Here is a 57671-nt window from a genome sequence, read left to right on the forward strand (position 1 = left end):
GATCCAGGGTGGGCGTGGGGATTCGGCGGGCCGGGGAGAGCGACCGGGATTTTGTCGTGGGGCTGCTCGACGAGGCGTTCATGGACGACCCGGTCAGCTGCTGGGTGTTCCCCGGCGAGGAGTACCGGCGGGCCCGGCACGCGGGACTGATGGGCGCGTTCACCGATGCGACGCTCGCCGATGGGTACATCGACCTCGCGGAGGACGGTGGGGCCGTCGCGCTATGGATGGACGTGCCGGACGAGCCGCACCCGGACGAGGCCGGTGCGGTGGCGGGTGGTGCTGACGCGTCCGGTGTCGAGGCGGATGGGCCCGCGCAGGTGCGCGCCGTTGTCGATCCCGACAATGAACGGGTCGAGCAGATAGCCCGGCTGACGGAAGCCGCGCACCCGGTGGGACGCGCGCACGTCTACCTCTGGATGATCGGCGTAAAGCCGGACCGGCAGGGCGAGGGGCTGGGCACCGCGCTGATGGCGCCGGTCCTGCGGCGCTGCGACAGCGAGGGCCTGCCCGCCTACCTGGAGGCGAGCAACGCGCGCAGCCGTGCCCTGTACGAGCGGCTCGGTTTTGTCTTCACCGGCAGTGCGATCGACCTGCCGGACGGCACGTCACTGTGGCCCATGTGGCGGGAACCGCAAGCCGGTTGAGGTCAGGCGCGGCTCTCACGCGTCGGGCACGATCCGTTCGACCAGACGGTCCACGACACCGTCCGGCACACGCACGCCGGGGATCGCGCCCTCCAGCATTCCGGGCATCGTGAGCTCCTCGAGGATGAGTCCGAGCATGCCCAGGTAGAGCAGGGTGATCTCCTCGGCGCCGCCGGGCAGCTCCGACTCGGCGTTGAACGCGATGCCGAAGTCGAGGTCGCCGCGGAGCGATTTCATCAGAGACGCGCGCAGTTCGGGCCGGCGTACCGCCTCCAGCCGCATCTCCATCATCGCGAGGAACCCGGTGCGGTCGCCCTGCACGCGGCCCATCAGGTCGTGCATGAACGCGGTGACCAGGTCCCGGTCGCGCGGCCGTTTCAGCAGTTCCTCGACGACCTCGGGGTCCGGCGCCAGCCGCTCGTGCAGCCAGAGGTCGATCTGGTGCAGCAGATCGTCGCGGTTGGTGAAGTAGTTGGACGACGTGCCCGTGGGGACGCCCGCCGCCGTGTCCACCGCGCGGAAGGTCAGGCCGCGCGCGCCCTCGGCCGCGAGCACGTCGACGGCCGCGTCCACGAGGGCGGCCCGGCGCTCCGGGTTCCTCACCATGTCTCCGACTCCCTTTCCTGGCCTGTTCTGTCCCGGCCCGCTCCGGCCCGGGAAAATCCTTGCAACCACTACAAGTGAAGCACTATAACTGAAGTGGTTCGGCCCTTGTCGCCCACGAAAAGAGACCAGCTTGCGCAAGCTCACGTACTTCGTCGCCGTGTCCGTCGACGGCTTCATCGGCGACGAGACCGGTGACGGAATGATGTTCATGTCGTACGTCGACGAAGAGTTCCGGGCGTTCCTCATGGAGGAGTATCCGGAGACCATCTCGGTGGAAGGCCGCAAGATCCTCGGCCTCGACGGGGTCGCGAACAAGAAGTACGACACCGTGATCCAGGGGCGCGGCAGCTATCAGGTCGGTATCGACGCAGGCTTCCTCAGCCCGTACGGGCATCTGCGCGAGTATGTCGCGACGCGCACCCTCAAGGAGTCACCGCACCCGAACGTGGCGTTGATCCATGACGATGTCGTCGGCAGAGTGCGTGAACTCAAGTCCGAGGAGAGCGAGTTGGGTATCTGGCTCTGCGGTGGCGCGCAGCTGGCCGGGGTGCTCGCGGACGAGATCGACGAGCTCGTGATCAAGACGTACCCGGTGGTCTTCGGCGGTGGCATGCCGATGTTCGCGGGCCGGAAGTACGACCTCGCCGCGTTCGACCTCGCGGAGAACCGCACCTTCCGGAATGGCGCGATCGCCCGCCGGTACAGCAGGAAGCGGTAGCGCTTCCTGCCGGATCCGTCGGCACGCCCACCCAACCGGAGCAGCGGTATCCGCGTCTTCGTGCGGCCCGGCGCTTCTCCTGAGGTGCCGGGCTCATAGATTGAGCGCATGGCGATCGAACTGCTGCACATCACCGAGCGCGCCCTGTGGGAGAACGCCCAGGTCACAGGGGCGTACACGATGTCGACCCGCGGCAAGACCCTTGAGGAGGTCGGTTTCATCCACTGCTCGTTCCCGCACCAGCTGCGCGGTGTCGCCGAGTTGCTCTACGGGACCGAGGCCGCGCCCGGCGAGCTGGTGGTCCTCGTCGTCGACCGGGAGCGCCTCGATGTACCGGTCAGGGTAGAGCCCGGCGCGCCAGGCGGGGAGGAATTCCCGCACGTGTACGGGCCGTTGGCGATCGACGCGGTGACCGAGGTACGTGACTGGCCACGTCCCAAGGAGCGTAGCCAGAAGGAGCGCATGCTCGCCGGTGACCTCTACATCGCCGACGATCCCGGCCTCGAAGCCGACGCGCTGCGCGGCGCCCGGCTGGCCGAGCGTTACAACGCGAGCAGCGTCACCGACCTGCCCGCGCGCGGCGCCCTCCTGCGTGAACTGCTCGGCGAGGTCGGCGCGGACGTCGTGGTGCGGCCGCCGCTCTCCGTCGACTACGGGCAGTACATCAGCATCGGCGCGCGGACGTTCGTCAACTGCGGGGCCGTCATGCTGGACGTGGCGCCGATCCGGATCGGCGAGGACGTGCAGATCGGCCCGAACGTCCAACTGCTCACCCCCACGCACCCGGTCGACCCCGCACCGCGGCGCGCGAAGTGGGAGGCGGCGCGGCCCATCACCCTCGGCGGCAACGTGTGGCTGGGCGGCGGCGTCATCGTCTGCCCCGGCGTCACGATCGGCGCGAACACGGTCGTGGGCGCGGGTTCCGTCGTCACCCGCGACCTGCCGCCGGACGTCGTCGCGGTGGGCAACCCGGCGCGGGTCGTGCGCAAGATCGGGGAGTCCGGGGAGTCCGGGGAGTGAGTCGCCGGGGGGTGGTGTGTGTGGTCGTGGGGGCGGTGGTGTTCGGGTTCGCCGGGGGCGACGGAGTTGCCGGCGGGCATGCGAAGGCCTGGGCGGACGGTACGCCCGTCGTGTGGTCGGAGGACGAGATGCCCGAACTGCCGCTGGACCGCTACGAGTTCGGCGCGACCGACCAGAAGACGTACGACCGGATGGGGTCCGCGACGCAACTGCTCACCCAGCGCTGCATGGTGCGACACGGCTTCGCCGACTTCCCGCGGGACCCGAAGTTCCCGGGCATGGCCACCGCGTACACGTCCGCGATGGTCGCCGTGAGTACGGGGCCGGTCGGCCCCTGGGACCTGGGGAAGGCGAGCCGCTGGGGGTACGGCTGGGACCCGGCGAAGAAGTTCCGCGCGCCCGAGCCCGCAGGGCGGGAGATGACGACGGAGGAATCCGCCGTCTACTACGGCGATCGGCAGAGCGAGCGCAGCGGCTGCTCCGGGGAGGCGTACACGCGTATCGAGCGGGGGGTGCGGGACAGGGAGCGTATGTGGACGTACGTCTCCAGGCGCACCGAGGCCGTACGCAAGCAGGCCGACCGGGACCCGACGATGCGCCGCGCCTACAAGGCGTGGGCGGACTGCGTGGTCGACAAGGGCTTCAAGCGGTACGCCGATCCCGTGCAGGCCTTCGGCGACAAGGCGTGGCGGCGCGGCCAGGACGGCAACACCACCCGCGGGAAACGGGAGTTGGGCACGGCCGTCGCCGATATCGCATGCAAGCGCGCCCACAACACGGGCGGGGTGTGGTGGACGGTGGCGCGACGCCTCCAGCGGCATGAACTGGCCCTGCACCGCGCCGAGTTCGAGGCGGTGCGCACGGACGGGGACCGGCTGCTCGCCAATGTGCGGGCGGTGCTGGAGACGACCTGAGGCTAACGAGTGACGGCTCCGCGCACCGATTCGGCCATCGCCGCCACGAACGCGTCCCGCGTCGCCTCGTCCAGCAGGTCCAGCGAGAGATACGGGTTGAGGTCCTCCAGCTCCACGAGCAGCAGGCCTCCCTCCGGGGTGCGGCACGCGTCGACGCGCTGGATGCCGTGCGGGAGGGTGTTCCACTCGATGAAACGCCGGGCGAACTCCCGGTCGGCGGCGGTGGGTTCGTACGGGCGCAGCTCCCAGCGGCGTTTCGGATCCGGGGCGTACAGGGCGTACTGGAGCGCGTCGTCGACGAAGTAGAAGGAGACCTCGTACTGGAAGTCGATGTGCGGCTGGACCAAGAGACCATCGGAGTAGGGGAGTTCGGGCAACTCGGCCTGCCGCACGACGCGTAGGCCTATCGCGTCGGCGCCCCGCTTCGGCTTCGCCACGTACGCCTCGGCGGCGGGCAGCCGGTCCAGGTCCGAGACGCGGTCGGCGGTCGGGATCACCGGGTACCCGGCGGTGGTCAGGTCCAGGAGGTACTGCTTGCCCGCCATGTCGGCGCGGCCGGTCAGCGGGTTGTAGACGTTCGTGCCCCGCTCCAGCGCCTGCGCACGGAACGCGTCGTACGCGTCCTGGTAGCCGAGCACGGGCCCGCTGTTGCGTACGACGACCACGTCGGAGCCGTCCATGAGCGCGGCCGCGTCCTGGGGGTGGCACAGGGCGAGGTCGAATGCGGCGCGGAGCCGGGAGGTGAGGAAGATGTCCTCGTCGCAGTAGCGGCGGCCGCGGGCCTCGTAGGCCAGGTCGGTCACGTAGAGGACACGGGGGCGGCGGGACACTGCGGGACTCCTGGGTGCGGGGCGGGCGGGGCCGGGGCGTCTCCCAGTGTCCCTGATCACCGGATGGCGAATAATGGGCCCCGAGCCCGTGAGTCCCCGGGGTAACGGTCACCGATCCCGGTTCCTTGGTCACTGATCCCTGATTTCATGGCGGCCATGGCCCCCGACTTCCTCGCCGTCACCCCGCATGCGACCCCCACCCGTGAGCTGCTCGCGGGCGCGGCGAGGCGGCGCGGCCTGGCCGTGGAGGAACTGTCGGTGCCCGACGGGGCGGCGTCGCTGCGAGGGCGTACCGGTGGGCACTATTACGGCGGTCCGGCGTTCGCGGGACGCGTCGTCGACGACCTGGGCGTGGCCCTGCTGGAGCCGTCGGACAGCTGGCTGACGGACCTGCCCCGCGCCTTCACCGGCCGCGCGATCACCGCCGCCACGATGGCCGAGGCCCGCGCCCTGGTCGGCCCGGCCTTCGTGAAACCGCCGACCGACAAGTCCTTCCCGGCCGCGGTGTACGCCGACGGGGGCGCGCTCCCGGACGATCCGGCGCCGGGCACGCCGGTCCAGATCGGCGAGGTGGTCACCTGGGCCGCGGAGTTCCGGCTCTTCGTCCTGGACGGCGAGGTCCGCACGGGTTCGCAGTACGCGTCGCACGGCGGGCTCGACGCCCGCCCCCTCACCGGCCACCGGCACGAGACGGGCGCCCTGGGCTTCACCGCCCGGCTGCTGGCGGATCACGGGGAGACGCTGCCGAGCGGGGTGGTGCTCGACATCGGTCTCATCGGTGAGCGGTGGGCGGTCGTCGAGGCGAACATGGCGTGGTTCAGCAGCTGTTACGCGGCCGACCCGGACGCGGCTCTCGATGTCGTGCTGCGCTCGGCGGGGCCCGCGGAGCGGATCGGGGGCCGGGACCGGGTGTTCCGGCGGCGGACTCCGCCCACGTGACGCGTCTACGCACGCCGAAGTCACGCACTCTGCGCATGCCGAAGGGGCCCGGCCGAGTTCGTCGGCCGGGCCCCTTCAGGTGGTCCGGGGCCCGCGAGGGTGCACCGCTCGCCGGTCGCCGGAACCAGTGTTCATCAGACCTGGATCAGGAAAACCTGATCAGGAAGGCTTGGATCAGGCCTTCTTGGTCTCCCAGAAGATCTTGTCGATCTGGGCGATGTAGTCCAGCGCCTTCTGGCCCGTGGCCGGGTCCGACGAGCCCTTGGCGGCCGAGAGGGCCTTGAGGGTGTCGTTGACCAGCTGGTGCAGCTCCGGGTACTTCTCGAAGTGCGGCGGCTTGAAGTAGTCGCTCCACAGCACCGAGACGTGGTGCTTGGCGAGCTCGGCGCGCTGCTCCTTGATGACGATGGCGCGCGTCTGGAACGCCGCGTCGTCGTTGCCGGCCATCTTGTCCTGGACGGCCTTGACCGACTCGGCCTCGATGCGGGCCTGGGCCGGGTCGTACACGCCGCAGGGGAGGTCGCAGTGAGCGCTGGCCTTCACCTTGGGGGCGAACAGGCGGGAAAGCATGTTGCGGTCCTTCCTCGTGATCGTCTTCTCGGATGCGACATTACTCCGTGGAGGACGGGTTTTCGCGGGTGCCCCCGGGGGCTTAGGCCAAAAGTCCTGGGTGACACCAGGACTGGTGGAGGATGGTACGGCGGACGGAAACCGGGGAGGTTGTCTGATGCCGGAGGCGATCGAGGAAGTGCGCGAGGCGAAGATGCCGTTTCAGATCATCGAGGTGGACGGCCCGTCCATGGTGCCGACCCTGTACCACGGTGACTGGATGCTGGTGCAGTACGGCGCCCGGGTGCGCTCGGGCGACGTGGTCGTGCTGCGGCATCCGTTGCAGCAGGACCTGTTGGTCGTGAAGCGGATCGCCGAGCGGCGCGAGGGCGGCTGGTGGGTGCTCGCGGACAACCCCGGGGCCGGCGGCGACAGCACCGTGTACGGGGTCGTACCGGACGAGCTGGTGCTCGCCAAGGTCCGCGGCCGGCTGCGGCGGCGCAGGCCGTGGGCCGAGGGCGAGGGTCAGCGGTCCGTGCCGGCCGTGCTGTCCTGGGCCTTCCGCTCGGTGCGTCCCGTGCTCTCCGACCGGTCCGCCTCCAAGCGCTTGCGGGCGCGGTAGGCGGCGACGTTGGCGCGGGTCGCGCAGCGGTCCGAGCAGTAGCGCCGGGAGCGGTTCGTGGAGGTGTCCAGGTAGGCGTTGCGGCACGGGGCCGCCTCGCACAGGCCGAGGCGGTCCACGCCGTACTCGGTGAGGTGGAAGGCGAGCCCCATGGAGGCGATGGCGGCGTAGCCCGCCGTCGCGTTGGACGGGTGGTCGGCCAGGTGCATGTGCCACAGCGGGCGGCCGTCGTCGTCGCGGTGGTTGTGGCCGGAGATCTGCGGGCTCACCGGGAACTCAAGCAGGAGCGAGTTGAGCAGGTTCACCGCGAGTTCCTCGTCGCCGCCGTCGGCCGCCTCGAACACCGCGCGCAGGCGGCCCCGGACGCTTCGGAAGCGGGTCAGGTCGGCGTCGGCCGCGCGGCGGGCCGCCTCCTGGTTGGCGCCGAACAGACCGCGCACCGCGTCCACGGAGGTCAGGCTGTCCTTGCCGCGACCCGGCTCCTCGGTGTTGACGAGCCGCACCGCGTAGTCCGAGTAATAGGCCAGTTCCACTTGTAGTCCTTACCGGGGCCATCTATGGTCATGGACGAGCGAGGGTAATGCTCGCTTTGGCTTTCAGGGTATTACGCACCGTGGCTCGCGGTGCCGACCGTGCCGCCGGGAGGGCTTCATGACCGAGACCGCCGCCACTACCGATGATCGTGGCAACACCGACCGTGCCCATACCGACGGTGCCCATACCGACTGGCGTGCCTGGCAGGACAGCTGGGACCGGCAGCAGGAGTGGTACATGCCCGACCGCGAGGAGCGGTTCCGGGTGATGCTCGACATGGTCGAGGCGTGCGTGGGCCGTGCGCCCCGCGTTCTCGACCTCGCGTGCGGCACCGGCAGCATCACCGATCGGCTGCTCACGCGCTTCCCGGAGGCCACCAGCGTCGGCGTCGACCTGGACCCGGCCCTGCTCGCCATCGCGCGCGGCACCTTCGACGGGGACGAGCGCGTCACCTTCGTGACGGCCGACCTCAAGGACCCGCGGTGGACGGAGGCGCTGCCGCATGACTCGTACGATGCCGTACTCACCGCCACCGCCTTGCACTGGCTGCACTCCGCACCTCTCGCGACGCTCTACGGGCAACTCGCCGGCCTCGTCCGCGACGGCGGCGTCTTCATGAATGCGGACCACATGATCGACCAGGCGACGCCGCGGATCAACGCGGCCGAGCGCGCGCTTCGCCATGCGGGGATGGACGCGGCGAAGGCGAGCGGGGCGCTCGACTGGGCCGAGTGGTGGGCGCTGGCCGCAAAGGACCCGGTCCTGGCCGGTCCGACCGCGAAGCGGTACGAGATCTATGGGGAGCATGCCGACGGGGACATGCCGTCCGTGGCCTGGCATGCGGAGACGCTGCGCGGGGCTGGGTTCGGGGAGGCGCGGGCGGTGTGGTCCTCGCCGTCCGATGCGGTGGTGCTCGCGCTGAAGTGACGTTGCGCGTCTGCCGGGTGAGGGTCTCGTCGCCGGGTGCGGGCCCGGTGGGGGCAGAGCGCGCAGTTCCCCGCGCTCCTGGAGGCATGCGGCTCCGCCGCGCCTCCAGGAGGAGATGCCGCACGAAGTGCGCATCTCAGGGGCGCGGGGAACTGCGCGACCAGCCACGACGAGACCCGAGGTCGGCGACGAGCCCAGAAAAGGGGGCGCCCGGGGTTGCAGACCCCGGGCGCCCTCTTTTCCCGCCGAAAAAGTCAGAGCACCTTCGACAAGAACGACTGCGTCCGCTCGTGCTGCGGGTTCGTCAGGACATCGCGCGGGTGGCCCGATTCGACCACCACGCCCTCGTCCATGAAGACGAGGCTGTCGCCGACCTCGCGCGCGAAGCCCATCTCGTGCGTGACGACGATCATCGTCATGCCGGACTCGGCGAGGTCGCGCATGACGTCGAGGACGTCGCCGACCAGCTCGGGGTCGAGCGCCGACGTCGGCTCGTCGAACAGCATCAGCTTCGGGTCCATCGCGAGCGCGCGGGCGATCGCCACGCGCTGCTGCTGGCCGCCGGAGAGCTGCGAGGGGTAGTTCTTCGCCCGGTCGGCGAGCCCTACGCGTTCGAGGAGCTGGCCGGCCCGCTCCCGGGCCTGCGCCTTGGACACGCCCTTGACCTGGACGGGCGCCTCCATGACGTTCTCCAGGGCCGTCATGTGCGGGAAGAGGTTGAAGCGCTGGAAGACCATGCCGATGTCCCGGCGCTTCAGGGCGACTTCGCTGTCCCGCAGCTCGTAGAGCTTGTCGCCCTTCTGGCGATATCCGACCAGCTCTCCATCCACGTAGAGCCGTCCGGAGTTGATCTTCTCCAGGTGGTTGATGCAGCGCAGGAACGTCGACTTGCCCGAGCCCGAGGGGCCGATGAGGCAGAACACCTCGCTCTGCTTGACCTCCAGGTCGATGCCCTTGAGGACCTCGACGCTGCCGAAGGACTTGTGCACGCCCTCGGACTTGACCATGGCGGCGGTCGCGGTGTCGGTGGTGGTCACGCCGTGCCTCCGTTCGGGCGGCCGACGACGGTGCGCAGGCGTTGCAGCGGGGTCGGGGGCAGCGCGCGGGACGTGCCGCGCGCGTAGTACCGCTCGACGTAGTACTGGCCGACGCTGAAGATCGAGGTGAGGACCAGGTACCAGGCGGCGGCCAGGAAGTACATCTCCACCGTGGAGGCGGAGGCCTGGCCGATGTCCGATGCCACCTTGAACAGGTCGAGGAACTGGACCGCCGAGACGAGCGAGGTCGTCTTCAGCATGTTGATGACCTCGTTGCCCGTGGGCGGCACGATCACGCGCATCGCCTGCGGGATGACGATGCGGCGCAGGGTCTTGGCGTGGCTCATGCCGAGCGCGTGCGCGGCCTCGGTCTGGCCCTCGTCGACGGCGAGCAGGCCGGAGCGGCAGATCTCCGCCATGTACGCCGCTTCGTTGAGCCCGAGCCCGAGCAGGGCGGTCAGCAGCGGGGTCATGAACGAGGACCAGTAGTCCTTGTAGATGAAGCCGAGGTTGATGTACTCGAAGACCAGGCCCAGGTTGAACCAGATGAAGAGCTGGACCAGGACCGGGGTGCCGCGGAAGAACCAGATGTAGAACCAGGCGATGGTGCTGGTCACCGGGTTCTTCGACATCCGCATCACGGCGAGCACGATGCCGCCGACGACACCGATGGCCATGGACAGGACGGTCAGTTCGAGCGTCTTCCACACACCGGTGACGATCCGGTCGTTGAAGAAGAAGTCGGGGATCGTGCCCCACTCGATCTTGCCTTGCGAGAAGGCGTAGACGATGCCGCAGAGCAGCGCGATGGCGATGACCGCGGACACGTAGCGGCCGGGGTGCCGGACCGGGATGGCCTTGATGGCCTCCGCCCCGGTGCCGGCGGGCGCGGAGCCGGCCGGCTCGTTCGCCTTGTTGAGGGAAGTCATGGGTGGTGGTGCCTTTCAGAGCCCGTCAGAGTGCAGGACAGGGGTGACAGGGGTCAGGAACCACCGTTGATCTTCGCCTCGGTGACGGCGCCGTCCATGACGCCCCACTTCGAGATGATCTTCTCGTACTCGCCGCTCTTGATGATCGCGGTCATCGCCGCCTGCAGCGCGTCCCGCAGCTGCGTGCTGTCCTTGGCGACGGCGATGCCGTAGGGGCCCGCCTCGACCTGGTCGCCGACGATCTCGAAGTACTTGCCGCCGCCCGACTTCTTCACCGAGTAGGCGGTGATCGGGTAGTCGGCGGAGACGACATCGGCGCCCTTGGAGCGCATCCGGGTCTCGGCCTCGGGGTTGGTGGCGAAGTCCTCGACCTTGAGGGCCTTCTTGCCGTCCTTCGCGCACTTCTCCGCCTGGTCCTTGGCGAGGTCCTGGGAGAAGGTCGCGGTCTGCACGGCGATCGTCTTGCCGCACAGGTCGTCCCAGGTCTTGATCCCCTGGTCGTCGCCCTTGTTCGTGTAGAGCGAGACGCCCGCGGTGAAGTAGTCGACGAAGTCGACGCCCTTGCCGACCTTCTTGCCGGTGTCGCTGTCGATGCCCTGCTGACGGTCCTTGGTGTCCGTCATGGCCGACATGGCGATGTCGTAGCGCTTGGAGGCCAGACCACCCACGAGGTCGGCGAACTTGCCGTTCTGGAAGTTGAACGTCACGCCGAGCTGCTTGCCGAGGGCCGCCGCGATGTCCGGGTCGATGCCGACGGCCTTGCCCGCGTCGTCCTTGTACTCGACCGGCGCGTAGGCGATGTCGGAGCCGACGTTGATGACGCCCTTGTCGCGGATGGCCTGGGGGAGCTTGTCGGCGAGCGGCGCGGACTTCGAAGAGGTGGTCCCGGAGGAGGAGTCGGAGTCCTTCGACTTCGTCTGGTCGCCGCAGCCGGTCAGCAGCAGAGTGCCGGCGACCGCGATCGCGCCGACCGCGGCTATCCGGGACTTCGCGGACTTCGCGGTCGTACGACGGGTGGTGCTTGCGGTCATGGTGGGGTCCTCCGGCAGGGTGGGTGGGTGCCGTGTCGGTCGCCTCGCACACACCTTCGGGTGTTGCGACCTCGCGGGATGACGGCATCTTGCCATTCGGACGGACGCGTTCAGGGGCTCGGCGATGTCAAAATCGGATAACGGGTCTGCCAAGACCCCCAACATGACGGCACATCACGGTGCATGGGACGGCGCTGAGGCCGCATCATCTGCGGGCCTGCCGTCCGACGGCGGAAGATTCTCCGGTGAACTGTCCGCTGTCTCACCATTCGGGCCGACTTCCTCCCGCGCTCCAGCGCGACTCGACGACTTGTCCTCATATTCGGCTATGAGTCATGTCACCGGGCCGTGATCGATCACGTATGGGGTCGTCCGCACCACGGTCCGTCGGGTAAGAAGGTTCTTTACACCCCTCATCCGGGGCTCAGGGCGCGCGTGCGGCGCGCCCGTCGCGTATGCGCCCGTACAGCGGTTCACAAACGGGACCGACCGGTGCATATGCGGTGCCCGCCCGCTCCTCAACCAGGAGCGGACACCCTCAACTGATGTTTAAGACTTAAGGGGTAAGACAAGTGGCAGCGGAGATCGTCAATCCTCGCAGCGACAGCAGTACCGGCAACGAAGGCGGCAGTGAGTTCGCCGACTCCTTCGATCCGGCCTTCGCGCTGCACCGCGGCGGCAAGATGGCCGTGCAGGCCACCGTGCCGATCCGGGACAAGGACGACCTGTCCCTGGCGTACACGCCCGGCGTCGCGAAGGTGTGCAGCGCGATCGCCGAGCAGCCGGAACTCGTCCACGACTACACGTGGAAGTCGAGTGTCGTGGCCGTGGTCACCGACGGCACGGCCGTGCTCGGACTCGGCGACATCGGTCCCGAGGCGTCCCTCCCGGTGATGGAGGGCAAGGCCATTCTCTTCAAGCAGTTCGGCGGCGTGGACGCGGTGCCGATCGCGCTCGCGACGACCGACGTCGACGAGATCGTCGACACCGTGGTGCGGCTCGCCCCGTCCTTCGGCGGCGTCAACCTGGAGGACATCTCGGCGCCGCGCTGCTTCGAGATCGAGCGCAGGCTCCAGGAGAAGCTCGACATCCCGGTCTTCCACGACGACCAGCACGGCACGGCCGTGGTGACGCTGGCCGCGCTGAAGAACGCGGCCCGGCTCAGCCGGCGCACGCTCGGTGAGCTGCGGGCGGTGATCTCGGGCGCCGGTGCGGCGGGCGTGGCGATCGCCAAGTTCCTCCTCGAGGCAGGCCTCGGCGATGTCGCGGTCACCGACCGCAAGGGCATCGTCAGCAGGGACCGCGAGGACCTCACGGCGGTCAAGCGCGAGCTGGCCGAGATCACGAACAAGGTCGGTCTGTCCGGTTCGCTGGAGGACGCGCTGGCCGGCGCCGACGTCTACATCGGTGTCTCCGGCGGTACGGTCCCCGAGCCCGCGGTCGCCTCGATGGCGCCGGGTGCCTTCGTCTTCGCGATGGCCAACCCGAACCCCGAGGTGCACCCCGACATCGCCCACAAGTACGCGGCCGTGGTCGCGACCGGGCGCTCGGACTTCCCGAACCAGATCAACAACGTGCTGGCGTTCCCCGGGATCTTCGCGGGCGCGCTGCAGGTGCGGGCCTCGCGGATCACCGAGACGATGAAGATCGCGGCCGCGGAGGCGCTGGCCGCCGTGGTGGGCGACGACTTGTCCGCCGAGTACGTCATCCCGTCGCCGTTCGACGAGCGGGTCGCTCCGGCGGTGACGGCCGCTGTCGCCGCGGCTGCCCGGGCCGAGGGCGTCGCGCGACGCTGAGTGCCGCTTCTTGCCGGTGCCGGTGCTTGTGCCTGTGCTCGCGCTTGTGCCTGTGCTGTTCTGTTCCGCTGGTTGAGGCCCCGCTTCCGTGGGGCCTTTTCCGTGCGCTCCGCCAGGGGACGTGTGTCACAGCCGGAGGTGGTTCCCCGGCTCGTGCGCGGCGCCTATCGTCAAGGTCATGTTCGCCGCCTACGCAGCCCGCATCGACCGTGACCAGCCGCTCGACGGACTGGAGTTGGGGGAGCGGCCCGCCCCCGAGAACCGGCCCGGCTGGACCACCGTGAACGTCAAGGCCGCCTCCCTCAACCACCACGACCTGTGGTCCCTGCGCGGGGTCGGGCTCGGCGAGGAGGCGCTGCCGATGATCCTGGGCTGCGACGCCGCCGGGGTCGACAGCGACGGCAACGAGGTCGTACTGCACTCCGTCATCGGGCAGAGCGGCTACGGGGTCGGGCCCCGCGAAGGCCGCTCCATCCTCACCGAGAAGTACCAGGGCACGTTCGCCGAGCAGGTCACCGTGCCCGAGTGGAACGTGCTGCCCAAGCCGAAGGAACTCTCCTTCGAGGAAGCCGCGTGCCTGCCGACCGCGTGGCTGACCGCGTACCGGATGCTCTTCACCAACGCCAATGTCCGGCCGGGTGATTCGGTGCTCGTGCAGGGTGCGGGCGGCGGTGTCGCCACGGCCGCGATCGTGCTCGGCAAGGCGGCGGGGCTGCGCGTCTTCGCCACCAGCCGGGACGAGGCCAAGCGCAAGCGGGCCCTGGAGCTGGGCGCCGTCGAGGCCGTGGAGGCGGGGGCGCGGCTGTCGCAGCGGGTGGACGCGGTGATCGAGACGGTGGGCGCGGCCACGTGGTCGCACTCGGTCAAGTCCCTGAAGCCGGGCGGCACTCTGGTCATCTCGGGCGCCACCAGCGGGCCCAGCCCGAAGTCCGCCGAGCTGAACCGCATCTTCTTCCTGGAGCTGAAGGTCGTCGGCTCGACCATGGGGACCAAGGACGAGCTGGAGGATCTGCTGTCCTTCTGCGCCGCGACCGGGGTGCGGCCCGTCATCGACGAGGTGCTGCCGCTGGACCGGGCCCGCGAGGGGCTCCAGAAGATGGCCGGCGGCGAGCTGTTCGGGAAGATCGTGCTGACCGTCTGACCGCGTGACCGTCTGAGAGCGGGCGGGACGAGCTGAGGGGAAGGGGCGCTGCGGCGCCCCTTTTTCGTGCCTGCCCCCGCCGCCCGGGGCCCGCCGCGTCAACGACCGTTGACATGATCGGCGTGTCAACCTACATTGACAGTATGACCGAGGCAACGGATCTCGCCGAGCAGGCGGGCGCCCGCGACCCGCGCGTAGGGCTGCGGTCGGTCGCCGCGCTGCGGCGACTGCTCGAGCAACTGGAAGCGGTACAGGTGCGCAGTGCGCGCAATCAGGGCTGGTCGTGGCAGGAGATCGCGGCCGAGCTGGGAGTCAGCCGACAGGCCGTGCACAAGAAGTACGGGAGGCGATGATGTTCGAGCGGTTCACCAGGGGCGCCCGGGACGTGGTCAAGGGCGCCGTCACGTACGCGGAACGCGAACGGGCCCCACAGATCGACTCGGGCCACCTCCTCCTCGCGATCCTCGACGCCCGGGGGACCCGGGGCTCCTTCGCCCTGGGCGCGCTCGGCATGGACGCCGAGGGGAAGCGGGCGTCGGTCGGGGAGGCGCTGCTCGCCGCGCGCCGCCGGGCGGGCCTGACACAGGCGGACGCCGAGGCCCTCGCAGGGCTCGGCATCGACGTGGACGAGGTCGTCTCGCGGGTCGAAGAGGCCCATGGCGTCGGTGCGCTGAGCGGTGGGCGGCGGTTCGGCGGGCGGCGCCCCTTCGCCAAGGAGGCCAAGGGGGTCCTGGAGTCGTCCCTGCGCATGGCCCTCGCCCACCACGACCGCGCGATCGGCGACGAACACCTCCTCCTCGCCCTCGCCTCCCGCCCCGGCACCCCGGCCGAGGTGCTCGCCGGGCACGGGGTGACCGTGCCGACGGTGGAGCGGGTGCTGTACGGGGGCGGGGAGGCGGCGGCCGGCTGAGCGGTGCCCGGCCCGGGGGCCAGGCCCGGGTGCAGGTCCTGACTCCGAGCTGACTCCGGGCTGGGGCCCGGCTGGGGCCGGGCGGGACCGGGTCGCCCCGGGTCGGCCCCGCCCCGCCCCGGGCCGGCCCGCCCCGGGTCGGCCCCAGTCCGTAGGGAGGCCGCCGTGGGTCACTCCTTCGGGGCTCGCAGTGACGCCGTGATGTGTGCGGCCGCCTCCGACAAGTGGTGGCGGGTCGTGCGGAGTTGTTCGTCGGAGACGCCGTGGTCGCGGGCCGTGTCCCGGATGTCGTCGCGGAACCGGTCCAGCAGGCGGTCCAGGTCGCGGGCCGGGTCGCCGGTGGAGTCCTCCGCCGCCCACGCCGGGGCGTACTCGGCGGGTACCGCGTCCGACGCGGGGCGGTACACGGGCTCCGCGGGGGCCGGCCGGCCGGTGTCCGAGGACTCCTTGCCCGGCCCGGCGCCGAAGTCCTTGGCGAAGTCCTTGCCGAACGTCTTGCCGAACTCGCCGAATTCCTTGGCCAGTTCGGACAGGCCCTCGCGCATGCCCGTCGGCCAGTCGCCCCGCGTGAAGTGGTCCTGCACCTGGTCCTGGACGCGCTTGGCCATCCGCTGCAGCTCGTCCTGCGCCTGTTCCCGCACCTTGTCCTGGGTCTCCTTGGCCTGGCGGCGCGCCCGCTGGGCCTCCTCGCGGGCCCGGCGGCTCTCGTCCTTCGCGCGCCGCGCCTGCTCCTTCCACTCCTGCTTGGCCCGGCGGAGCTCCTCCTTCGCCGTGCGCCAGGACTCCTTGTCGGTGAAGTCCTTGAGGTCGTCCAGGCCCGGCGCCGGACCTGGACGGGTGCCGCGCGCCTGGGACGTGGCCGCGCGCACCTCGCGGCGCAGATCGCCCGCCGCCCCCCGCACGTCGTCCCGGATCTCGGCGGCCAACTCGGCCACCGACTCGCGGATCTCCAGCTCCAGGTCGGCCAACTCGCCGCTGCGATCGGCCAGTTCGGCCCGGCCCGCGTCGGTGATCGCGTACACCTTCCGGCCGCCCTCGGTCGTGTGGGTGACGAGCCCCTCCGACTCCAGCTTGGCCAGGCGCGGGTAGACGGTGCCCGCCGAGGGCGCGTACAGCCCCTGGAAGCGCTCCTCCAGGAGGCGGATCACCTCGTAACCGTGGCGGGGGGCCTCGTCGAGCAGCTTGAGGAGGTAGAGGCGCAGACGGCCGTGGGCGAAGACGGGAGGCATGTCAGAGCACCTTCTTGTCGGCGGGGGCACCGGCGGGGCCATGGGAAGGCCCATCGGAGGAGTCGTCGGAGGGGTCGTCGGAGGGGGTGGACGGCGCGGGGCCGCCCGGTGTCGCGCCCATCGGTGCCGGCGCGTCGAACGGGCTGTCGTCCTCGCCCGGGGGCCTGCGGAGCAGGGCGATCGAGCCGGAGACCGTGCTCGCCTTCAGGGCGCCGGTGCCCGCGCCGAGCCGACCGGCGATCTTGTGTGCGCCCCACTGGCCGGAGACCCGCAGTCCGTCGAAGGCGTTGGAGACCGCGCCGCTCGCCGTGTTCGCCTCGACCTCCGTGTCCGCCGGGTGCGGGATGCGGATGGCGATCTCGCCGGAGACGCTCGTCAGGCTCACGTCCGTGGGCCCCGTCGGGTCCAGGTCCACGACCATCGAGCCGCTCACGGTGTCGGCCTTCACGAAGGAGCCCGAGCCCTCGACGACGGTCAGATCGCCCGAGACCGAGCTGAACCTCAGGTCGCCGGTGACGGCCTGCGCCTCAAGGCTGCCGGAGACCGTGCTCGTGCGCACCGGACCCGTGACGCCGACGAGGGTGGTGTCGCCGGTGACGCTCTTCACCTCCGTCGCCCCCGCCAGGCCGGAGACCACGGCGCCCGCGCCGACCGCGCCGAGCTCGACCCGCGTACCGCTCGGTACCGCGAGCGAGACGACCGCGCTGCGGTGCCAGCCCTTGCGGTCGAGCCACTTGAGGAAGCCCTTCCAGGGCAGGTCGTCGTAGGCGACGGCGAGCGTGCCGCCTTCCTGCGTGACCCGCAGCGGCGGCCCCTCTATCCGCGAGACCTCCAGGCGGGCGGAACCTTCGTCGGTGCCCACCACGTTCACCGTTCCGTTGACGATGCGTATGTGCAGGGCCGTCACCGGCTCGTCGAAGGCGAGCTTCTGCGGCTCCGCGACGGACCACTCGGGCATGGTGCGACCTCCTCCGGAGCGAACGCGCCATATCGCGTCCTGTGCCAAACACGATATATCGCGGATGTGAGAAGTCAAGACAGTCGCGACCTCGTGCCCGGCGGAGAGGCCCCCCAAAGGGCCTATTTGTGGTCTAAATCTGGCTAATTGCCCTAGCGTGGAGCCATGCCGTCCCCCGAACCCGCCGGTGCGCTGCTGCTCTGCCGCGCCGAAGCCGCCACCGTCGGCCCCGCCGCCCAGCTGCTGCGTGAGCGGATGCTGCTCGTCGGAGCCGGGCGCGAGTGGAGCGTCCTCGTACCGGAGGGCAAACCGTGGCTGGCCGCGACGGACAGTGGCGGCGAACCCGTCGACCGGGTCCTCGGCGGCTGGGCCGGCGCGCTCGCCGTCGGCGCGCCCTGGCCCGTGCTCGCCCTGTGGTGGGACGCCGACCGCAGCGGATTCACGCTGGCCTCGGGCTTCCGCCGGCCGGTCGGCTACGTCTGGCTCGCGAACGGCACCCCGGTCGGCGAGGACGAGGCCATGCGCACCTTCGCCGCCCGCCTCGGCCTCGACCCGGTGCACGACGTGCAGTCCCTCCACGCGCTGACCGAGGCCGACACCGCGGCCGACGCCCGGGCCCGGCTGCTCGGTCTGCTCGCCGTCCTCACCCGCACCGGCCTCGAACTCCCCGCGGGCCTGACCCCCGGCGAACCGGCCGACAGGCTGCGCGAGGTGGCCCGGGTTCAGGCCGACGCCGAGACGGTCGAGTGGTCGGGCTGGCGGGACGCCGTCCACGCCGAACTCGACGTCGTGGAGAACACCGGCGTCGGCCCCTGGATGCGCGGCCCCAGGGCGCGCTGCCTCGCCGCCGCCCAGCTCGCGGCCGGAGTGCCGCTCACGCTGCACGGCCTGCGGCGGCGCAGCGGCGGCTGGCTCACGGCCGGCGCCCTGCTGCTCGGGCACGGCGCGCTCGGACTCGCGTACGACAGGATCCGCGCGGCCCGCGACTGAATCCCCGAACCGGTCGGCGACTGCTCCCGGTCAGGGACTGAAGGGATTACCCCCGGTCAGGGACTGAAGGGACTGCTCCCGGTCAGGGACTACTCGTCGTCCTCGTCCTCGTCGTCCAGTCGCGCCAGCCACGTGGCCAGGCGCTCCACCGGCACCTCGAAATCCGGGTTCAGATCGACGAACGTACGGAGCTGCTCGGCGAGCCACTCGAAGGTGACTTCCTCCTCGCCGCGCCGCTTCGCCAGCTCTTCGATGCCGCGGTCGGTGAAGTACATGAACAGCTCTCCTGCGTCCTGATCCGTGATTGTTCTCGGCCAGCCTACGCATCCGCCTCGCAAGCGTGGCCGGATCACGCCCAACGAGGCTCGCCAGGGAAGTGACGGACGCCTAATCTCATCGCACCACATGATGTGGACATGTGGGGTTGAACGGGGGGGCTCGATGAGCGGTATTCAGAAGATCACTCTGCCGGGCGGGGCTGTCGTGCACGCACGGCTCACCACGTCCGACGCCTACGGTGGAGACGACCAGGACATCGGGTTGCTCGACGGCGCCGCCGTGAAAGTCGAGCAACTCGGTGAACTCGTGCGCGGGGTGGGGCAGTCCGTGCTCGACGCCGCACGCGCCGCGGGGCCGGATCAGGCCGAGATCACCTTCGGTGTCGAGCTGACGGCGAAGTCCGGCGGGGCCCTCGCGGTGCTCGCTTCCGGCGAGGCCAAGGCGTCGATCCAGGTGACGTTGGGCTGGACCTTCGGCGACGAGCACGGCGCTGCCTCGGAGGCCGGCCCCAACCGATGATCCAGGAGGGTTCTCACCTCGACTCCCTCGCGCAGGCCGCAACCGTACATCTGCTGCCGGACGGCATGGACGGCCCCGGGCTGTGGGGCAGCGGTTTCTTCGTCGCGCCGGGGCTCGTGCTCACCGCGGCCCACGTGCTCAGACCCCATCTCAACGGGCGCACCGACACGGTGTTCGGGGTGCGGGGCAGCAAGGTCAACGACGACATACCGCTCCGTGCCCGTCTTCTGGGCTGGCTGCTGCGCGACTCCGCGGAACCGGCTGTCCCCGCCGACGAGGACCTCGCTCTCGTCCGGCTCCTGGACGCCGACGTCGAGCACGAGTGCGTCTGGCTCTCGGAGCGCGCGGTCCGGCACACCGGGCCGCTGCGGGTGCACGGCTACCGCATGGAGGAGGGGAGAGCGGGCCGGCGCGTCGTGCCCTGGAGCGTCAACGCGGAGACGAACGTCCTCGACGGCACCAACGGTCTGCGCTTCAGACCCGATGCCGACTTCCCCAACGGAGTCTCCGGCGGCCCCCTGCTCGACGCGGAAAGCGGCGCCGTCGTCGGCGTGGTCAAGTCCCGGCGCTTGGAGCGCGACGGTGGAGCGGCGGTCTCCACCCTTGCGCTGCGCGGGTTCGGCGCCCACTACCGTGACCTGGTCGTCGCGCACGATCAGTGGCACGGCAAGCGGCACCGCACTCGGGGGCGTGGTGATCGCTGGATCGACCTCCAGACCAAGGAGCTCGACGCCGAGGCGGTGCCCGGTCCTGGCGCCTGGACTCCGCGCGACCGCCGCACCGCACTGCGGTTCCTCGCGGGGCTGCCCCAGCCGGCCGAGGCGCATGCCGTACGCCGGCTCGCCCTCGCCGCCCGCAGCGAGCAGCAGTGGCCCGGACAGGCGCAGGGCCCGGTGTGCTGGCGCGACGGGTACGGCCTGCTCCAGGACGGCTCGCGCCTCCTGTCCCCGCTGGTCGCGCTCCGCTATCTCACCCTCGTCGGCGCGTACGTGGCCGAACGCGACCGGAGCGAAGCCGTCGACGCGACGCTCGAGGAACTGGCCGCCTGGGTGGACGACCGGCTCGCCGAGCACCCGGAGTCCGCGCTCTCCGCACTGGTCACCGAGGCGCGGCTGCCGGACGAACTGCGGCCGCGCCCCGACGGCCCGCCCCGCGCCGTCGTGCGGTACCCGTCGCAGGGTGACGGCAGGCCGGTCGTCACCGTGGTGCTCGACCCGGTCATCGGGGTGAGTCCCACGCGCTTCTTCTGGCAGGTCTGGCTCGATGACGGCGAAGGCGAGCCCCGGATGACCGCGGCGGACCCCTCCGTCGAGGGCTGGCCGGCCGAGGAACTGACGCATCTGCTCGGTCCGCCCCTCGCTCGGGCGTTCCGGTCCGGAGACCGTGAACGCCGCCCCGTGCCCCTCGAAGTCGCCCTCCCCGCAGGGGAGTTCGACATCGGAGTGCACCGGTGGCGGTTCGCCACCGTCGCCGCCCTCGACGACCACGCGTATCTGGGAGCGAAGCGGCAGGTCGTCGTACGTGACCTCGCGCGGCGTGCCGAACCCGACGAAGGCGCGTGGGCCGATCGCTGGCGGGGTCTCGGCGAGGGGCGTCCGTTGGAGGCGTACCGGGTGCCGGAGCGGGGCCGCACCCCGCAGGCCGCCCGTTACGCCAAGCTGCCCGCCGCGAGCGTGCCCGTGTTGTGTCGCGCCGCGGGGCGTGGCCTGGGACTCGACACGATGGCGGCGGTGCTCGACAGCGGCCACCCCGTGGCCCTGTGGCACATCGAGGGGCACTCGGCGCGCGGCTGCGCCGCACACTGTGACGACCTGCACGCACAGGTGGCCGAATACTTGCGGGGCATCGACGCCCTTGACGAACTCCCCGACCGCATCAGGCACTTGCGGAAGGAGATCAGCGACCGGCACACCGGATCCCGTTGGGCCGAGCCGCTCGCGCTGCTCTATGACGATCCCGAACGTCCGCTGCCCGGCGCGGGTCTCGGCGTCGTGGACGCACCGCTGTGAGGCCGTCGGCAGCACCCGGGCGCCCGGGATGGCCGAAAGGGAGCGGTCGACGAGGGGGAGGCGGGTACATTTTCAGGGGCCCGTACCGGGTGTTCGCCACCCTGGCCGGCCAAGCCGTGGAGAGCGGGCGACCGCCGAGGGGGAGCACACCGTGACCGGATGGTTCGTGTACCAGGGCAGTGGCGCCCCGGATCCGGGCAGGATCGACAGCCTGCCCGAGCCCCCACCCTGGCGGGCCTTCGATGCCGAGCCGACGCCGTACGACGTGCCGGAGATCGACTCCGCGACCACGCGGCGGCTCGGGAGCTCGGCGCCGCTGTTACCCGTACAGGACTCGAAAGCGCTCCAACTCGTCAACGCGGCCCTCTACTTGAGGCGCCCCATGCTCGTCACCGGAGACCCCGGCGCGGGCAAGTCGACGCTCGCGCACTCCCTCGCGTACGAACTCGGCCTCGGCCGGGTCCTGGAGTGGCCGGTCGTCAGCCGCACGGAGCTGAAGGACGGCCTGTACACCTACGACGCCATCGGCCGGCTGCACGACGCGCAGCTCGACCGGGGCGGGGCGGACGGGATCTCCGAGGACGTCGGCCGCTACGTCAAACTCGGGCCGCTCGGCACCGCGCTGATCGCCGCCGACCGGCCCCGCGTGCTGCTCGTCGACGAGCTGGACAAGAGCGACATCGACCTCCCCAACGACCTCCTGAACGTGCTGGAGGAGGGTAGGTTCGCCATCCCCGAGCTGGAGCGGATCGCCGACCGGAGGGCCGAGGTCGACGTCCTCACCGACGACGGGCGGCGGGTGAAGGTCAAGAACGGTGTGGTGCGCTGCAAGGCGTTCCCCGTCGTGGTGATGACCAGCAACCGGGAGCGCGAGTTCCCCCTGCCGCTGCTGCGCCGCTGCGTCACCCTCGATCTCCAGGCGCCACGGGAGCAGCGGCTCGCCGCGCTCGTACAGGCGCACTTCGGCGAAGGCTCGTACGAGGCGAACCGGGACATCGTCGAACTCTTCACCGCCGCCGAGGCGGACGGCGCGCTGCGCCCCACCGACCAGTTGCTCAATGCCCTCTTCCTCACCCAGCACGCGGTCCGCGGCCAGTCCGAACGGCAGCGCGAGGACCTCGCCGACCTGCTGATGCAGCCACTCGACCACGGGCTTCGGTGACCGGTGTCCGCGAAGGATGCGGGTGCCCTCCTCACCGCACTCGCGCAGCGCCTGCGGCAGGCCGAGCTCGACCCCCTGGCCGGGGAGCTCGCCGACGCCGTGTGGCTGGCCAGGCACCTGGGCGAGAGCTCCGGCACCCCGGTGGCAGGCGAGGCGCGGCCCGTTCTCCCGCCGGACGTACCCGGCGCCCCGGGCACCCCGCCGAGCCCGCCCCCGGCGCCACCGGGGCAGGCTTCTTCCGGTGGCGGTTCCGAGCGGCTCGGGGGGCCCGCCACGGGGCGTCTGTTCGTCCCCACGGCGACCGCGGACAGCGCGCACGGGTTACGTACCGCGGCCGTGCGGGTGCCGGCCGCCCCCGCGCTTCCGGATGCCCTGGGGCTGCAGCGCGCTCTGCGGCCGCTGCAGCACTACAGGCCGCCCGGCCGCCGGCCCGCCCGGCTCCTCGACGAGGAGGCCACCGCCGAACTCGCGGCACGAGCGGACGGGTTGCTCGTCCCCGTGCTGCGGCCCCGGCGACGCCGGGAGGCGCGCCTGCTGCTCGTGATGGACATGTCCACCTCCACGGTCGTCTGGCGCCAGGCCCTCGACGAACTGCGCGACGCCTGCGAGCGGGCCGGCGCCTTCCGTGACGTACAGGTGCACTTCCTGTTCGCGGACAGTGCGGGAAGGCCCGGCCACACCCCGATGGGCGGCAGCCCCGCGCGACTGCGCGACCCGCGTCTGCTCGCCGACCCCACCGGACACCGCATCACCCTGCTGCTGAGCGACTGCGCCGGGCCCATGTGGCGCAGCGGGCACATTCAGCAACTCCTCCACGCATGGGCGCAGTCCGCGCCGGTCGCCGTGGTGCAGCCGCTGCCCCAGCGGATGTGGCAGCGCACCCATCTGCCCGCCCGGCGCGGTGTCCTCCACCGGCGCGAGGGCCCGGCAAGGCGACTGGAGTTCGTCCCGGAGCGGGGCCCCGCGGCGCACGGCAGACTGCCCGTACCCGTCCTCGCCCTGCGCCGCTCCTCCGTAGAGGGCTGGGCCCGCCTCATGTCGGGGGCCACCGGGCGCTCACTGCGTGCGGCGGCGGGCTGGGTCAGTGCCATCCATCCCGCGTCCGACAGCCCGGTGCGCGCCCGGCAGGACATCGCCGGTGCGGAGCGCGTACGCGCTTTCCTGAACCAGGCGTCGCCGCCCGCACGGCAACTGGTCGTCGCCCTCTCCACAGTGCCGCTGTATCTGCCCGTCATGCGGCTCGTGCAGCACGCCATGCTCGCCGACAGTGGGCCCGAAGTCCTGGCCGAGGTGCTGCTCAGCGGACTGGTCCGGCGCCGCGACGAGGCCGCGGACCCGGACGCCGTCCGCTACGACTTCCTGCCGGACGTGGCCACCGCGCTGCGCTCCCGCCTCGATCCGCAGGACGCGCAGCTGCTCCTCAAGCACTGCTCCGACTACGTGGAGCGCCGCTTCGGCCGCGCCGCCCGCAACTTTCCGGCCCTCGCCGCCGCGGTCCTGCACGGCCGCGTCCCGGCCCCCGGCACGGAGCTGTCGGCCGAGCCCGCGCTCGGCGCGGGGAGCGGGGAGCCGCCCGGGCTGCGGGCGTTCGCCGAGGTGTCGATGGAGGTGCTGCGGGATCTGGCGCCGGGAGTGGAGATTCCCGGCGGGGGCGGCGGCGGAGCCCCGTTGGAGTGGGAGGAGGTGTTCGAGGAGGGCGATCTGGCCTTCGCCGCGTATCTGGACGAGGGCGAGACGCGCGAACTGGACCGGGCCGTACGGCTCTTCGAGGAGACCCTGCGCGACGCGGCGCAGGGGGAGCAGCAACGGCGGGCGGCGGAGGCGTTGGGCTGGGCGCTGTACCAGCGCTGGCGGGCAAGGTCGGCCCCGGACGATGTGAGCAGGGCCCTGCAGTTGTTCACGGCTGCCCCGGAGCTCTCCGTGGTGGGACAGGCCCACTTCGCGGGGGTGCTCAGCGGGCTGGCAGTAGCAACGGATCAGGACCAGGTGCAGGTGGGGCAGCTTCCCGCCGAGCTGCGTGACTGGGCACGCTCGCTCGCCACCGAGGAGAGGCCCGCCAAGGACTGGGCGGCCGTAGAGCTTCTCCGGCGCTGCACCGATGTGCTCGGCGCCACGGTGCGGGTCGACCTCGACGCGGCCGTCGGGCGCGGGATGTTGGCGACGACGCGGCGGCTCCTCGCGCAGACGCACGCTCTATTGGCGTGGCAGGTCCATCTTGCCGAGCCAGGAGGGCACTTCCCTGCGGAGAGTGAGCGGGCCTGGTTCATCGACCACATGGAGCGCTGCATCGAAGTGGCCGGCGCGCTGCTGGAGGACGACGCCGTGGCGGGGCGCCAGGTGCGCGCCGAGGCGCATCTTCATCTGGCGGACCTCTACGCCGGTGAGCTGGTGCTCGACGGTGCCGACGGGGTGGACGCCGCTGCCACGGTCCGCCATGCCGAGGCCGCGAGGGAGGACTATCGAGCAGTGGTGGACGCACTGGGCGATGAGCCCGGTGAGTCACTCTCCGAAGCGCACCTCGGCCTTGCCCGTGCGGGGGAACTGCTGGGAGACGCGGCGGACGAATCGGCCGCCGAACTGCGGCGGGCGCTCGATGCCGCAGGGGAGGCGCCGGAGCTGCGCTACGAACCTTTGAGTCGCATCGCGGCTCTGTACGGTGGCCTCTACCGCTCCGACGCCGATCAGCAGGCATTGGACCTTTCTGTCGCCGCCTACGCCCAGACACTGGAACTGCTGGGCGAGGACGATCACCGCCGACATGAATTGCTCCAGGACTACAGCGAGATGCTCCTTGAGCGGGCGACGCTGGAACTTTCCCAGGACAGCCCCGACGCGACGTATGTGTACACCGCTGTCGAGGCGCTGCGTGAGGTCGTCGCCGCGACGCCTGCCGACGGGCCGGACCTGCCGTACCACCGGATGAGGCTCGGCCACGCCTGCCTCACGCGCTACATGGTCGAGGGCGTCGTGACCGACCTGCACGAGGCGGACTGGATACTGGCGGAAGCGGCACGCGGCTTCGGCTTCGATCGACCGGTGCTGCGTGCCCAGTGCCTCGGCATGCGCGCGGACGCGGCGATCCAGCTCGCCGCTCGCACCGGCCGGCGTGGCCAACTGCGCTCCGCCCTGAGCTACTTGGCCGAGGCGCTCGAAGCCGCGCGCGAGACCGACGAGGCCGACCTGGTCGCCGGACTGCTGGGGAGCAGAGGGGGCGCGTTGTTCGAGATCGGCCGTAAGCCCGAGGCCGAAGCCGCCTTCCAGGAAGCGCTCGCTCTCGTACGCGACCCCGATCTGCGCGCCGTGCTCGAAGCCGACCGCGCCCGCCTCCTCCCCCCGGAGGCGGCACCCGCCCCATGACATCCCCCAGAGGCGAGGACATCTCCGACCCGGGCACGCCGCTGCCCGCCTTCGCGCCCCCTGACCACACCGCGCACCCGCGCCTCGCGGCCGTCCTCCTCGACGTACGACGCCGGGCGGACGACGAGGACGGCACCGTGGCCCAGTACGAGGACGCCCCGTGAGCGCGCCCGTCCCGCGCTGGCCGCACGACACGCTGGACACCCGGCAGCACACGCCGGTCCCGCTGCGGCAGTTCGTGCTGAAAGTGCACAGCCGGTGCAACCTGGACTGCTCGTACTGCTACATCTACCACTCCAGGGACGGCAGTTGGCGCGACCGCCCGGCCCGGGCCGACAGCCGGACGCAGCGGGCGGCCGCCGCACGTATCGCGGAGCACGTCGTCACCCACGGGCTGACCCGCATCCGGGTGGAGCTGCACGGGGGCGAGCCGCTGCTCGGGGGGCCGGGCCCGGTGCTCGACTACGTCGCCGCCGTGCGGGAGGCCGTGCCGGCGTCCTGCCGTGTCCTCGCCACCGTGCAGACCAACGGGACGTTGCTCACGGAACCGGTACTGGAGCGGCTGCACGCCGCGGGAATCAGGGTCGGGCTGAGCCTCGACGGCGGCCGCGCCGGGCACAACACCCGCAGGGTCGATCACGCGGGACGCCCGGCCTGGCAGGCCGCGCGCGCGGCGGCCGGGAGGCTGGCCGGGCGTCCCGAGGCGTACGCGGGGATCCTGTGCACCATCGACCTCGCCGCCGACCCCGTCGCGGTGTTCGAGTCGCTGCTCGAGTTGCGGCCGCCCGGCATCGACTTCCTTCTGCCGCACGGGAACTGGGATGCCGTGCCGCAGGGGCTCACCGCGGGCCGCGCGCCGGGACGGCACCGGCCGGACGCGAGCCCGTACGGCGACTGGCTGGTGCGGGTCTTCGACGCCTGGTGGGACATGGGGGGCCGGGGGACGGACCGCGGGACGCGGGTCAGGCTGTTCCACGAGATCGTGGCGGTCCTGCTGGGGGCGCCCAGCGCCGTCGAGGCCGTCGGCCTGTCGCCCCTGGCCGCCATCGTCGTGGAGACGGACGGGGCGATCGAACAGGTCGATTCGCTGAAATCGGCGTACGAAGGGGCGCCCGCGACGGGGCTCGACGTGTTCCGCAACCGCTTCGACGACGCCCTCCGCCATCCCGGTGTGGCGGCGCGGCAGATCGGCGAGCGTGCGCTGGCGGAGGAGTGCCGCTCGTGTCCGGTCGGGAGGATGTGCGGGGGCGGCAATTACGTGCACCGGTACGAGCCGCACTCCGGGTTCAAGAACCCCAGCGTGTACTGCGCCGATCTGGAGCGGCTGATCCGGCATGTGGCCGGCCGACTGAACCACGAGTTGGAATTGTCGAAATCTGTCCCAACTGGCTGCCACTGAAACGGTTTTGACACACAATTGAATTACCTGTGCACGCTCGTGACAGGGCGGTTCGAAGGGGACAGGCACATGCAGGGTGAGTCCGCCCACGTCACGGTGGTCTTCGCGGGGCAGAGCGAGTCGTGGGCGCGGTGGATCGAGAGCCGGATCAGCGAGGCCGGCGGCGCCACCGCTCTGGTGCGCTGGAACCCGCTGCGCAGGCCACCCGCGCCCGGGGCGATCACCGATCTGCTCGGCGGCCCCGGGCGGGTGCTCATCGTCATCGACGACTGGTTCGAGCGGCTCGATACCCGCCGCTTCGAGGCCTGGACCGAGGTGGTGAGCAACGTACTGCCCCAGTACCAAGATCGGGTGTCGGCGGTCTCTGTCACCACCCGTCCGCTTCCCGACGCCGTCATGCCGCTCTCCCCGGTCGGCCTGCGCAGCCTGCGCCCCGCGGCGGCTGCCGCCAGGGTCCTGGAGTGCGTCGGCATGGACGTACCCGACGCGTTCGACGCACTCGACGATCCGGACGGCGGCCCTGCCGGGACGGGCACATCGGAGCCCCGCTTCCCCGACGATCCGCTCGACGTGTGGAAGGCGCCGCGCCGCAACCCGCGTTTCCTCGGCCGGTTCGACCTGCTTCAACAGGTGTACGACCAGTTCGGCGCCGCCGAGCAGGGCATCGGCACCGTCGTGCTGCACGGGCCGGGATGCATCGGCAAGACGCAGGTGGCGCTGGAGTACGTACACCGGTTCTCGGGCGACTACGACATCGTGTGGTGGGTCGACGCCACCGGGCGCATCACCGCCCGCCAGCAGTTCGCCGAACTCGCGCCGCGCCTCGGATTGGAAGCACCGGGCGAACTGTCCGCGGTGATCCGCGCCGTGCAGCACGAACTGGCCACGACGGACCGGCGTTGGCTGCTGGTGCTCGATGCCGCGGACGCACCCGACCGCATCGCCGATCTGCTGCCCGAGTGGGACGGCGGCCGCGGCGGCCACGTCCTGGTCACCGCGTTGAGCACCGAGTGGGCGCGGCACGCCGAGCCGATCGCCGTGCCGCCTTTCGAGCGCATGGAGTCCGTGGCCCTCGCCGTGCGCCGCTCCGAGCGGCTCACCGAGCCCCGCGCGAACCAACTGGCCGCCGCCGTGCAGGACGTGCCGTTGCTGCTCGACCAGATGGCCTCCTGGCTCGACCTCAACCCGATGGCCGACGTGGACGCGTTCATCCACGACCTCGAAGTAGGACTCCCTGACGTCGCGGGCAGCGTCGTCCCGTCGCCGGAGTACCCCTACGGCTACCAGGTCGCCTGGGCCAGGCTGCTCAACACCCTGCGCCAGGAATCCGACCCGGCCTGGCAGCTGCTGAACCTGCTGGCCTGTTTCTCCCCCGAAGTCGTCCCCGTGCGGCTCCTGCAGACGGCCCGGCCGCACGGGCTGCCGGACGCTCTCGCCGACCTCGTCAGGGAACCCAGCAGTTGGAACGCCGCGCTGCGGCGGCTCTCCGAGGTCACGTCCATGTGGGTCGAGTACGAGGAGGGCCCCCGGGACATCCAGGTGGTGCGCACGGTCCGCATGCACCGCCTTTTCCACCGGTACGTGCGCTCCGTGCAGGCGCCCGAGGACGCCGCACAGTACGCGAGGGTGGCCCGCCGGGTCCTGGTCGACGCCGACCCGCGCGATGCGGCGTCGCCGGGCAACTGGGCCCGCTATGCCGCGCTGATCCCGCATCTCGAACCGTCGGGCGCGCTGCAGGCCGAGGACGCCGACGTACGGGCGCTCATCCTCAACTGCATCGAGTACCTGCGGATGCGCGGTGAGCACGCCGACGGCCGGTGGCTGAGCGACCGAGCCGTCGAGGCCTGGCGGAAGGTCTACGGCCCCGCCGACAGGGAGGTGCTCGTGGCGGAGCACCAGCTGGCCAACAACCTCCGCTCACTGGGACATCTGGTCGAGGCGGAGGCCGTGGGCATCCGGGTCCACGACCTGCTCTCGAACAGTCCGGAGGTCAGGCCCATCGAACTCATCCGCGCGAAGGACGGCCTCGGTGGCACCCTCATGGCACTCGGCCGCTACGACGAGGCCCACGCACTCTTCAAGGAGGCGGAGGCCCGCGCCGTCGCCGAACTGGGGGGCGACGAGGTCCCGAGAACGCTCTCCATCCGCAGCAACCTCGCTGTCGCCATCGGTCTGCAGGGCCGCTACGAGGAAGCGCTCGTCCTGCACCAGCAGACGTTCGAGACGCGCGTGCGGCTGCTCGGAGGCAAGCACGCCCTCACGCTCAACTCCGCGCTGCGCACCGCCTGGATGCTCCGTCTGCTCGGCCGCTACCAGGAGGCCCTCGCCATCCAGGGACACAACTCCCGGCTGCACGGCCAGGTACTCGACCGGCACCACAGCCAGACCCTGGAGGCGGAGCACAACCTCGCACTGTGCACCCGGCGCGACGGGGAGATCGACGTCGCCCATGCCCTGATGCGCGGGGTACGCGAGAAGGTGCTCAGCCGATGGGGCGAGCAGCACCCGCACGCACTCCTCGTCTCCTGCGACTACGCGATGCTGCTGCGCGAAATGGGTGACCTGACCGAGGCACTGGAACTGGCCGAGGCCACGGCGGAGCACTACGCGGTGCTCCAGGGCGACGAACACCCGTACGCGATCGGGGCCCGTGACAACATCGCGACCGTGCTCCGCCAACGCGGGGAGGGGCGCGCGGCGCTGCGGATCTGCGAGGACGTGACCCGTCGGATGGCCGACGCCGTGGGGCGGGGGCACCCGTGGGCCGTCGGCTGCGCGAAGAACGCCATGGCCGCGTACGCGTCGGTGGGCGACCACGAGTCCGCCGTCGAACTGGGCGACACGACGTTGGCGCTCGCGCGGACGGTGCTCGGTGACGTCCACGTCCTGACGATCAGTCTGCTCGCCGGGCTCGCCGCTTCGTACGAAGAGGTCGGCCGCGCGCCGGAAGCGAGGGAGCTGCGCCGGCAGGCGGCCGACCAGCTCGGAGAACTCCTCGGCCCCGATCATCCGCAGACCCGCTACATCCTCGAACAACGGCTGCCCTACTGGGATTTCGAGCCACAGCCCATCTAGGACCCTGGTCGCGCACGCCGAAGGCCTGGCACCTCTCGCGAAGAGAGAGGGCCAGGCCTTCGGCATGTGTCCGCTACGGGAGAGCCTTACGCGTCGAACACCTCACGCACCAGCTGCTCCTGCTCGGCCTGGTGACGCTTGGCCGAGCCGACCGCCGGGGAGGAGCCGTGCGGGCGCGAGATGCGCCGCAGCCGCTCCGCGCCCGGGATGTCGGCGCCGACCGCCAGGTCCAGGTGGTCGATCAGGTTGAGCGCGATGAACGGCCAGGGACCCTGGTTCGCCGGCTCCTCCTGCGCCCACAGGTACTTCTCGGCGTTCGGGTACTTGGCGATCTCGGCCTGGAGCTCGGTACCCGGCAGCGGGTACAGGCGCTCGACACGGATGATCGCGGTGTCGGTGACGCCGCTCTTCTTCCGCTCGGCCTCGAGGTCGTAGTACAGCTTGCCCGACACGAAGACGACCTTGCGGACCGCCTTCGCGTCCACCGACTCGTCGCCGATGACCGGACGGAAGCCGCCCGTCGTGAACTCGTCGACCTTCGACGCGGCGGCCTTGAGGCGCAGCATCGACTTCGGGGTGAAGACCACCAGCGGCTTGTGGTGCGGGTTGTGCACCTGCCACCGCAGGAGGTGGAAGTAGTTCGACGGGAGGGTGGGCATGGCCACCGTCATGTTGTTCTGCGCGCAGAGCTGGAGGAAGCGCTCGATACGGGCCGAGGAGTGGTCCGGGCCCTGGCCCTCGTAGCCGTGCGGCAGGAGCAGGGTGACGCCGGACGTCTGGCCCCACTTCTGCTCGGCGGCCGAGATGTACTCGTCGACGATCGTCTGCGCGCCGTTGACGAAGTCGCCGAACTGCGCCTCCCAGAGCACGAGCGACTCGGGACGCGCCAGCGAGTAGCCGTACTCGAAGCCCATGACCGCGTACTCGGAGAGCAGCGAGTCGTAGACGTTGTAGCGGGCCTGCTCGGGCGAGAGGTAGAGCAGCGGGGTGAAGTCCTCGCCGGTCTCCCGGTCGATGAGGACCGCGTGGCGCTGGCCGAAGGTGCCGCGGCGCGAGTCCTGGCCGGACAGGCGCACCGGGGTGCCCTCCAGGAGGAGGGAGCCGATGGCGAGGGTCTCGCCCATGCCCCAGTCGATCGTGCCGTCCTCGATCATCGCGGCGCGGCGCTGCAGCTGCGGCAGCAGACGCGGGTGCACCGTGACGTTGTCGGGGATGTTGACCTGGGACTCTGCGATCCGCTTGACGGTCTCCTGGGTGATCGCCGTCTGCACGGCCACAGGGAACTCGGCCTGCGGGTCCGGGAGCTGCGCCTCGGCCGGGGCCGAGACGGCCTCGCGGACCTCGGTGAAGACCTTCTCCAGCTGGCCCTGGAAGTCCTGCAGCGCCTGCTCGGCCTCTTCCAGGGTGATGTCGCCGCGACCGATGAGGGACTCGGTGTAGAGCTTGCGCACCGAGCGCTTCTTGTCGATCAGGTCGTACATCAGCGGCTGCGTGAACGCCGGGTTGTCCGACTCGTTGTGACCGCGGCGGCGGTAGCAGATGAGGTCGATGACGACGTCCTTGTTGAACGCCTGGCGGAACTCGAAGGCCAGACGGGCAACGCGGACGACGGCCTCGGGGTCGTCGCCGTTCACGTGGAAGATCGGCGCCTCGATCATGCGGGCCACGTCCGTGGCATACATGGAGGAGCGCGAGGACTCCGGGGCGGCGGTGAAGCCGACCTGGTTGTTGATGACGATGTGGACCGTGCCGCCCGTGCGGTAGCCGCGCAGCTGCGACATGTTGAGCGTCTCGGCGACCACACCCTGGCCCGCGAAGGCCGCGTCACCGTGCAGGGCGACGGGCAGGACCGTGAAGTCCGTGCCGCCCTTGTTGATGATGTCCTGCTTGGCGCGGACGATGCCCTCGATGACCGGGTCGACCGTCTCCAGGTGGGACGGGTTGGCGGCCAGCGAGACGTTGATCTGCTCGCCGTCCAGGCCGGTGAAGGTGCCCTGGGCGCCCAGGTGGTACTTCACGTCGCCGGAGCCGTGCATCGACTTCGGGTCGAGGTTGCCCTCGAACTCGCGGAAGATCTGCGCGTACGACTTGCCGACGATGTTGGCCAGCACGTTCAGCCGGCCGCGGTGGGCCATGCCGATGACGACCTCGTCGAGGCGGGCCTCGGCGGCGGAGTCGATGACCGCGTCGAGCAGCGGGATGACGGACTCGCCGCCCTCCAGGGAGAAGCGCTTCTGGCCGACGTACTTCGTCTGCAGGAAGGTCTCGAAGGCCTCAGCCGAGTTCAGCCGGCGCAGGATGCGCAGCTGCTCCTCGCGCTCCGGCTTGGAGTGCGAGCGCTCGATGCGGTCCTGGATCCACTTGCGCTGCTTCGGGTCCTGGATGTGCATGAACTCGACGCCGGTGGTGCGGCAGTACGAGTCGCGCAGCACACCGAGGATGTCGCGCAGCTTCATCATCGACTTGCCGGCGAAACCGCCGACGGCGAACTCGCGCTCCAGGTCCCAGAGCGTCAGACCGTGCTCGGTGATGTCCAGGTCGGGGTGCTTGCGCTGCTTGTACTCCAGCGGGTCGGTGTCGGCCATGACGTGGCCGCGGACCCGGTAGGAGTGGATCAGCTCGAAGACCCGCGCGGCCTTGGTGACGTCGTCGTCGTGCGAGGCGTCGATGTCCTTGAGCCAGCGGACCGGCTCGTAGGGGATGCGCAGGGCCTTGAAGATCTCGTCGTAGAAGCCCTGCTCGCCGAGGAGCAGGTTCGCGACGACGCGCAGGAACTCGCCGGAGGCGGCGCCCTGGATGACCCGGTGGTCGTAGGTCGACGTGAGCGTCATGACCTTCGAGATGCCGAGCTTGTTCAGCGTGTCCTGGGACGTGCCCTGGAACTCCGCCGGGTAGTCCATCGAGCCGACGCCCATGATGACCGACTGGCCGGGCATCAGACGCGGCACCGAGTGGACGGTGCCGAGGCCGCCGGGGTTGGTCAGCGAGACCGTGACGCCGGTGAAGTCGTCCATGCCGAGCTTGCCGTCGCGAGCGCGGCGGACGATGTCCTCGTAGGCCTGCCAGAACTCGAAGAAGTTCAGCGTCTCGGCCTTCTTGATGCCCGCGACGACCAGCTGACGGTCGCCGTTGGGCTTCACCAGGTCGATGGCGAGGCCGAAGTTGATGTGCTCCGGCTTGACCAGGGTCGGCTTGCCGTCCTTCTGCACGAAGGAGTAGTTCATCGACGGCATGGCCTTGATGGCCTGCACCATCGCGTACCCGATGAGGTGCGTGAAGGAGATCTTCCCGCCACGGGCGCGCTTGAGGTGGTTGTTGATGACGATGCGGTTGTCGAACAGCAGCTTCACCGGGACCGCACGCACGGACGTGGCCGTGGGGACCTCGACGGAGGCGTTCATGTTCTTCGCGACGGCGGCGGCGGGACCGCGCAGCGTCACGAACTCGGGGCCGGCGGGGGCCTCGGTCGTCACTGGTTCAGCCTTCTTCGGAGCGGGGGTGGCGGGCGCGGGCTTCGCGGCGGCGGGCTGCGCGGGGGCCGGGGCGGCAGCAGGTGCGGGCGCCGCGGCGGCGGGCTTCGCGGGAGCTGGGGCCGGGGCCGGTGTGGCGGCGGCCGGAGCCTGCGCGGCGGGTGCCGGCTGGGCCGGGGCCGCGGGCTTCTGGGCCGGCGCCGCGGTCGGCGCAGCCCCCGCGGCTGCGGCACCTGGCTTGTAGTCGGCGAAGAAGTCCCACCAGGCTCTGTCAACCGAATTCGGGTCCTGGAGGTACTGCTGATAGATCTCGTCGACGAGCCACTCATTGGGACCGAAGGCGGCGGCAGGGTTTTTTCCCTGCCCGGCTTGGTCGGTCTCGGTCGAGATACTCGAGTTACTGGGGGACTGTGGCGACACGGCGGTAACCGCCCTCTTCCGCTTCTCACAAGGTGATGGACAGCGGGAATAAAGGCTACGCCTCCATCAGCGGGACGTGCAGACCGGGCCGGTGATCCGTAGCGTAAGTCACATCGGAAGGTACGTTTCGCGACGGGAAATGGCGGGAAACAACCGGGGTTTCGGTACGTTCGGACACGCGCCCGGCACGTTCGGAAACGTCAGGGCACGGCTTGACCTCCGCCTGACCGAAACCCTACGTCAACTTTGCGTTCGCGGCTCTCCCGGAAGGGTGACCTTGATGCGGCAGCCGCGCTCGGATTCCGCCACGCCGATCCGGCCACCGTGCAGGTCCACGGCCCAGCGCGCGATGGCGAGGCCGAGTCCCGTGCCGCCGTCACCCTTCCCCTTGCCGTTGTTGCCCCGGTTGAAGCGCTCGAAGACCCGGTGCCACTCCGACTGCGGGATACCCGGCCCCTCGTCGAGCACCTCGAGCTCCAGCGACTCGGGGGTGAGGCCGCGCCGCGCCCGTACGGTGACGCGGCCGTGCGGCGGCGAGTGCTTCACGGCGTTGTCGATGAGATTCGCCACGACCTGGTGGATCCGCTCCGGGTCGGCGTGCGCCGTCAGCTCCGGCGGGGAGACGTCGAGGTGGAGATGGACGTCGGTCCGCGTATGGGTGCCGGAGCCGGAGGCGATGCCCGCGCGCTGGGACACCGCCATGTTCGCTTCCTTGAGCACGCCGGACAGATACGGCCAGACCTCGAAGCGGCGGGACTTGAGCGGGACCACGCCGTTGTCGAGGCGGGACAGATCGAGGAGGGTCTCGACGAGCCGGCCGAGCCGCTCCGTCTGTTTCAGCGCGGTGCGCATGGTCTCGGGGTCGGCCGACATGACGCCGTCGACCACGTTCTCCAGGACCGCGCGCAGCCCGGCGATCGGGGTGCGCAGCTCGTGCGAGACGTTCGCCACCAGCTCCTTGCGCTGCTGGTCCTGCGCCGCCAGCTCGTCGGCCATGCGGTTGATCGTGACCGCCAGGTCGCCGAGCTCGTCACGGCGGTCCGCGCCCCGGACCCGTCGGGTGTAGTCGCCGTTGGAGATGGACCGGGCCACCGTGTTCATCTCGTCGAGCGGTGCGGTGAGGCTGTGTGCCACGAACTGCGTGATCAGCAGGGTCGCGATGATCGAGAACACGGTGATGAAGCGCAGCTCCGTCGCCGTGTACATCGCCACCATGAGCAGGCCCGTGGTGATGAAGACGGAGACGACGACGAGCGTGCCGAGCTTCGCCTTGATCGAGAAGGGGCGCAGGCCGCCCGACGCCCACTGGTTGAGGGGATGCGGCCTGTGCGGGCGGCCGTACGGTGCCCGGTCCCCGGCGCCAGGGCTCATGACGGGGTCGGCGTCTCCAGCGCGTACCCCACACCGTGCACGGTGCGGATCCGCTCCGCGCCGATCTTCCGGCGCAGCGCCTTGATGTGGCTGTCCACGGTGCGGGTGCCCGAGGCGTCCGCCCAGTCCCAGACCTCGGCGAGCAGCTGCTCACGGGAGAGGACGGCACGGGGGGTGTTCGCCAGGCACACCAGGAGGTCGAACTCGGTCGGAGTGAGATGGACGTCCTCGCTCCGGACCCGCACGCGGCGCTGTGCGTGGTCGATCTCCAGTTCGCCGAGGCGGAGGATGCCGCTGCGGGGGGTCGCCGCGGCGAGCGCCGCCCGTTCGACCCTGCGCAGGAGTACGTGGACCCGCGCCGCCAGTTCCCGCATGGAGAACGGCTTGGTCATGTAGTCGTCGGCCCCGACGCCGAGCCCGACGAGCATGTCCGTCTCGTCGTCGCGAGCCGTCAGCATCATGACCGGCACCGGTCGCTGCGCCTGTACGCGACGGCAGACTTCCAGGCCGTCGAATCCGGGCAGCATGATGTCGAGGATCAGCAGGTCGGGCTGCCATGCCTCAGCCGTGTCGACCGCCGCCGGTCCGTCCTGTGCGGTTTGCACGAGGAATCCCTCGGCCCGTAGCCGGGCGGCGATGGCGTCCACGATCGTGGGGTCGTCCTCGACGACCAGAACCCGGCGCTGAGCGCCGGGGGTCGCCGTGCCGCCGTTGTGGGAGGTGTGTGTCTGCTCCATCGCCCCGCCCCTGAATGCGCGCCGTCCTGACGCGCTTGACGCTTGAATGATCTGGGTTTCGGACGTCAGCGTACGGGGAGTTACCGCCGGTCGGCTACGCGGCCCGTACTGCGAGGTGCACCACGTCGGGTACGCCTCGGACAACGGGGATCTCTTCGGTGCGGACCGTCCGGAATCCGGCATTCCGCAAGGTTCCTTCGAAATTTGCGGAGGGCTGTGCGGACCAGACGGCCAGTACACCGCCGGGATTCAGACGGGCATGACACGTGCCAACTCCGGCGGGGGAGTAAAGGCCGTTGTTGTCCTCGGTGACGGTCCAGTCGGGACCGTTGTCGATGTCGAGGCAGAGGGCGTCGTACGTGACCGACGTGGTGTGCAGGTGGCGGACCAGGTCGGCCTCGAGGATCTCCGTGCGCTCGTCCGCGACGGCCGCGGCGGACAGGGCGCGCAGCGGTCCTGTCAGGTGCCAGTCGACGATGGCCGGTTCGCGTTCCACGACGGTGATGCGGCCCCAGCGGGGCTCGGCCGCCGCGTGGGCCAGGGAGAACCCGACGCCGAGCCCGCCGATCAGGAGGCTCGGTCCGGGCCGGGCGGCGGGGAGTTCGGCGAGTGCCGCGTCGATGAGCAGCCGCTCGGAGCGCCCGTCGGAGGTGTCCATCAGGAACGTGCCGTTGGCGATGATCTGGAGCAGGTCGCCGTGGCGGCGCAGGACGACTTCGCCGTGCGGGCCGGTGCGGCGGTCGAGGACGGTGGGCGGTTCGGTGGGGAAGCTGTCGGGCATGCGGCCATTGTTCTCGGGCGGCCGCGGATTGCACTCCGTTACTTGAGGTCGGCGCGAGGCTACTGTGCGTTTCCGGGCGCCCGTTGCGGACGCCATCCGCATCTGTGAGGTTGCTGTGATTCGGGTCTCACATGGCGCCTGTCATAGACAGGGGCGCCGGGTGGGGCGAAGTCTGGGCTGGATCCGCCGGTGCGGATCCGTTCGAAAGGTTCGGAAAGGGGTGGCTCACGTGGAACCAGGCGTGACGACCGCCGTCGAGACGGCGCCCGCTCCCGAGGCACCGCGTCCGCTGAACGGCATCCCGGCACAGCCGCGGCCCCCGGTCGCGGAGACCGGCCCGCGCCGCCGCCTGCGGCCCTGGCGGCTGCTGCCCGCACCGGCCGGGACCCCCTTCACCTTCACGTACGCCCTCGTCCTCCTCGGCACATCCCTGTTCATGGAGTTCGCCGACCCGGACACGGTCTCCGCCGCACTCCGTGCATCCAGCACCGATGTAACCCATCTGGCGCAGTCGCCGGTACTGGTGCTCGTGGCCAGCGCACTGTGGATCGCGGGCGGCATCACCTCACCGTTCGTGATCGCGTTCGTCGTCGTGCTGACCGCTCTGGAGCGGCGCATAGGCGGCCTGCGCACAGCCGGTGTCTTCCTGCTCGGCCATGTCCTGGCGACCCTGGCCACCGAGATCCCCGTGGGCCTTTCGGTGATGGCGGGACACCTCCCCGACAGCTCGCTGCACCGCCTCGACTACGGCATCAGCTTCGGCGTCGCCGCGAGCATCGGGGCGCTGGCCGGGCTGCTCACACCGTGGCCGCGCCTGCTGGTGCTGGGCGGGTTCGCGGCGATGCTCCTCCAGGACCTGATCGCGTTCACCGACCCGATGACGAGCTGGGGTCACCTGCTGGCCCTGGCCATCGGCGTCGCGACCTGGCCGCTGCTGCGCCGCCGCCACTTCCTGCTGTCCGGGCGGGCCGGCGCTCCCGCGCGCTCGTCCCGAAGCGCACGACGCAGTGCCACAACTGTTTGAGGTACTGCGCCACTTCGTCCCGGGTCCCGTACGCCGCCCAGCCCTGCGGTGACCTGACCGCGTCCGCGGCGGCCCGCCCGACGGCGGCCGCGTCCACGCCGCCGTCGCAGGTGAACTCCGCGCGGACGCGCGCCGCGACCGCCGGCAGCACGGGCCCGCGGAAGTCCGCGAGGTCGGCGTCCCGGCCCTCGGGTCGCAGCACGTACCCGGCGTGCCACTCCACCGGGGGCCCGAGGCCGACGAGGAGTTCGCCGGCGCGGGTGCCGCGGAACGACGGATCGAGGACGAGCGCCTCCGCGTCCCTGGCCAGGTCCACGTCGCCGTGCACCTGCGCCTCCACATAGAAGTCCAGCGAACGCCCGACTCCGGACGGACCCGACGGGCCCGACGGGCGCGGCAGTCCGCGGATCACCGCCACCGGGTCCGCGCGCGCGACGCCGAGGGACTGCCCACTCGTCCCCGCGTCCTCCACCAGCGCGGCCAGCACGGGGTACAGCGCATCGGCTGTGCCCACATCGGCGGGCCCGACATGGCTGTCCCCGAAACAGAAGGTGGCCCGCGCGGTCGCCTCCGGCCGCAGCCGCACATGGCAGGACCCGAAGCGCGGTGCGGCCCCGTCCGCGTGGCGCATCACGTTCAGCGCGCCGTACTTGGGCCGCTCCACGGCGGCCGCGCCCGTGTACGCCCCGCCGAACAACCGCTCTTCCCAGCCGTCGCGCAGGCCGCCCGGGTGCGCGCTGCGGCTGCCGTTCGACAGGCCCGTCTCGTACTGGCCGCGGTAACGGCCGTCGGCCGCGAGCCGCTCGGCGACCGTGGTGCGCCCGTCGGGGAGCAGCCGGTCCGGATGGAAATTGAGGGTCACGCGCGCGTGGGCGCACAGATCCGCGATCAGAGCGGCGGCGGCCTTTGCGGTGACGCCGTGCGCTCCGAGCCGGTCGAGCGCGCGGTCGCGGTCCGCGCGCCCCGCCGCGCGCAAGTGCCGCAGGGCAGCCTGCTGGGCGCCGGTGAGCGGGAGCGCGGGGGCGGTCATCGCCGCAGTATCGAGCGGCCCGGCCCTTCCCGGCAAAGGAATAGCGGTGCTCTCAGGCCGCCGCTTCGACCGCTCCCAGGTGCTTCGCGTTCGTCAGCGGCGCCACGATCCGCCAGCCCACCGCCTCGTACAGGAGGCGTCCCTCGGGGGTGCAGGCGAGGACGGCGCGGGTGGCTCCCCGGGCGCGGGCCGCTTCCTGCAGCGTGCCCATGACCACCCTGCCGAGGCCCTTGCGGCGGTGGAGCTCCGACGTCTCGATCTGGTCGACGACCGCGCTCGCGCCGGTCGCGGCGGTCTGCCCGCGCGCGGCGAACGCCCCGTCCGCGTCGGTGAGCAGGACCCGGGTGACGCCGCCGCGGCTCCAGGCGTGCAGCCGGTAGCCGGGCGGGGCCTCCGGCGCGGCGGCGGGCGTCAGCTCCGTCGTCATCAGGAAGTCGCCCGAACCGTACGGCTGCCACTCGGGACCGAGCCACGGCAGCACCCGCTCCGGGTCGGCGAAGACCTTGAGGTGGAAGGCGCGGGCGCGCGTCGACCCGGCGACCTTGCGGACGTCGTCCTCGCGCACACCGTCGTTCGTGGCGCCGAGCACATGGCGGCCGGGCTGCTCGGGCAGGCCCACATGGACCGTGTATCCCCAGGGTTCGACGAGCGGGGGAGCGGCCCCGCGCGAGACGGTCCAGCCGTCGACCCAGGCTCGTACGAAATCGTCCCCCGCCATGCGCGCGCTCCCCAGTCCGTAATGGTTCTTATCGGCATGCGAACCTTACTCAGCGCGATTCCGGCAGCGACAGACGTGATCGCTCAGAGCGAACGCGCGGCGGGGAACATTCGGAGGCGCCCGTGCATTGAGTCGACATAGCTCAACTTCACTGCCAAAGGGGAGATCATGACCTCGACGTCCACATCGCTCACCTTGCCCGTGCTGCCGCTCGACGACGAGGTCGTGCTGCCCGGCATGGTGGTGCCCCTGGACCTGAACGACACCGACGTACGCGCCGCGGTGGAAGCCGCACAGGCCGACGCCCGGTCCAGTGGGGACAGCAAGCCGAAGGTGCTGCTTGTTCCGCGGATCGACGGCACGTACGCGAACACGGGGGTGCTCGGCACCGTCGAGCAGGTGGGACGCCTCGCCGACGGCGACCCCGGCGCCCTGATCCGCGGCCGTGGCCGCGTGCGGATCGGCGCGGGCACCACCGGGCCCGGCGCCGCCCTGTGGGTCGAGGGCCTGACCGTCGAGGAGGAGGTGCCCGAGCCCCTGCCGGGCGCCGTCACCGAGCTGGTCAAGGAGTACAAGGCGCTCGCCACGAACTGGCTGAAGAAGCGCGGCGCCTGGCAGGTCGTGGACCGCGTCCAGCAAATTGACGACGTGTCCACCCTCGCCGACAACTCCGGGTACTCGCCCTTCCTCACCACCGACCAGAAGGTCGAACTCCTGGAGACCGCCGACCCGGTCGCCCGCCTCAAGCTCGCCACCGAGCACCTGCGCGAGCACCTCGCCGAGCAGGACGTCGCCGAGTCGATCGCCAAGGACGTACAGGAAGGCGTCGACAAGCAGCAGCGCGAGTTCCTGCTGCGCCGCCAGCTCGACGCGGTCCGCAAGGAACTGCGCGACCTCAACGGCGAGGCGGAGGGCGAGGAGTCCGACGACTACCGCGCCCGCGTCGAGGCCGCCGACCTGCCCGAGAAGGTCCGCGAGGCCGCGCTCAAGGAGGTCGAGAAGCTGGAGCGGTCCAGCGACCAGTCCCCCGAGGGATCCTGGATCCGCACCTGGCTCGACACCGTCCTCGAACTGCCGTGGACCGAGCGGACCGAGGACGAGTACGACATCAAAGGCGCCCAGCAGATCCTCGACGCCGAGCACGCGGGCCTTCAGGACGTGAAGGAGCGCATCACCGAGTACCTGGCCGTGCGCAAGCGGCGCTCCGACCGCGGCCTCGGTGTCGTCGGCGGCCGGCGCGGCGGCGCCGTGCTCGCCCTCGTCGGCCCGCCCGGCGTCGGCAAGACCTCGCTCGGCGAGTCCGTGGCCCACGCGATGGGCCGCAAGTTCGTCCGCGTCGCCCTCGGCGGCGTGCGCGACGAGGCGGAGATCCGCGGCCACCGTCGTACGTACGTGGGCGCCCTGCCGGGCCGCATCGTGCGGGCGATCAAGGAGGCCGGGTCGATGAACCCGGTGGTCCTGCTCGACGAGATCGACAAGGTCGGCTCCGACTTCCGCGGCGACCCCGCCGCGGCCCTGCTCGAAGTCCTCGACCCGGCGCAGAACCACACCTTCCGCGACCACTACCTCGAAGTCGAACTCGACCTGAGCGATGTGGTGTTCCTGGCCACGGCGAACGTCCTCGAAGCCATCCCCGAGGCGCTGCTCGACCGGATGGAACTGGTGCGGCTCGACGGCTACACCGAGGACGAGAAGGTCGTCATCGCCCGCGACCACCTGCTCCCGCGCCAGCTGGAGCGGGCCGGCCTGGAGAAGGACGAGGTCACCCTCGACGAGAGCGCGCTGCGCAGGCTCGCGGGCGAGTACACCCGCGAAGCGGGCGTCCGGAACCTGGAGCGCTCCGTCGGCCGGCTGCTCCGCAAGGTCGCGGCGCAGCACGAACTGGGCGAGCGGAAGCTGCCGTTCACGGTGACCGACGCCGACCTGCGGGCGCTCATCGGGCGGCCGCACCACGTGCCCGAGTCGGCGCAGGACCCGGCCGAGCGGCGCACCGCGGTGCCGGGCGTCGCGACCGGGCTCGCCGTGACCGGCGCCGGTGGTGACGTGCTCTACGTGGAGGCGTCCCTCGCCGACCCGGAGACCGGCGCGTCCGGACTGACCCTCACCGGTCAGCTGGGCGACGTCATGAAGGAATCGGCCCAGATCGCGCTCTCCTTCCTGCGCTCGCACGGCGCCGAACTGGAGCTGCCCGTCGGCGACTTGAAGGAGCGCGGCGCGCACATCCACTTCCCGGCAGGGGCCGTGCCCAAGGACGGGCCGAGCGCGGGCGTCACCATGACGACCGCCCTCGCCTCGCTGCTGAGCGGCCGTCTGGTCCGTACGGATGTGGCGATGACCGGGGAGGTGTCACTGACCGGGCGGGTGCTGCCCATCGGCGGCCTGAAGCAGAAGCTGCTCGCCGCGCATCGGGCCGGGATCACCACGGTGATCATCCCGAAGCGCAACGAGGCCGACCTGGACGATGTGCCGGCCGAGGTGCTGGAGAAGCTGGATGTGCATCCGGTGACAGATGTGCGGCAGGTTCTGGAGCTGGCGCTTGCTCCGGCTTCGGCGGGGCTGGAGGTTCCGGTCGCGGCGTGACGGGTGCGATCGGATGGCGGAGGCCCGGGTTCCCTTGGGAGCCCGGGCCTCCGCGTACCGTCACGGGGCTTTGCCCCGGGCCCCGGTCCTCAAGCGCCGGACGGGCTGGATTCGGGCTTGAACGGCTCAGCCGTTGGCTAGTGCCTGGACCCGGTCCAGGGCGCCGTTGAACTTGTTGTGGTCGCCCACCGTCGGGCCCGACGACGTGTACTGCCAGATCGTCTGGACGCCCCAGCCGGCCGGCAGAGCGCCCACCGTGGAGGCGTAACGGGCGATCCACAGCGGGTCGGTGGACCCGAACGCGGCGGAGTTGCCCGTGCAGTCGGTCCACCAGCTCGTGGCCGTGTAGATCACGGCGTCCCGGCCGGTGCGCGCCCTGTACTGGTTCACGAAGTCCCGGATCCACGTCACCATGCCGGCCTGCGTCTTGCCGTAGCAGGCGGCGCCGTACGGGTTCCACTCGATGTCGAGCACGCCCGGCAGCGTCCTGCCGTCCTTGGACCAGCCGCCGCCGTGGTCGACGAAGTAGTTGGCCTGGGTGGCACCGTTCGTGGTGTCCGGCGTCGCGAAGTGGTAGGCCCCGCGGATCATGCCCACGTTGTACGAGCCGTTGTACTGCTGCGCGAAGTACGGGTTCGTGTAGTACGTGCCTTCGGTGGCCTTGGTGTAGGCCCACTTCACGCCGCTGCTCCACAGCGTCGACCAGGCCACGTTGCCCTGGTGGCTGCTGACGTCGACCCCCTCGGTCTGCGTGACCCTGCCGACCGGGCCCTGGCCGGTGTCGCCGTCGTGCTCGGCCACGCCCATGCCCAGATGGGCCTCGCCCCGGGCAGGGACGTCGGCGGCCTGCGCGGCGCTCGGCAGGGAGAACAGAAGGGAGAGCGCGGCGAGCAGGGCGCCGGCCGCGATGCTCCTACGCTTGGGGGTTCCGGGTCTGTGCACGGGCATTGCATGCCTCCATGAAGGCCTCGTGGGGGATCAGCGCGTCGCTGATCGGGGACCTGTGCCGGGTGTGCGACCTGTCGACATGTCACTCTGGCGATGCTTGTGATCGTGCTGGTGTGGACATGCCATGCATGACGCTACGCATGTAGACCTGGGGGAGGGAAGGGGTCCTGGATGCTGCCGTTGGTCTACTCCTGCGAAATACTGACGGAGCTGCGGTAATAGCGGCGTTTGGCGAAAACTTTCAGAACAGGGAAACCCGGGGAAACTCTGACCATGGGTGCTGACGTGCACGAAGACGGGAACGGCGAGCGGCGGACCGCCGAACGTGACGCGAATTCCGCGGCCGCGCCGACTGGTGTGGACCACGAATTCCTCGCCCTGGAACGGGAGTTGACGGTTTTCCTGCGCCGCGCCCGGGCCTCCTCCGGCGAGATGGCCCGCGAGGTCCACCCCGATCTGGAGCCGGCCGCGTACGGGCTGCTCGTGCGCCTGGAGGAGTGCGGGGCGCAGCGGGCCACCGAACTCGCCGCGTACATCGGTGTCGGCAAGGCGACGATGAGCCGCCAGTTGCGCGCCCTGGAGGAGCTCGGCTTCGTCGCCAGGGAGCCCGACCCGGCCGACGGGCGGGCCTGGCTCATCTCCCTCACCGAGCGGGGGCGCGCCGACTTCAGTCAGGTGCGGGAGGCTCGGCGCATGCGGTACGTGCGGCAGCTGGCCGGGTGGGATCGGCTGGAGGTCGCTGAACTGGCCCGGCTGCTGCATCAGTTGAACGCCGGGGCGGAGTAGCGGGCGCCCGCTGGGCTCACTGCCTCGGGGCTCCGCCCCGGACCCCGCTCCTCAATCGCCGGAGGGGCTTGAGTGTTGCCGGAGGGGGCTGAGTTCCGTCACAGCTCCGCGTAGACCAGCGTCGCGTCGTCGTGGGTCTTGCTGCGGCGCAGATACGTACGGGCCTGCGCGTCCGCCCGCTCCAGGGCGCGGACCCGGGCCACCACCGCCTCCGCCCCCTCCTTGCGTACGAGCGTGAACAGCTCGGCCCAGTCGCCCTCCTGGAACTTCTCCACCCAGCGCGTCACCCCGTCGGTCAGCGCGGCGAGTGCCCGGACCTCGGTGCGGGGGAGCGTGCCGGTCACGGCGCGGGTCGCCACCGTGGGGTCGGCGGCCGCCGTGAAGAAGCCGCCCTCCTTGTTGCGTACGGTCGCGTCGGCCACCGCGTCCGAGACCAAGGAGGCACGCGGGACCCGGTCGAGGCGGTCGTCGAGCAGAGCCGTCACCGAGCCGTCCGGCGCCTCCGCGAGCAGCGCCGAGTCGGAGAGCACCAGATGTTCGACGTGCTCCGCGTCCCAGCGGGCGAGGACGACGGTTGCCTGTGGAGTGCGCGGGTGAGAAAGGTCACAGGTCGCACGGTGGGCGTCGGCCGTGCGGGCGATCGCCGCCGCGAGGATGTCACGCAAGGTCATATCCCGGCGTGAAGCGGACAGTTCGGCCAGCGCGCCCCCGAGGCGGGCGGTGAACCAGGGAACGGAGTGCAGGCAGCCGACCTCGGCGGGCGGCGGCGTGACGCCGTCGAGGACGACCAGCGTTCCACCCTGTCCGCAGGCCGGAACCGCGACCGACGCGTAGTCCTCGTTCGGGCGGCCGGGGTCACCGGGTTCGGTGGTCAGTTCGATGCGCATTCGGCCAGTCTGCATGAGGTCTTCACGGGACCGGCCGGTCTGCGCGGGTTGGCCTGTACCAGCAGGTCGGACGCCTGTTTTGGGGCGGAATGATCAACTCCGGTGAGGCGTGGCGGGGCATCTTGCCAAAGCCTGTGAACGACGTCCAACCGGCACGCCGTGCCCGAGCGGCATCCGCGACGAGGGAACTTGCTCCTCAACTCCCGCGCGATGTTCACTCCTTCGGGTGGCGGGCAAGGTGATGTACGCCCCCTGCTCACCGGCACTGGAAGGGTCAGGGGCCATGCCAGAGGGGCCCAATTGTTGACAGACCGTCACCGGGTCCATGCGTAGGACGAGTCAGGAATGCGAGCACCAGGTGCGGAACACCTCCGGCAGTAACGAGGCCAGTGGGATGGGTGGGCCGGATGGTGCGGGTGGCTTGGAATCGGTGGCGTTGAACGCGGAGGGTTCGGGTACCCCCCGGCCGGACTCCGTCGGGAACGGTGACGAGAGCGGCGCCGGAAAAGGTGCCGGAAAAGGTGCCGGCAAAGACGCAGGAGAGAGCTCCGGAAAGAGCGCCGGAAAGGGCAAGCGGGCCCGGGTGCGGAACCGGCTGATCATCGCCGTCGCCGTCGTGGCCGCCGCCATCGTCGGGGCCGGCGCCCCGGCCGTCATGGCCGCCTCGGAACGGGTCGGCGAGTCCCAGGGCCTCGTCGACGACGCGGAGCGCACCCAGCGGACCCTCACGCTGTCGCACGCGCTCGCCGACGAACGCGACGAGGTCAGTGCCTACATCGCCGCCGGACGTCCCAAGGGGCGGGGGCTGAGCGAGGCACGCAGCGCCCGCGTCGACCGACAGGTGGACGAACTGCGCGTCGACGCGACCGGATCGCTGCGCCGCACCGTCGACGACGTCGCCGCGGTGCGGCGCGCCGCCCTCACCGGCAAGGGCTCCGCCCTGGAGGCGCACACCGCGTACTCCAAGGCCATCACCGAACTGCACCGGCTCGCCGAGGAGCTGGCCGACGCGACACCGCCCCGCGCGGGCTCCGGCGCGCACGCCCTCGCCGACCTCGACCGCGCCGTCGACCAGGCCTCCGCCGCCCGCGGCCTGCTGCTCGCCGTGTACGCCGTACCGAAGTCGACGTCCACCACCACCACCACCCTCGACCCCGTCACCGGCCTGCCGAGCACCGTTTTGAACGAGAACTCCGCCGACGGGAAACAGCGCGACGAGCTCAGCGCCGCCGCCCAGCAGGCCCGGGTGCGCGAGCAGGCCGCCCTGGACGACTTCCGCGACTCCGCACCGGCCGCGTCCGTGGCCGCGTACGACTCCACCGTCACCGGGCCCGACGTCACGAAGGCCGACAAGTACCTGACCCGGCTGACCGACGCCCCGACGCTCTCCGACGACGAGCTCGCCTACAGCAGCAAGAGCGTCGACGCCGCGCTGACCGCCCGGATCGACTCGATGCGGGGCGCCGAGTCCGCGCTCGGGGACCGGCGCGTCAAGAGCCTGGAGCGGCTGCGTGACGACGACGTCAACGGCCTCGAGATCCGGATCGCGCTGCTGGGCGTCTGCCTTCTCGCGGCCGTCGGCGTCGCCATGGGCGCGGCCCGTTCGCTGACCCGGCCGCTCGCCGTGCTCCGCATCGGATCGGCCCGGATCGCCGACGCCCCGGCGACCGAGGAGCCCGTCAAGTTCACCGGGCGCAACGACGAGTTCGCCCAGGTCGTCCGCTCGGTCAACGCCCTGCACGCGCACGCCGTCGCACTCCACGAGCGGCAGTCCACCCTGGAGTCCGACCGCAAACACCTCATCGGCGAGCGGCAGCGCATGGCCGACGACCGCGACGCCCTGCGCGCCGAACTCGCGGACGCGAGCGAACAGTTGGCGCGCGTCAAGAACTCCATCCACGGCACCTTCGTGAACCTCGCGCTGCGCACGCTCGGCCTCGTCGAGCGGCAGCTCGGCGTGATCGAAGGCCTCGAGGACCGCGAGCAGGACCCCGAGCGGCTCGCCACGCTCTTCAAGCTGGACCACTTCGCGACCGTCATGCGGCGGCACAGCGAGAACCTGCTGGTCCTCGCCGGAGCGGACCACGGGCAGCAGCACGCCGGTTCCGTGCCGCTCGTCGACGTCCTGCGCGCCGCCGTCTCGGAGATCGAGCGCTACGAGCGGGTCCGGATCGCCGCACTGCCGCCGCACGCCCACATCGCCGGGTTCGCCGCCGACGACCTCAGCCACCTCGTGGCCGAACTCCTGGAGAACGCGACGTCGTTCTCCCCGCCGGACGCCGCCGTCGAGGTCTCCGCCTGGCTCCTGGAGAACGGCGAGGTCATGCTCTCCGTCCAGGACGAGGGCATCGGCATGGCCGAGGACAGGATGCGGGAGCTGAACGGACGCCTCTCCTCCTTCGCCGCCGAGCAGGCCCACGACCCGGAGGACGCCGAGGGGCTCGGGCTCGGTCTGTACGTCGTCGCGCGGCTCGCGGCGCGGCACGGCGTGCGGGTCCGCCTGCGGGAGCAGAAGCAGGGGGGCATCGCGGCCGTCGTCGTACTGCCCACCGCGCTGCTCGCCGCCGCGCCCGCCGTCGCGGCGCCGCCGCCGGTCCCGGTGCCGGGCGGGGCCCCCGCCGTGCATCTGCCGGGTTCCGAGGCCGAGGCCAACTCCAACGTGCTGGGCGGCCGATCGGCGGACCAGGCGCCCGCCCCCGACCCGGACGCCGCGGACCCGCTCATCGAGGCGGACCCGCTCATCGAGGCCGCCGAGCAGGCCGTACGCGAGGCAGAGGCTGAGGCAGAGGCAGAAACCGGGCCCGCGCCCGAGCCCTCCGCACCCGAGCCGTCCGAGTCCGAGACCACGATGGAGCTCATCGCCCCGCTGCCGCCCGACGAGCCGGTCGCCCGCGAGCCGGACACCCACGAGCGCACCCCGGACGAGAGCCCCGCAGAGCCGGCGCCCGTGCGGGACATAGCGGAGCCCGCCGTGGAGCCCGTCGCCGAGGTCCCGGCGCAGCGCGCCCCCCAGTGGGAGCGCGTCACCGACAAGGGCCTGCCCAAGCGCACCCCGAAGGTGAGCGCGCCCGCGGCCGCTCCGAAGCTGCGCGCCGGTGCCGTCGACGCGGACGCGCTGCGGCGTAGGCTCGGCGGCTTCCACCGCGGTGCCACGGAGGGCCGGCGCGACGTGGAGGCGGAGCTCGGAGACAACGCGGGCACCCCAGACACCCCAGACAACGCAGACAGCACGGACAACACAGACAGCACGGACGGTACGGCCATGACCAAGGCCGGAGCTCAGGAACGTAGTGGAGAAGCCAAGGGGGACACCGCCGAGGAGGCAAGCAGTTGACTGCGCCCACCCCTGCACTCAACAACCCCGCGCTCAGCACCGAAGCACGCAATCTGCACTGGCTGCTGACCAATCTCGTAGAGGAGGTACCAGGGCTTCTCTCCGTCGCTGTCGTCTCGTCCGACGGACTGCTCCTGCTCTCCTCCGACCCCGGGAGGAACACCGAGGCCCCTGCCGACCACAGCGGCGGACCCAAGGGCTCCAGCGCCGACCTGGCCACCATCGTGTCGGGCATCGGCAGCCTCACCATCGGCGCCGCCAAGCTGATGGACGGCGGCGGCGTCAAGCAGACCGTGGTCGCGATGGAGGAGGGCAGCCTCTTCGTCATGTCCATCAGCGACGGCTCCCTGCTCGGCGTGCACGCCACCCCGGACTGCGACATGAGCGTCGTCGCGTACCACATGGCGCTCTTCGTCGGCCGCGCCGGGCACGTCCTGACGCCCGAACTCCGCAGCGAACTGCGCCAGTCGATGGAGAGCCCCCGGTGACCACTCCGAAACTTCCCGTCCGCGGCGGCGATCGCAAACCCGCCCGCGTCCGCCCCTACTCCCTGACCGGCGGCCGCACCCGCTTCGGGCACGTGCTGCTCGTGGAGACGTTCATCGCGAGCACCGCCGCCATCGAAGGGCCCGACGAGCGCCTGGAAATAGGGAAAGGCACGCTCGCCGGTGTGATGCCGGAAATGCGGGCGATCGTCGAGCTGTGCCGCCGCATGCGCACGGTCGCCGAGATCGCCGCGCTCCTCAAGATGCCCCTGGGCGTGGTCCGCGTACTGCTGAGCGACCTCGCCGACCAGGGAAAGATCCGCGTGTACGGAACCGGTCACGGCCCTGGACAGCCGGACCGCGCGCTCCTGGAAAGGGTGCTGAGTGGACTCCGCCGTCTCTGACCTCTTCGCCGAACTCCCGGGTGAAGAGGAGCAGTTGCAGGCCTGGCAGACGGACCGCACCCGGGCCCCCATCGCCACGAAGATCGTGGTGGCGGGCGGCTTCGGCGTCGGCAAGACGACCCTGGTCACCGCCGTCTCGGAGATCGAGCCCCTCCAGACGGAGGCGCTGATGACCGAGGCGAGCGAGGAGACCGACGACCTCACAGCGACGCCCGGCAAGTCGACCACGACCGTGGCCATGGACTTCGGCCGCATCACGCTCGACGACGACCTGGTCCTGTACCTGTTCGGCACGCCGGGCCAGCAGCGGTTCTGGTTCATGTGGGACGACCTGGTGCGCGGCGCGATCGGCGCCGTCGTCCTCGCCGACACCCGCCGGCTGCCGGACTGCTTCCCCGCCCTCGACTACTTCGAGAGCTGCGGACTGCCGTACGTCGTGGCTGTCAACCACTTCGACGGGTCGGAGGAGTTCGAGGCGGCCGACGTGCGCGACGCCCTGACGGTGCCGCCGCACGTACCCGTGCTGGTCATGGACGCGCGCCGCCGGATATCGGCGATCGAGACACTGCTCGCCCTGGTCGGCCACGCCCTGGACGTCACCCCCGAATAACCCCTTTACGCCAGTGATCAGTTATTAGTTAGAGGCAGCCGTATGTCGCGGAAGATACTCGTCGTCGGGGCCGGCCAGTCCGGTCTCCAGCTGGCCCTGGGACTGCAGTCCCACGGCTACGAGGTCACCCTGATGTCCAACCGCACCGCCGACGAGATCCGCTCCGGCCGGGTCATGTCGACGCAGTGCATGTTCCACACCGCGCTCCAGCACGAACGCGACCTCCAGCTCAACTTCTGGGAGTCGCAGGCCCCGCGGATAGAGGGCCTCGGCGTCTCCGTCGCCGCCCCCGGCTCCTTCGACCCGGGCCCCTCGCAGCGCGCGATCGACTGGGTCGGCAAGCTCGACGGTTTCGCCCAGTCCGTCGACCAGCGCGTGAAGATGGCCGGCTGGATGGAGACGTTCGCGCAGCGCGGCGGCCAGCTCGTCATCCACGGCGCGGCCGTCTCCGACCTGGACTACTTCTCGCGTACGTACGATCTCGTACTGGTCTCCGCGGGCAAGGGCGAACTGGTCTCGATGTTCGGCCGCGACGCCTCCCGCTCCCCGTACAGCGAACCGCAGCGGGCCCTCGCCGTCGCCTACGTGCACGGCCTGGGCGTGCGCCCCGAGCACCCCGACTTCGACGCGGTCCGCTGCAACCTGGTGCCCGGCGTCGGCGAGCTCTTCATCATGCCCACGCTGACGACGACCGGCCGCGCCGACATCCTCTTCTGGGAGGGCGTCCCCGGCGGGCCGCTCGACGCGTTCAGGGGCGTCAAGGACCCCTCCGAGCACCTGGCGCTGACCCTGGAGCTGATGGAGAAGTTCGTGCCCTGGGAGTACGCGCGCGCCACGAAGGTCGAACTGACCGACGCCAACGGCACGCTGGCCGGCCGCTACGCCCCCACGGTCCGCAACCCCATCGGCCGGCTGCCCGGCGGCGGCGCGGTCCTCGGTGTCGCCGACGTGGTCGTCGCCAACGACCCGATCACCGGGCAGGGCTCCAACTCGGCGTCCAAGTGCGCGGCCTCCTACCTCGCCGCGATCGTCGAGCACGGCGACAAGCCGTTCGACGAGGACTGGATGCAGTCCGCGTTCGACCGGTACTGGGACACCGCCCAGCACGTCACGAAGTGGACGAACGCGATGCTCGGTCCCCCGCCGGAGCACGTCCTCAACCTGATCGGCGCGGGCGGGCAGCTCCAGCCGGTCGCGGACCGCTTCGCGAACGGCTTCAACAACCCGGCGGACTTCGAGAACTTCTTCTACGAGCCGGAGAAGACGAACGCGTACCTGGCATCCCTGGGTTAGCCATTTCCAGCCCCTGCGGCACTTGAACATCTGGGCTCAGGGCGGAGCATTTCAAGCCCCTGCGAACGCTTGGACATCTGGGCCCGGGCCGGAGCATTTCAAGCCCCTGCGGCACTTGAACATCTGGGCCCGGGCCGGAGCATTTCAAGCCCCTGCGGCACTTGAACATCTGGGCCCAGGGCCGAGCATTTCCAGCCCCTGCGGCGATTGAGCAGCGGGGTCCGGGGCGGAGCCCCGTGACCTTCACCCCGGACCCGCTAGCTTCCCGGCGCCCCGGCAGAGCCGTACCCCGCGTCGCCCCCGGACCTGGCCCCGCGCGGCAGCTTCGGCGCCCGGTATCCACGCATCGACCCGGCCCCGGGATCCGGCCGCACAGCCCCCAGCAGGGGATTCGCCGCGATGGGTGAGACCTTCACGCGCGCCCCCGGCCGCGGCGCCTGCACCACCATCCCGTCGCCGAGGTACATCGCGACGTGCGTGGCCCCGGGGAAGTACACGACGAGGTCACCGGGCCGCAGCCGGGACAGCGGCACTCGCCGGAGCGTGGCCCACTGCTCCTGCGAGGTCCGCGGAATCACCCGCCCCGCGTGCGCCCAGGCCTGTGACGTGAGCCCGGAGCAGTCGAAGGCCCCGGGGCCCTCCGCGCCCCACACGTACGGCTTCCCGATCTGCCGTACCGCGTACGCGAGCGCGGCGCGGCCCGCCTTCGACGGTGCCCTGCGGACCGAGCTGAGCGCCCCCGACGCCATGAACGACCGCTGCGCGTCGGCCACCCCGGCGCCCTCCAGCCGGGACACCGCGGTGAGCTGGTCGGACGTGAGAGAGGCGAGCAGTTCCTCGACGCCCTTCAGCCGTTTCCGTACGGCGTCCCGTTCCTTCTTCTGGTCCGCCGCGAGCTGCAGCTGCTGGTCGAGGGCGGCCCGCGCCGTCGTGGCGAGACCGTCGGCCTTCTTCTCGTCGCCGACCAGCCGGTCGACGGTGGCCTCCTGCTCCTTGGCGGCCCGCAGGAGCACCCGGCCCTGGTCGAGCGCGTGCTGCGGATCGCGGGCGAGCAGCAGCCGTACGTACGGGCCGATCTCGCTGCGCCCCTGGTACTGCTCCCGCGCGAGGCGCCCCGCGGCGAGGCGGCTGCCGTGCAGCGAGCCGCGCGCCGCGGCCAGCTTCTCGGCCAGGGACTCGGCCTCCGCGCGGCGCTTCTTGAGCTTCTCCTCCGTCGCGTTGTACGTCTCGGTGGCCTCCTCGGCCTCCTGGTACAGCGTCTGAAGATCCGTCAGCAGCCCGGCGACGGACTTCTCCCCGCCAGGCCCCGGCTCGGGCACCGCGCCCGCCGGACCCGGGGCGAGCAGCAGCCCCGCGACGGCCGCCGTGCACACCCACCGCACCAGCCTGCCTGACACCTCATCACCTCCGGTGCGGGGTCAGCATCCGTGCCCCGCACCGTGAACATCAACAGACAGACACCTTGTTCACACCGGGGACTGCGCGGTTCGGCCCAACCCCACCACTCCTCCGGTGGCCCCCCGGCGAGCCGCCTTTACGTCCCGGCGTCGCCCTTCTTCGACCACGGCCACTTCACGCTCCGCTCCACCTTCCCGCCGGGCACGAACGCGTACCGCCACTTCTGCACGAGCCGCACGGCCTTCCCGTCGGGCACGGGCTCACGCACGTACACGAGCACGGTGTCGGGCCCGCCGCCCTGATCGGGCACGGGCACCTTGTACACCTTGGGCGGATTGCCGGTGGCGGTCACCAGAACGGGCAGCGTCCGCCCGTCGAGGGGCCCACCGACAAAGGGGATGTCTTCGCTCTTCACGACGTGATTGTCGCGCACCGGCCGCCGGTTCAGCCGTCCAGGCGGGCGGCCCGCTCCTTGAGCTCCTCCGCGTGCGCGTCCCAGTCGGGGCCGAAGGAGAGCAGGTCGGCCGCCGCCTCCCGCAGCAGCTCCGCGTCGTCGGGCCGCTGCAGGCAGGCCAGCCGGAAGGCGAGGTTGCGGGCCCAGACCGGCATGGCCATCCAGTCCTCTGCCAGCGCGCCGCGCAGCGCCGGAAGGATCTCCTCGGGAGTGGCGAACGTGATCTTCTCGATGAAGTCCCGGACGGGCTCGGGAATGCGCGGGGCGTCCGTCCGCTCCGTCGAGTCGATCAGGTCCCGCATCGGCTGTGTCAGGTCAGGCATGATCCGTTTTCGTCGGGTCTCGGGTCTCGTCGGCTCGGTTCAGGGATTGAGCCAATAGGTCGCCACACGGTACACAGAGTCGGGTGTCTGGGAGACGCGGTAGCCGATGTCATGACCGCCGATCTTCATGGACCCGTCCATGGGTCCGGTGAACCCCGGCCCGACCTTCGGCACCGTCCCGCCGTTCTTCATGTGGTCGTAGACGGAGTTGACGATCCCCTGCTCGATCTGGTCGGCGGTGAGCCCGGTGGTGCGCAGGTCGTTCACCCCGTTCGGGCCGGTGTGCGGCCGGTCGTACCCGTGCCCCGTGTTGAACTGCCAGCCGTCGTCGCCGACCTGCGCCGTGCGCTTGAGGTCCTTGCCCGCGCCCTTGGACTCGCCGTAGGTGACCTTCTTGTAGTCGGACGGCATCAGGCCCAGCGGGTCACAGACCGTGTGCGGATTCGTGACGTACGCCGACGCGTTCGGGGCGGGGGCGAGGCCGAGCGGGTCGGTGGTGAGGTAGCGGGCGGTCTCCGGGTCGTAGTGGCGGAAGTAGTTGTAGTGCAGGCCCGTCTCGGGGTCGAAGTACTGGCCGGGGAAGCGCAGCGGTGTGTACGTCGTGGCGTCCTTGTTCCACGTCGTGGTGCCCCACAGGGTGGACCGGGTGCGCCAGGCGACCGCGCCGCTCTCGTCGACGAGTTCGCGGGGGGTGCCGACGAGGTCGGTGACGACGGCGAAGAACCGGGAGTCGATCTCCTCCTGCGGGGCGTCCGCGACGCCGAGGCGTTCCGTCTGCGCGACGGGGTGCAGACCCTTGTGGTCCCAGGTGACGGTGACCGGGCCCGGCAGCTCTGCCGCGTACGTCGTCTGCTCGCACAGCGTCGTGTCGTCCCAGGTGAACGTGGTGCGCTGGGCGACCGTCGTGCCGTCCGCCGCCATCCGTAGCTTCGCCGTACGGCGCCCTTTCACGTCGTACGTGTACCGCCACACCGTCCCGTCGGGTGTGGTGACCCGGGCCAGCCGGTCCTCGGCGTCCCACTCGTAGCGCCAGGTGTCCGGCTTGCGGGACAAGCGCGTCTTCTGCCGGAGCGTGACCCGGCCGAGCGCGTCGTGCTCGTAGCGGACGGCTCCGGCCCGGGTGAGGCCGGTGCCCGTGTAGTCGCGCTCACCGGTGGCCTCATGACCGGGATGGGAGGCGGGCCAGGAGGCCGTGGTCTGGTTGCCCGCCGCGTCGTAGGCGTACGTCTCCGTCCAGTGGGTGGCACGGACTGCGGTGACGCGGCCCCCCGGGTCCAGGTCGAAGGTGCGCGGCCCGTCGAGGTGGTCGTCCAGGGCCGCGAGGTGGCCGTCCGCGCGGTAGGTGTAGGCGCGGCGCTGCACCGTGCCGCCGTCCGGGCCCGTCGCGGACTGCGCGAGGAGCCGGCCCAGCGGGTCGTAGGCGTTCTCCAGGGTGAGGAAGTCGCCGATTCCGCAGGTGAGTTCACGTCCGGCGGCGTCGTAGGTGACGTCGAGCGCGCGCCCGGACACGGTCAGATCCACCGGGCGGCCCGCCGCGTCGTACGACCAGGTGGTGCGCGCTCCCGTCGGCGTGGTCCGCCCGATGCGACGCCCCAGCAGGTCGTACTCGTAGCTCAGTTCGCGGCCGTCGACGGTCTCGGAGCGGACACGGCCGTACTGGTCGCGCAGGATCGTCAGCCGCGTCCCGTCGGGTCCTGCGGACTCGGCGACCTGGTCGGTGAGGTCGTAGGCGTACGTGGTGACCTGGCCGTCGGCGTCCTTGCGGACCGTGCGGCCGAGGGCGTCGTGCTCGAAGGAGGTGGTCCGGCCCAGGGCGTCCGTCCGGGAGGTGAGACGACCCGCGGCGTCGTGGGTGTAGGTGAGGGTGCGACCGTCGAAGTCCGTCTCGGTTCTCAGGCGGCCGGCCGGGTCGTAGGAGTAACTCCAGGTCAGGTCATGGGGGCCGGCGACCTGCGTGAGGCGCAGTTCGCTGTCGTGGGCGAAGGTGTGGCGGACGCCGTCCGGGGTGGTGCGGGCGGTGAGCAGGTCGAAGTGGGTGTACTCGAAGAGGGTGGTGCCGCCGGCCCGGTCGGTGTGGCGCACGCAGTTGCCCTCGCCGTCGTACGCCCAGGCCTCACCGGTGCCGTCGGGTGCGGTGCGGCGGGTCAGGTGCCCCTCGACCGACCATTCCAGGAGGGTGACGAGCCCGGTGGGGTCGGTCAGCCGCACCGGGCGGCCGAAGGCGTCGCGCTCGTAGCGGGTGACGCCGCCGAGCGGGTCCGTGATCTCCACCGGCAGGCCCGCCCGGTCACAGCGCAGGGTGGTGACGTGCCCGAGCGGGTCGGTGACCGCGGTCGGGCGCCCCGCCTCGTCGTAATCGAAGACGGTGGTGGCCCCGGTGGGGCCGGTCGTGGAGGTGCGGTTGCCGCGTGCGTCGTAGGTGTGGTGCGTGACCGTGCCGTCCGCCGCCCTGATGCGCGAGGGCAGGCCGGACTCGGCGTACTCCGCGGTGATCTCACGCCCGTCGGGCCGGGTGATCGCGAGGACGTCGCCCGCCTCGTCGTACCGGTACGACGTGACGTGGCCGAGCGGGTCCGTCCGGGTCAGGACCCGGCCGCGGCGGTCCCGGGTGAAACGGGTGGTGTGGCCGAGGGCGTCGGTCTCCGCCACCACTTGGCCGTCATGGTCGATCAGGTAACGGATGCGGTGGCCCCGCGCATCGGTCGTCGTGGTGACCCGGTACCCGGTGGCCTCGTCCACCTCGTCGTAGGACAGCCGCAGCGTCATGTGCCCGGCGGCGCCGCCCTCGGCGACACAGCGGTCCCGGTCGTCGTACTCGTACGTGTACGAGCGGTCGTTGCTGTCGGTCCACGAGGTGACGCGGCCACGGTCGTCGTAGGTGAAGCGCAACGGCAGACCGGAGGAGTTGACGACCTCGGTGAGGTCACCGGCTTCGGAGTAGCCGTAGCGTTTGATCTCCTGGTCCGTGCCGTCCGGGCCCGCGCCGGCCAGGTGCAGGGCGGTGACCCGGTCGCCGTCGACGGTGACCTCGATGCGGTGGCCGCCGGAGGAGACGACGGCGAGCGGGGTGCCCTCGGCGTCGTGCTCGAAGGTGATCCAGTTCCCGTTGCGGTCGTCGATCTGCTCCAGTGCGGCCCGGTCCTCGCCGAGGTCGGCGAAGTGCCAGGTGCGACCGGTGTACGGGTTGGTGACCGTATAGCCGCCGTCGACCCGGTCCAGGGGCCAGTGGCGGCTGCCGTGCGTGGGCAGCGTCGGGACGCCGGGCGCCGGGTGCGGATAGGCCAGGAGCAGTCCGTCCTCGGTGACGAGGATGACGCCCTCGGTGTCGACCTCGAGACGCTGGTCCAGCGTCGACGTCCAGGACGGTCCGAACCAGCGGCCGAGCCGGGAGCCCGACTCCACCCGGCGGCGGAACACCAGCGGCAGTGTGCCCGGCAGCTCGATGTCGGTCTCCGGCAGGTACATCTTGCCGGTGACCAGGTCGATCGGGTCGCTGGGGTCGTGCTCGTACTTCTCGCGCGAGGGCTCGGTACGGCCGTGCGGCTCCTTCTGGACCGCCTTGCGCGCCCCGTTCTCCAGTCCTTCCTTGGCGCCGGTCTTGAGGCCCATGCGCAGTCCGCTGCGGGCGAGTCCTGCGCCTTTGGTGCCGATGAGTTCGGGGATGAGGCGGCCGACGAATTCGGAGGGGTCTTTCGTGAAGCCGTCGACGGCGGCGGTGACGATGCGTTCGGGGTGGGCGGCGGTGGAGACGAGGCCGGAGAGCGTCATGGAGACGTTCTGCAGGTACGCCGCCGGGTGGGTGAGGTTGTAGGGGTCGGTGGGGTTGAGGCCGCGGGCGAAGTTGACCAGCCCGGCCGTGCCCTTGAGGACGCCGCCGACGACGTGGGTGAGTTCGGTGTTGTAGGCCTTGTAGCCGTCGACGACCGTGTTGCCGAGCCGGTCCAGCGGCGGGGGTTCGGCGGGGGCGTGCGCGAGAGCGGCCTTGACCTTGCCCTGGGCGTCGGAGGCGGCGGTGTTGCGCTGTTTGCGGGCCTCGGCGAGGGTCTCGTGCGCCTTCTTGATGTCGGCCGTGCCCGGGTCCTGGAACGGTTCGGGCTTCGGGCCGGGGTCCTCGTTCGCCTTGATCTTGCCGTTGTAGGCGTCGACCTTCTTGTTGTAGGCGGTGACCGCCTCCTCGGAGGTCTTCTTGCCCTTCTTGTAGAGCTCGACGGCCTCCTTGGCCTTGCCCTGCGCCCACTTGACGGTGTCGGCGTACGCCTCCAGCGCACCGGCCGCCGTCTCGCAGGCGTCGGAGGCCTCGGCCCACTTGGTGGGATGCACCCCGAACTTCTTGCGGAAGGCGTCCCCGCCCTCGCCCGCCCAGCCGGAGGAGTCGACCTTGCGCATGCCGGCGGCGACGTGGTCGAAGGCGGTGTGGAAGTCCTTGAGGTGCTTGCCGGACTCGCGGATCTTGTCGGGGTTGCCGTGGACGAGCTCGTTGGCCTCCTCGGT

At 71.0% G+C, this 57671-nt stretch carries 48 protein-coding genes and 2 pseudogenes (1 of these 50 cut by a window edge); 28 read left to right on the forward strand and 22 right to left on the reverse strand.

Features of this window, described 5'->3' with window-relative positions:
- Positions 1-8: 8 nt before the first annotated feature.
- A complete protein-coding gene (locus ACIREE_RS02275) occupies positions 9-647 on the forward strand; it encodes a GNAT family N-acetyltransferase (protein WP_404145001.1) in 639 nt (212 codons plus the stop codon).
- Between the two features lie 15 nt (positions 648-662).
- Here the strand turns inward: ACIREE_RS02275 and ACIREE_RS02280 are convergent, their stop codons facing one another.
- Positions 663-1253 (reverse strand): TetR/AcrR family transcriptional regulator, encoded by a 591-nt coding sequence (locus ACIREE_RS02280; protein ID WP_404145002.1) that lies wholly within the window; start codon positions 1251-1253, stop codon positions 663-665.
- Positions 1254-1383: 130 nt separating this feature from the next.
- Here ACIREE_RS02280 and ACIREE_RS02285 point away from each other — a divergent pair, with 130 nt between their 5' ends.
- From ACIREE_RS02285 to ACIREE_RS02300, 4 genes and pseudogenes are all read left to right on the forward strand, one after another.
- On the forward strand, positions 1384-1971 hold the full coding sequence (locus ACIREE_RS02285; protein ID WP_404145004.1) for a dihydrofolate reductase family protein: 588 nt from the start codon (positions 1384-1386) through the stop codon (positions 1969-1971).
- 108 nt (positions 1972-2079) lie between these two features.
- Positions 2080-2409: pseudogene (locus ACIREE_RS02290) on the forward strand (DUF952 domain-containing protein); the annotation flags it as partial.
- Between the two features lie 24 nt (positions 2410-2433).
- Positions 2434-2991, forward strand: coding sequence for a sugar O-acetyltransferase (locus ACIREE_RS02295; protein WP_404145328.1), 558 nt, complete (start codon positions 2434-2436; stop codon positions 2989-2991).
- On the forward strand, positions 2988-3905 hold the full coding sequence (locus ACIREE_RS02300) for a hypothetical protein (protein ID WP_404145006.1): 918 nt from the start codon (positions 2988-2990) through the stop codon (positions 3903-3905). The genes ACIREE_RS02295 and ACIREE_RS02300 overlap by 4 nt, the downstream gene beginning before the upstream one ends.
- 2 nt (positions 3906-3907) lie before the next feature.
- On the opposite strand, the gene ACIREE_RS02305 is transcribed toward ACIREE_RS02300, so the two are convergent.
- A complete protein-coding gene (locus tag ACIREE_RS02305) occupies positions 3908-4735 on the reverse strand; it encodes a hypothetical protein (protein ID WP_404145008.1) in 828 nt (275 codons plus the stop codon).
- Positions 4736-4891: 156 nt separating this feature from the next.
- Here ACIREE_RS02305 and ACIREE_RS02310 point away from each other — a divergent pair, with 156 nt between their 5' ends.
- Entirely contained in the window at positions 4892-5674 is a 783-nt protein-coding gene (locus ACIREE_RS02310; protein ID WP_404145010.1) for an ATP-grasp domain-containing protein, read from the forward strand.
- Positions 5675-5848: 174 nt separating this feature from the next.
- On the opposite strand, the gene sodN is transcribed toward ACIREE_RS02310, so the two are convergent.
- Complete coding sequence (gene sodN / locus ACIREE_RS02315; protein WP_404145012.1) at positions 5849-6244, reverse strand: superoxide dismutase, Ni; 396 nt, start codon at positions 6242-6244, stop codon at positions 5849-5851.
- Between the two features lie 157 nt (positions 6245-6401).
- Here sodN and sodX point away from each other — a divergent pair, with 157 nt between their 5' ends.
- Entirely contained in the window at positions 6402-6845 is a 444-nt protein-coding gene (sodX, locus tag ACIREE_RS02320; RefSeq protein ID WP_404145014.1) for a nickel-type superoxide dismutase maturation protease, read from the forward strand.
- Here sodX and ACIREE_RS02325 read toward each other — a convergent pair.
- Entirely contained in the window at positions 6749-7378 is a 630-nt protein-coding gene (locus ACIREE_RS02325; RefSeq protein ID WP_404145016.1) for a CGNR zinc finger domain-containing protein, read from the reverse strand. The genes sodX and ACIREE_RS02325 overlap by 97 nt on opposite strands.
- Before the next feature lie 118 nt (positions 7379-7496).
- On the opposite strand from ACIREE_RS02325, the gene ACIREE_RS02330 reads away from it, so the two are divergent.
- Entirely contained in the window at positions 7497-8306 is an 810-nt protein-coding gene (locus ACIREE_RS02330; RefSeq protein WP_404145018.1) for a class I SAM-dependent methyltransferase, read from the forward strand.
- 254 nt (positions 8307-8560) lie between these two features.
- On the opposite strand, the gene ACIREE_RS02335 is transcribed toward ACIREE_RS02330, so the two are convergent.
- The 3 genes from ACIREE_RS02335 to ACIREE_RS02345 are packed head-to-tail and all read right to left on the reverse strand — an operon-like array spanning position 8561 to position 11303.
- Positions 8561-9313, reverse strand: coding sequence for an amino acid ABC transporter ATP-binding protein (locus tag ACIREE_RS02335; protein WP_404145331.1), 753 nt, complete (start codon positions 9311-9313; stop codon positions 8561-8563).
- Positions 9314-9339: 26 nt separating this feature from the next.
- Positions 9340-10272 carry an amino acid ABC transporter permease gene (locus ACIREE_RS02340; RefSeq protein WP_404145020.1) on the reverse strand — a complete coding sequence of 311 codons (933 nt, stop codon included), beginning with the start codon at positions 10270-10272 and terminating at the stop codon, positions 9340-9342.
- A gap of 53 nt (positions 10273-10325) precedes the next feature.
- The gene (locus tag ACIREE_RS02345) at positions 10326-11303 is read right to left on the reverse strand and encodes an ABC transporter substrate-binding protein (protein WP_404145022.1); all 978 of its coding nucleotides are present in this window, start codon (positions 11301-11303) and stop codon (positions 10326-10328) included.
- Between the two features lie 572 nt (positions 11304-11875).
- Between ACIREE_RS02345 and ACIREE_RS02350 the strand changes: the two genes are divergently transcribed.
- The 4 genes from ACIREE_RS02350 (at position 11876) to ACIREE_RS02365 (ending at position 15150) form a co-directional block, all read left to right on the forward strand.
- On the forward strand, positions 11876-13099 hold the full coding sequence (locus ACIREE_RS02350; protein ID WP_404145024.1) for an NADP-dependent malic enzyme: 1224 nt from the start codon (positions 11876-11878) through the stop codon (positions 13097-13099).
- A gap of 178 nt (positions 13100-13277) precedes the next feature.
- A complete protein-coding gene (locus ACIREE_RS02355; RefSeq protein ID WP_404145026.1) occupies positions 13278-14240 on the forward strand; it encodes a zinc-binding dehydrogenase in 963 nt (320 codons plus the stop codon).
- A 143-nt stretch (positions 14241-14383) separates the two neighbouring features.
- Positions 14384-14593 (forward strand): helix-turn-helix domain-containing protein, encoded by a 210-nt coding sequence (locus ACIREE_RS02360; RefSeq protein WP_363196008.1) that lies wholly within the window; start codon positions 14384-14386, stop codon positions 14591-14593.
- On the forward strand, positions 14593-15150 hold the full coding sequence (locus ACIREE_RS02365; protein ID WP_404145334.1) for a Clp protease N-terminal domain-containing protein: 558 nt from the start codon (positions 14593-14595) through the stop codon (positions 15148-15150). Before ACIREE_RS02360 ends, ACIREE_RS02365 begins: the two co-directional genes overlap by 1 nt.
- A gap of 170 nt (positions 15151-15320) precedes the next feature.
- Here ACIREE_RS02365 and ACIREE_RS02370 read toward each other — a convergent pair whose 3' ends face one another.
- Both ACIREE_RS02370 and ACIREE_RS02375 read right to left on the reverse strand, forming a co-directional pair.
- Positions 15321-16379: a helix-turn-helix transcriptional regulator gene (locus ACIREE_RS02370; RefSeq protein WP_404145028.1), complete on the reverse strand. Its 1059-nt coding sequence runs from the start codon at positions 16377-16379 to the stop codon at positions 15321-15323.
- 1 nt (position 16380) lies between these two features.
- Positions 16381-17337, reverse strand: a complete 957-nt coding sequence (locus tag ACIREE_RS02375; RefSeq protein WP_404145030.1) for a DUF4097 family beta strand repeat-containing protein — start codon at positions 17335-17337, stop codon at positions 16381-16383.
- Positions 17338-17502: 165 nt separating this feature from the next.
- Here ACIREE_RS02375 and ACIREE_RS02380 point away from each other — a divergent pair, with 165 nt between their 5' ends.
- Complete coding sequence (locus tag ACIREE_RS02380) at positions 17503-18327, forward strand: hypothetical protein (protein ID WP_404145032.1); 825 nt, start codon at positions 17503-17505, stop codon at positions 18325-18327.
- An 89-nt stretch (positions 18328-18416) separates the two neighbouring features.
- On the opposite strand, the gene ACIREE_RS02385 is transcribed toward ACIREE_RS02380, so the two are convergent.
- Positions 18417-18602: a DUF6104 family protein gene (locus ACIREE_RS02385; protein WP_363196004.1), complete on the reverse strand. Its 186-nt coding sequence runs from the start codon at positions 18600-18602 to the stop codon at positions 18417-18419.
- Positions 18603-18768: 166 nt separating this feature from the next.
- Here ACIREE_RS02385 and ACIREE_RS02390 point away from each other — a divergent pair, with 166 nt between their 5' ends.
- From ACIREE_RS02390 to fxsT, 7 genes are all read left to right on the forward strand, one after another.
- A complete protein-coding gene (locus ACIREE_RS02390; RefSeq protein WP_404145034.1) occupies positions 18769-19125 on the forward strand; it encodes a CU044_2847 family protein in 357 nt (118 codons plus the stop codon).
- The gene (locus ACIREE_RS02395; protein WP_404145036.1) at positions 19122-21134 is read left to right on the forward strand and encodes a trypsin-like peptidase domain-containing protein; all 2013 of its coding nucleotides are present in this window, start codon (positions 19122-19124) and stop codon (positions 21132-21134) included. Before ACIREE_RS02390 ends, ACIREE_RS02395 begins: the two co-directional genes overlap by 4 nt.
- A gap of 151 nt (positions 21135-21285) precedes the next feature.
- Complete coding sequence (locus ACIREE_RS02400) at positions 21286-22296, forward strand: AAA family ATPase (RefSeq protein ID WP_404145038.1); 1011 nt, start codon at positions 21286-21288, stop codon at positions 22294-22296.
- A gap of 3 nt (positions 22297-22299) precedes the next feature.
- Positions 22300-25653, forward strand: a complete 3354-nt coding sequence (locus ACIREE_RS02405) for an SAV_2336 N-terminal domain-related protein (protein ID WP_404145040.1) — start codon at positions 22300-22302, stop codon at positions 25651-25653.
- Positions 25650-25817, forward strand: coding sequence for a hypothetical protein (locus tag ACIREE_RS02410; protein ID WP_404145042.1), 168 nt, complete (start codon positions 25650-25652; stop codon positions 25815-25817). The genes ACIREE_RS02405 and ACIREE_RS02410 overlap by 4 nt, the downstream gene beginning before the upstream one ends.
- On the forward strand, positions 25814-27052 hold the full coding sequence (locus ACIREE_RS02415) for an FxsB family cyclophane-forming radical SAM/SPASM peptide maturase (RefSeq protein WP_404145043.1): 1239 nt from the start codon (positions 25814-25816) through the stop codon (positions 27050-27052). Before ACIREE_RS02410 ends, ACIREE_RS02415 begins: the two co-directional genes overlap by 4 nt.
- A 69-nt stretch (positions 27053-27121) precedes the next feature.
- Complete coding sequence (gene fxsT, locus ACIREE_RS02420; RefSeq protein ID WP_404145045.1) at positions 27122-30127, forward strand: FxSxx-COOH system tetratricopeptide repeat protein; 3006 nt, start codon at positions 27122-27124, stop codon at positions 30125-30127.
- Between the two features lie 86 nt (positions 30128-30213).
- Here the strand turns inward: fxsT and ACIREE_RS02425 are convergent, their stop codons facing one another.
- From ACIREE_RS02425 to ACIREE_RS02440, 4 genes are all read right to left on the reverse strand, one after another.
- Complete coding sequence (locus ACIREE_RS02425; RefSeq protein ID WP_404145047.1) at positions 30214-34017, reverse strand: multifunctional oxoglutarate decarboxylase/oxoglutarate dehydrogenase thiamine pyrophosphate-binding subunit/dihydrolipoyllysine-residue succinyltransferase subunit; 3804 nt, start codon at positions 34015-34017, stop codon at positions 30214-30216.
- 240 nt (positions 34018-34257) lie between these two features.
- The gene (locus ACIREE_RS02430) at positions 34258-35388 is read right to left on the reverse strand and encodes an ATP-binding protein (RefSeq protein ID WP_404145049.1); all 1131 of its coding nucleotides are present in this window, start codon (positions 35386-35388) and stop codon (positions 34258-34260) included.
- Positions 35385-36125, reverse strand: coding sequence for a response regulator transcription factor (locus ACIREE_RS02435; protein ID WP_404145051.1), 741 nt, complete (start codon positions 36123-36125; stop codon positions 35385-35387). The genes ACIREE_RS02430 and ACIREE_RS02435 overlap by 4 nt, the downstream gene beginning before the upstream one ends.
- Positions 36126-36219: 94 nt before the next feature.
- Entirely contained in the window at positions 36220-36906 is a 687-nt protein-coding gene (locus ACIREE_RS02440) for a spermidine synthase (RefSeq protein ID WP_404145053.1), read from the reverse strand.
- A 241-nt stretch (positions 36907-37147) separates the two neighbouring features.
- Between ACIREE_RS02440 and ACIREE_RS02445 the strand changes: the two genes are divergently transcribed.
- Positions 37148-37930 carry a rhomboid-like protein gene (locus tag ACIREE_RS02445; protein ID WP_404145055.1) on the forward strand — a complete coding sequence of 261 codons (783 nt, stop codon included), beginning with the start codon at positions 37148-37150 and terminating at the stop codon, positions 37928-37930.
- 28 nt (positions 37931-37958) lie between these two features.
- On the opposite strand, the pseudogene ACIREE_RS02450 reads toward ACIREE_RS02445, so the two are convergent.
- Together ACIREE_RS02450 and ACIREE_RS02455 are read right to left on the reverse strand one after the other, a co-directional pair.
- Positions 37959-38960, reverse strand: a pseudogene (locus ACIREE_RS02450) (DUF3626 domain-containing protein); the annotation flags it as partial.
- 52 nt (positions 38961-39012) lie between these two features.
- Positions 39013-39678: a GNAT family N-acetyltransferase gene (locus ACIREE_RS02455; RefSeq protein ID WP_404145057.1), complete on the reverse strand. Its 666-nt coding sequence runs from the start codon at positions 39676-39678 to the stop codon at positions 39013-39015.
- Positions 39679-39846: 168 nt separating this feature from the next.
- Here ACIREE_RS02455 and lon point away from each other — a divergent pair, with 168 nt between their 5' ends.
- Entirely contained in the window at positions 39847-42258 is a 2412-nt protein-coding gene (gene lon, locus ACIREE_RS02460) for an endopeptidase La (RefSeq protein ID WP_404145059.1), read from the forward strand.
- 126 nt (positions 42259-42384) lie between these two features.
- Here lon and ACIREE_RS02465 read toward each other — a convergent pair whose 3' ends face one another.
- Positions 42385-43206: a lysozyme gene (locus tag ACIREE_RS02465; protein ID WP_404145060.1), complete on the reverse strand. Its 822-nt coding sequence runs from the start codon at positions 43204-43206 to the stop codon at positions 42385-42387.
- Between the two features lie 285 nt (positions 43207-43491).
- Here ACIREE_RS02465 and ACIREE_RS02470 point away from each other — a divergent pair, with 285 nt between their 5' ends.
- The gene (locus ACIREE_RS02470) at positions 43492-43992 is read left to right on the forward strand and encodes a MarR family winged helix-turn-helix transcriptional regulator (RefSeq protein WP_404145337.1); all 501 of its coding nucleotides are present in this window, start codon (positions 43492-43494) and stop codon (positions 43990-43992) included.
- A gap of 98 nt (positions 43993-44090) precedes the next feature.
- Here the strand turns inward: ACIREE_RS02470 and ACIREE_RS02475 are convergent, their stop codons facing one another.
- Complete coding sequence (locus ACIREE_RS02475; protein ID WP_404145062.1) at positions 44091-44879, reverse strand: protein phosphatase 2C domain-containing protein; 789 nt, start codon at positions 44877-44879, stop codon at positions 44091-44093.
- Positions 44880-45462: 583 nt separating this feature from the next.
- Here ACIREE_RS02475 and ACIREE_RS02480 point away from each other — a divergent pair.
- Genes ACIREE_RS02480 through ACIREE_RS02500 form a run of 5 tightly spaced genes read left to right on the forward strand, consistent with a single transcriptional unit; the run spans position 45463 to position 51005 of the window.
- Positions 45463-48213 (forward strand): nitrate- and nitrite sensing domain-containing protein, encoded by a 2751-nt coding sequence (locus ACIREE_RS02480; RefSeq protein WP_404145063.1) that lies wholly within the window; start codon positions 45463-45465, stop codon positions 48211-48213.
- The gene (locus ACIREE_RS02485; RefSeq protein ID WP_404145064.1) at positions 48210-48701 is read left to right on the forward strand and encodes a roadblock/LC7 domain-containing protein; all 492 of its coding nucleotides are present in this window, start codon (positions 48210-48212) and stop codon (positions 48699-48701) included. The genes ACIREE_RS02480 and ACIREE_RS02485 overlap by 4 nt, the downstream gene beginning before the upstream one ends.
- Positions 48698-49102: a DUF742 domain-containing protein gene (locus ACIREE_RS02490; protein WP_404145066.1), complete on the forward strand. Its 405-nt coding sequence runs from the start codon at positions 48698-48700 to the stop codon at positions 49100-49102. The genes ACIREE_RS02485 and ACIREE_RS02490 overlap by 4 nt, the downstream gene beginning before the upstream one ends.
- Positions 49083-49712 carry a GTP-binding protein gene (locus tag ACIREE_RS02495; RefSeq protein WP_404145068.1) on the forward strand — a complete coding sequence of 210 codons (630 nt, stop codon included), beginning with the start codon at positions 49083-49085 and terminating at the stop codon, positions 49710-49712. Before ACIREE_RS02490 ends, ACIREE_RS02495 begins: the two co-directional genes overlap by 20 nt.
- Positions 49713-49754: 42 nt before the next feature.
- A complete protein-coding gene (locus ACIREE_RS02500) occupies positions 49755-51005 on the forward strand; it encodes a styrene monooxygenase/indole monooxygenase family protein (RefSeq protein ID WP_404145070.1) in 1251 nt (416 codons plus the stop codon).
- Between the two features lie 257 nt (positions 51006-51262).
- Here ACIREE_RS02500 and ACIREE_RS02505 read toward each other — a convergent pair whose 3' ends face one another.
- From ACIREE_RS02505 to ACIREE_RS02520, 4 genes are all read right to left on the reverse strand, one after another.
- Complete coding sequence (locus ACIREE_RS02505; protein WP_404145072.1) at positions 51263-52402, reverse strand: NlpC/P60 family protein; 1140 nt, start codon at positions 52400-52402, stop codon at positions 51263-51265.
- A gap of 137 nt (positions 52403-52539) precedes the next feature.
- The gene (locus tag ACIREE_RS02510; protein ID WP_404145074.1) at positions 52540-52818 is read right to left on the reverse strand and encodes a hypothetical protein; all 279 of its coding nucleotides are present in this window, start codon (positions 52816-52818) and stop codon (positions 52540-52542) included.
- Positions 52819-52847: 29 nt separating this feature from the next.
- A complete protein-coding gene (locus ACIREE_RS02515) occupies positions 52848-53180 on the reverse strand; it encodes a hypothetical protein (protein ID WP_404145076.1) in 333 nt (110 codons plus the stop codon).
- Positions 53181-53219: 39 nt separating this feature from the next.
- On the reverse strand, positions 53220-57671 hold the 3' portion of the coding sequence (locus tag ACIREE_RS02520; protein ID WP_404145077.1) for a putative T7SS-secreted protein. The gene runs 246 nt beyond the window's last position; the window shows 4452 of its 4698 coding nt (coding positions 247-4698); its start codon lies beyond the right edge, outside the window; it ends in the stop codon at positions 53220-53222.

This window comes from Streptomyces sp. NPDC102467 (assembly GCF_044765445.1).
Taxonomy (GTDB): domain Bacteria; phylum Actinomycetota; class Actinomycetes; order Streptomycetales; family Streptomycetaceae; genus Streptomyces.

What these genes read in the sequence shown, in the direction of transcription:
- ACIREE_RS02280 (WP_404145002.1), bottom strand. Translation starts at nt 1,253, where the DNA reads ATGGTGAGGAACCCGGAGCGCCGGGCCGCCCTCGTGGACGCGGCCGTC.
- ACIREE_RS02465 (WP_404145060.1), bottom strand. Translation starts at nt 43,206, where the DNA reads ATGCCCGTGCACAGACCCGGAACCCCCAAGCGTAGGAGCATCGCGGCC.
- ACIREE_RS02390 (WP_404145034.1), top strand. Translation starts at nt 18,769, where the DNA reads ATGAGCGGTATTCAGAAGATCACTCTGCCGGGCGGGGCTGTCGTGCAC.
- sodN (WP_404145012.1), bottom strand. Translation starts at nt 6,244, where the DNA reads ATGCTTTCCCGCCTGTTCGCCCCCAAGGTGAAGGCCAGCGCTCACTGC.
- ACIREE_RS02355 (WP_404145026.1), top strand. Translation starts at nt 13,278, where the DNA reads ATGTTCGCCGCCTACGCAGCCCGCATCGACCGTGACCAGCCGCTCGAC.
- ACIREE_RS02330 (WP_404145018.1), top strand. Translation starts at nt 7,497, where the DNA reads ATGACCGAGACCGCCGCCACTACCGATGATCGTGGCAACACCGACCGT.
- ACIREE_RS02455 (WP_404145057.1), bottom strand. Translation starts at nt 39,678, where the DNA reads ATGGCGGGGGACGATTTCGTACGAGCCTGGGTCGACGGCTGGACCGTC.
- ACIREE_RS02310 (WP_404145010.1), top strand. Translation starts at nt 4,892, where the DNA reads ATGGCCCCCGACTTCCTCGCCGTCACCCCGCATGCGACCCCCACCCGT.
- ACIREE_RS02360 (WP_363196008.1), top strand. Translation starts at nt 14,384, where the DNA reads ATGACCGAGGCAACGGATCTCGCCGAGCAGGCGGGCGCCCGCGACCCG.
- fxsT (WP_404145045.1), top strand. Translation starts at nt 27,122, where the DNA reads ATGCAGGGTGAGTCCGCCCACGTCACGGTGGTCTTCGCGGGGCAGAGC.
- ACIREE_RS02440 (WP_404145053.1), bottom strand. Translation starts at nt 36,906, where the DNA reads ATGCCCGACAGCTTCCCCACCGAACCGCCCACCGTCCTCGACCGCCGC.
- ACIREE_RS02335 (WP_404145331.1), bottom strand. Translation starts at nt 9,313, where the DNA reads ATGGTCAAGTCCGAGGGCGTGCACAAGTCCTTCGGCAGCGTCGAGGTC.
- ACIREE_RS02395 (WP_404145036.1), top strand. Translation starts at nt 19,122, where the DNA reads ATGATCCAGGAGGGTTCTCACCTCGACTCCCTCGCGCAGGCCGCAACC.
- ACIREE_RS02515 (WP_404145076.1), bottom strand. Translation starts at nt 53,180, where the DNA reads ATGCCTGACCTGACACAGCCGATGCGGGACCTGATCGACTCGACGGAG.
- ACIREE_RS02475 (WP_404145062.1), bottom strand. Translation starts at nt 44,879, where the DNA reads ATGCGCATCGAACTGACCACCGAACCCGGTGACCCCGGCCGCCCGAAC.
- ACIREE_RS02365 (WP_404145334.1), top strand. Translation starts at nt 14,593, where the DNA reads ATGTTCGAGCGGTTCACCAGGGGCGCCCGGGACGTGGTCAAGGGCGCC.
- ACIREE_RS02340 (WP_404145020.1), bottom strand. Translation starts at nt 10,272, where the DNA reads ATGACTTCCCTCAACAAGGCGAACGAGCCGGCCGGCTCCGCGCCCGCC.
- ACIREE_RS02345 (WP_404145022.1), bottom strand. Translation starts at nt 11,303, where the DNA reads ATGACCGCAAGCACCACCCGTCGTACGACCGCGAAGTCCGCGAAGTCC.
- ACIREE_RS02375 (WP_404145030.1), bottom strand. Translation starts at nt 17,337, where the DNA reads ATGCCCGAGTGGTCCGTCGCGGAGCCGCAGAAGCTCGCCTTCGACGAG.
- ACIREE_RS02295 (WP_404145328.1), top strand. Translation starts at nt 2,434, where the DNA reads ATGCTCGCCGGTGACCTCTACATCGCCGACGATCCCGGCCTCGAAGCC.
- ACIREE_RS02430 (WP_404145049.1), bottom strand. Translation starts at nt 35,388, where the DNA reads ATGAGCCCTGGCGCCGGGGACCGGGCACCGTACGGCCGCCCGCACAGG.
- sodX (WP_404145014.1), top strand. Translation starts at nt 6,402, where the DNA reads ATGCCGGAGGCGATCGAGGAAGTGCGCGAGGCGAAGATGCCGTTTCAG.
- lon (WP_404145059.1), top strand. Translation starts at nt 39,847, where the DNA reads ATGACCTCGACGTCCACATCGCTCACCTTGCCCGTGCTGCCGCTCGAC.
- ACIREE_RS02370 (WP_404145028.1), bottom strand. Translation starts at nt 16,379, where the DNA reads ATGCCTCCCGTCTTCGCCCACGGCCGTCTGCGCCTCTACCTCCTCAAG.
- ACIREE_RS02380 (WP_404145032.1), top strand. Translation starts at nt 17,503, where the DNA reads ATGCCGTCCCCCGAACCCGCCGGTGCGCTGCTGCTCTGCCGCGCCGAA.
- ACIREE_RS02410 (WP_404145042.1), top strand. Translation starts at nt 25,650, where the DNA reads ATGACATCCCCCAGAGGCGAGGACATCTCCGACCCGGGCACGCCGCTG.
- ACIREE_RS02385 (WP_363196004.1), bottom strand. Translation starts at nt 18,602, where the DNA reads ATGTACTTCACCGACCGCGGCATCGAAGAGCTGGCGAAGCGGCGCGGC.
- ACIREE_RS02500 (WP_404145070.1), top strand. Translation starts at nt 49,755, where the DNA reads ATGTCGCGGAAGATACTCGTCGTCGGGGCCGGCCAGTCCGGTCTCCAG.
- ACIREE_RS02435 (WP_404145051.1), bottom strand. Translation starts at nt 36,125, where the DNA reads ATGGAGCAGACACACACCTCCCACAACGGCGGCACGGCGACCCCCGGC.